The sequence below is a fragment of the Microbacterium sp. NPDC089695 genome, assembly GCF_044749085.1.
GTDB lineage: Bacteria > Actinomycetota > Actinomycetes > Actinomycetales > Microbacteriaceae > Microbacterium.
In genome coordinates, this window is sequence record NZ_JBIVHG010000001.1 from 1,116,288 (window position 1) to 1,171,002 (window position 54,715).

Consider the following 54,715-nt stretch of genomic DNA (forward strand, 5'->3'; position numbering starts at 1 on the left):
TCACGGTCGACCCGGCGAACACGACGGCGGTGCCGGAGGTTCCGGTGGCGAGGCCGATGGATTCGTGCACGGGCGACCCCGCGAGCAGCTGCTTGCGATGCCGGTTCACGATGAACAGCGAGTAGTCGATGCCGACCGCGAGCCCGAGCATGACGCCGAGCACGGGCGTGACCGACGCCATGTCGACGACGCCGGAGAAGGCGAGGGATGCCGTGACGCCGACACCCACGCCGACGATCGCCGTGATGATCGGGAAGGATGCCGCGAGCAGCGATCCGAGCATGACGATCAGCACGACCGCGGCGAAGGCGAGGCCGACGGCTTCGCCGATCCCGAAGATCTCGGGCACGCCCTGGGCGATGTCAGTGCCGAAGTCGACCTCGACGCCGTCGATCGGCGCATCCTCGAAGTGCGCGATGGTCGCCTGCTTGACCTCTTCGGAGAGCTCGAGGCGCGGGTCCTCGAACGACACGTTCACGATCGCCGTCGATCCGTCGTCGGAGACGACCCCGATGCCGTTCGCCAGGTCGAGAAGGGTCGATCCGAGCTCGATCTGCTCTTCGTTGGTCGCGAGTTCGATGCGCGACTCCTCGAGGGTCGCCTGCTGGGCCTCGAGCTCCGCGAGCTGTGCGTTCAGACCTGCGAGCTGGGCATCGAGCGCGGCCATCTGCGCGGCGGGGGCGCCCGCGGACTCGGCCTGTGCGCGAGCGGCGGTGAGCTGGTCGAGGCCCGACTGCAGCTGGGCGCGTCCGTCGTCGATCTGAGCCTGCCCCGCATCCAGCTGGGCGCGTCCGTCGGCGAGCTGCTGCTGTCCGTCGGCGAGCTGCTGGGCCTGCTCGGCCTGCTGGGCCTGGGTGGCGAAGGGGTCGATGACGGCGGCGACCCCGCCGAGGTCTTCGGCGCTCGCGGCGAGATCTGAGATCTGCTGCTTCTGCTCGTCGGTGAACGCGCTGCCGTCGGCGGTGCGATACACGACCGTGCCGGTGCCGCCCGCGGTGTCGGGGAGCTTGTCGGCGAGCTGATCGGTCACGGCGCCGGAAGCGGTGCCGGGGATGTCGAAGCTGTTGCTCAGCGTGCCCCCGAGCCCGAGGAACGCGCCGACGCCGATGCCGAGGATCACGACCCAGGAGACGACCACCGCCCAGGCGCGACGTGCGGCGAACGAACCCAGACGGAACAGCAGTGAGGCCAACGCGATCTCCTTCAGTCATCAAGATCATACGGTGCGTCTCGTCTAGAGTTCTGTGGTTATCCTGAACACGTGGTGAACGAGCATCGGAGCGGCCCTGTGCGCAGCACGGCTGCCCGCGAGGCGATCCTCGACGCGACCGCTCGCCTCTTCCACAACCAGGGGTACGACCGGCTGACGATCGAGGGGATCGCGAAAGAAGCCGGCGTCGGCAAGCAGACCATCTACCGGTGGTGGCCTTCGCGCGGTGCGCTCATCGGCGAATGCCTGGCCGAGGGACGGCTGGTGCCGGTCGACCTCGTCGTGCCCGACACCGGCGATCTCGCGCTCGACGTCGAGACCTGGCTGCGGGGTGTGCTCGGGCTGCTCGACGCCCCCGAGGGCGGGGCACTGCTGCGGTCGCTGGTCGCAGCCGCGACAGAGGATGCCGGAGTCGGCGCCCATCTCGGTGAGAGCCTCGGCGTGGAGAAGTACCTCACGGAGCGGCTGCGCGCCGGCATCCGCGACGGGCAGCTCTCGCCCGATGCGCCCGTCGATCAGCTCGGACGAGCGATTCTGGGAGCGATCATCGTCGAGGCGCTCGGGCGCGAGGAGCACGACCCCGAGGCGCTCGTCCAGCTCACGCGATTCCTGTTCTCGCGGTGACGCCTGCCGCGTCGTTCGAGCTCAGAACTCCCAGTCGAGCGTGATCGTTCCCGGGCCGAAGTCGAACTCGGTGTGAGCGACCGACGTGCCGTTCAACCTCAGGTGGTGCGAGCGACTCGACTCGGCGGTCTCGACGGTCACGCGGCACACCATCGGCACGAGTGCGGAGTCGAAGATCGCATAGACCGTGACCTCGGAAAGACGACGCGGGGCGACGAAGGTGAGGTCGAGTTCCTGGGGGAAGTCGTCGGGGCGCGTCGACTCCTGCTCGGTGAGCGCGACGCTTCCCTGGGGGAGTGGCGCGTGCAGGCGCATGGTGCCGCGCAGCAGGGCGAGGTCGCGGTCGAGCTCGACATCGTGCATCGAGCAGCCCAGGGTTCCGCGCACCCGGGGCGGCTCGGCCTCGTGGTCGGCGATGAAGAACACGGTCACCTCCCGCGCGCCGTCGCGAAGGGACTGCCAGAGAGTGCGGTGCCGGGTGCGGATGACGCGGCCGTCCTCTCCGACGTCGGCGCCGATCGACCCCGACCGCGCGGTGAGCGCGGTGTCCATCTCAGTCGTGAACGCGGTGCACGGGAGGTGGGCGAGCGAGGCGTACGTCAACTGGGGGCCACGTCGTACTCGGCGGGGCGGACCGAGGGTCGCCTGCAGCTCGCCGTCGTCGAGGCCGATGAGCGACTCGAGCTCGCGGATCACGTCGAACGAGGCCGTGCGCCCGGGGTGCCGTGCGCCGGACTGCCACATCGACAGCGTCGCGACGCTCACGTCGTATCCGCGGTCGTGCAGACGTGACCGCAGCGCGTGCAACGACAGCCCGCGTTCGCGGATCGCTGCACGGAACGCCGTCGCGAACTCCATCCGATCGCCCCCTCATTCACAACTGAGGAGCACGGTAGTCAACGCGCGTTCACGGTGGATTCCCGCAGATGTGAACGCGGTGGAGAAAGGGGGAGAGCGAACCACCCGAACGCCGCTCTCCCCCGAGCCTTCCGGTCGCAGCGCCACGCCACCGGAAGGGTGCCCGAGCTTCTGGAAGACGGTCGCGCGATCCCCCGATCGTGCGCAGAAGCGTCGGTGCTGCAACGGTAACAAGGCGCCGTTCACTGTCGGCGACTCAGAGAGTGAACGTCGCGGAGAGGGGCTCTCAGCCGAGGATGAGGGTGAGCACGGTCGCGCCGCCGCCGCCCAGGATGAGCGCGACGATCACGACCCACGCCACCAGGCGGATGCGCCGGTTGCGGCGCTCGCCGAGGTCGCCGTAGTCGTCGTCGGGTCGGCTGAGCTCGCTCATGCGCCTACCGGCTCCGCGACCGTGGGGCCGAACGCCGCCGGCAGCGTGGCCTGCGAGCGCTCGCGGATCTCGGCGACGGGAACGGTGAAGACGTCCTGCACCTCGAGCTGCGGTTCGCTGTCGGTCACGCCGATGCGTGCGACGGGGTAGTTCCGTCCCTCGCACAGTCCGCGGAACTTCACGTCGTCCTCGCGCGGCACGGTCACGATCACGCGACCGGTCGACTCGGAGAACAGCGCGGTCGCGGCGTCCACGCCGTCACGCTCGAGGATCTCGTTCAGCCAGACGCGTGCGCCGACGCCGAAGCGCGAGACGCCCTCGGCGAGAGCCTGCGCGAGGCCGCCCTCCGACACGTCGTGCGCCGAGGAGACCAGCCACTCGTCGCGCGCGGCCGACAGCAGACCCGCGAGGCGCTTCTCGCCCGCGAGGTCGACCTTCGGCGGCAGGCCGCCGAGGTGCTGGTGCACGGTCTCGGCCCACGCCGAACCGGAGAGCTCGGTCGACGTCGTCCCGAGAAGGTAGATGTTCTGGCCCTCGTCCTGCCATCCCGAGGGGATGCGGCGCGAGACGTCGTCGATGATGCCGAGCACGCCGACGAGCGGCGTCGGGTGGATCGGCACGTCGCCGGTCTGGTTGTAGAACGAGACGTTGCCGCCCGTGACCGGGGTGCCGAGCTCGTAGCATCCGTCGGCGAGGCCGTCGACGGTCTGGCCGAACTGCCACATGACCTCGGGGTTCTCGGGCGAGCCGAAGTTCAGGCAGTCGGTGATCGCGGTCGGCACGGCGCCCGTGACGGCGACGTTGCGGTACGCCTCGGCGAGCGCGAGCTGCGCGCCCGCGTACGGGTCGAGCTGGCAGTAGCGGCCATTGGCGTCGGTCGAGATCGCGAAGCCCAGGCCGGACTCCTCGTCGACGCGGATCATGCCGGCGTCGTCGGGGAAGGCCAGGGCCGTGTTGCCGAGCACGTAGTAGTCGTACTGGTTGGTGATCCAGCGGGTGTCGGCGAGGTTCGGCGACGCCACGAGGTTCAGGAACTGCTCGCGCAGCTCGGCCGGGTCGTTAGACCGCGGGAGGCTCTCGGCGGCATCCGCCTGCAGTGCGTCGATCCACGTCGGATACGCGACCGGGCGGTCGTAGACCGGACCGTCGACCGCGACCGTCGACGGGTCGACGTCGACGATGCGCTCGCCCTGCCAGTCGATGATGAGGCGTCCGTCACCGGTGACCTCGCCGAGCACGGAGGTCTCGACCTCCCACTTGTTCACGACCTCGAGGAACGCGTCGAGCTTCTCGGGCGCGACGATCGCCATCATGCGCTCCTGCGACTCCGACATGAGGATCTCCTCGGCCGTGAGCGACGGGTCGCGCAGCAGCACGTTGTCGAGGGAGACCTTCATGCCGCTGTTGCCGTTGGCCGCGAGCTCGGAGGTCGCGCAGGAGATGCCGGCGGCCCCGAGGTCCTGGATGGCCTCGACGAGCTCGCCGCGGTACAGCTCGAGACAGCACTCGATGAGCACCTTCTCGGCGAACGGGTCGCCCACCTGCACCGCGGGGCGCTTGGTGGGTCCGCCGTCGGCGAAGGTGTCGGATGCCAGGATGCTGGCGCCGCCGATGCCGTCGCCTCCCGTGCGGGCCCCGAACAGGACGACCTTGTTGCCGACGCCGGTGGCGTTCGCGAGCTTGAGGTCCTCGTGGCGGAGCACGCCCACCGCGAGCGCGTTCACGAGCGGGTTGGCCTGGTAGACCGAGTCGAAGACCGTCTCGCCGCCGATGTTCGGCAGACCGAGGCAGTTGCCGTAGAAGCTGATGCCGCTCGTGACGCCGTGCACGACGCGGGCGGTGTCGGGGTGGTCGATCGCGCCGAAGCGCAGCGCGTCCATGACGGCGACCGGGCGAGCGCCCATCGAGATGATGTCGCGGACGATGCCGCCGACGCCCGTCGCCGCACCCTGGAAGGGTTCGATGAACGAGGGGTGGTTGTGCGACTCGGCCTTGAAGGTGACGGCCCAGCCCTCGCCGACGTCGATGACGCCCGCGTTCTGGCCCATGCCCACCATGAGGCGTTCCTTCATCTCGTCCGAGACCTTCTGGCCGAAGCGGCGCAGGTAGTTCTTCGACGACTTGTAGGAGCAGTGCTCCGACCACATCACCGAGTACATGGCCAGCTCGCCGGAGGTGGGGCGGCGGCCCAGGATCTCCTTGATGCGCTCGTACTCGTCGGGCTTGAGGCCCAGCGCCGCGTAGGGCTGCTCCTTCTCCGGAGTCGCGATCGCGTTCTCGACGGAGTCGGGGACGTGCTTGTGGGCAGGTGCAGGGGCGGTGGTCACGCGCACTCCTAGAGGAAGGGGCCGGCGGGGCGTCGTCCAGTCTACCGGGGGGATGCCGCCCCGAAGCGCTCCGCGAGCGTGCGGGCGGCCTCCACGAGAGCGTCGGGGCCGACGACCGTGAAGTCGGCGTCGAACCGTGTGACGGCGGCGAGCACGCCGACCCACGACCACGAGCCGATCGTCACGCGGCATGAGCTGTCGTCGACGGATGTCACCGTGCCGTCGACGCCCACCCACGGTGCGACCTCGTGTGCCGGGAGAGCGAGCACGACCTCGCCGATGCACGGCCACCGGTCGACGGACTCCGATCCCTTCGCGCGGGCCGCGAGGTAGGTCTGTGCGTCGACGGCGGGCAGGGGGCGCGGCGTGAACGAGGGCCCCGTGGGGATCCGCGGGGTCAGCCGGTCGAGACGGAAGGTGCGCCAGTCGTCGGCGTCGAGGTCCCAGGCGAGCAGGTACCAGCGTCCCCCGCGCGCCACGACGGCGTGCGGTTCGGTGCGTCGTGCGGGTCGATCGACATCGCCGTAGTCGAAGCGGAGCACGACCTGATCGCGTACCGCGGCGGTCGTCGCCTCCAGAACGGCGGGGTCGACTCGTGTGGCGTTCCCGACGCGCGTGAAGCGGATGCCGTCGATGCGATGACGCAGTCGAGACGGCATGACCTGCCGAACGGTGGCGAGGGCGCGGGCCGCCCCCTCGTCGATGTCGACGCCCGTCGCAGGGATGCTCTGCAGCGCGACCGCGATGGCCACGGCCTGGGCGTCGTCGAAGAGGAGAGGAGGCAGCTCGGAGCCGGCATCCAGTCGGTAGCCGCCGTCCGGACCCTTGACCGCGGTGATGCGGTAGCCGAGCTCGCGCAGGCGTTCGACGTCGCGGCGCACGGTGCGCGGCGTGACCTCGAGGCGGTCGGCCAGCACGGCACCCGGCCAGTCGCGTCGCGACTGCAGCAGCGACAGCAGGGTGAGCATGCGGGAGGAGCTGCCGGACATGACTCCAGTATGCGTCGAGTAGAGGACCGAAACAGACCTCTTCTGCTGTGATCGTGGACTCACGGCATCCCGCCGCACGATCCGACAGAGGAGCACCCATGTCCGTCATCACCACCACCCACCTCAACTTCCGCGGCAGCGCCCGTCAGGCGCTCGCGTTCTACGCGTCGGTGTTCGACGCGCAGCTCACGGTCATGACCTACGGCGATCTCGGGATGCCGGCGGGCGCGCCCGGCGCCGACAGGGTCGTGTTCGGCCAGATCGAGAACGCCGACGGATTCCGCCTCATGGCCTACGACGTGCCGGGAGCGGATGCCGGCGCCGAGGCGCTCGCCGGCACGACGCGTCGCGAGAACGGCACGACCGTGACCGACCGCACGTTCTTCCAGTCGCTGCGCGCGGAGTCTCTCGACGAGCTCGGCCCGCTCTGGGACGCGCTCGCCGACGAGGCCGACGTCATCGAGCCGCTCGCGGCGTCGGCGTGGTCGGCCGGATTCGGCATGCTCACCGATCGATTCGGCGTGACCTGGGTCCTGGACGTGCGCGCTCAGTGATGCGCTGAAGCAGCTAGACCTTCGTCGCGACACGCGCGACGAAGGTCTAGTTTTCTCTATCCATTTGGATATACAGTAGGCATGCGGCATCCGCGGGGAGGTGCGATGCCGTGCTGTGCGCCGAGGGGGCGCACGTATCTGGGGAGCTGTCTGAGCCCCTCGACGCCCTGGGGAGGGGACGACTCGATGTCCGAGTACATCGTGACGCGCTCGCGCGCGCGCATTTTCACGCTCTGGCTGGCCGGGATCCTGGTCGCGATGCTGGCGGTCGGAGGTCTGAGCACACCCGCCGCCGCTGCGGGCGGCAAGGTCACCGTTCTTCCGACCGAGTCGGGGAGCACCCACCAGGGGCTCCCGGTGCTGGTCGAGGGCGGCACGTACGGCTTCCAGCTCGGCTACGGAACGATGGCCGACGGCCAGGTCGTCTCGATCGGGCTCCCGAAGGGGATCAGCATCCCCGAGGCGGCCCTCGTCGTCCCCGCCGGCAACACCGCGGTGTCGTCGCTGGCGATCGACGCGTCCGGACAGCTGGAGGTCGCGTTCCGGTCACCGTTCCCGGCCGACGTCAACCAGGGCGTGCTCGACCTGAGCTTCACGATCTCGAAGGTCGAGACCTCCGAGGTCCGTGAGCTCGTGTGGAACGTCGACGGCGAGCGCACGACCCAGCGCGTGATCGTCACCACGCAGGGCGACAGCCCCCGCGCGACGCCCACGTCGACGAGCAAGACCGCCGGGTCCGTCACGTTCCCGCATACCGTCGTCGACGGCGTCGTGGCCTTCGACAAGAAGGCCCTCTCGGTCGAGATCCCGTTCACCGTCACGGTGTCGAGCACGGATGCACGCAAGGTCTCGCTGACCGACACGCTCGGCGAGGGCCTGGCGTTCGTGCCCGGGTCGCTGGCGGCGACCAAGACCGTGCGCGACGAGACCGACCTGAACCCGCGCACCTCGCCGGTCACCGGGCTGCCGGAGCTCTCGGGATCCACGCTCACGCACGCGTTCGCGGCCGAGGCCCGATCGGTCTACACGTTCACGTATCGCGCCCGCATCGCTGACGAGAAGGCGCTCGCCGCGGTGCGCGACCGCCTGCAGGTCTCATACGACAAGGTCGACAAGGTCGACGGCGGCAGCTACGGCGTGACGCTCACGAACACGGTCGAGGTGAACGGCGAGAAGCGCTCGACGAGCACCGGGATCTCCGGCTCCGTGCGCGGTCTGCAGCGACCGGCCGTCGCCACCGCGTTCAGCAAGACGGTCGATCCTGCGGCGGTCGAGCTCCCGCAGGGCACCGCCGCCGGCACCGCGCTCGGCGAGCGCATCCCGGTGACCTACACGCTCCGCGCCGACCTCACGGTGTTCGCCCCCTATGCGGGCGGGCCGTTCGCGCTCACGCGCAACGTCGTGATCCGCGACACGCTCTCGGACCAGATCTCGTGGAACCCGAAGGACGAGCGCTTCCTCGTGCTCACCGACGAGACGGGGCGACGCGTGCCGCTGACCCCGGCCCCGAAGCTGTCGGGCTGGGCGGAGTCGGCGATCGCCGCTGACGACCTCGTCGGCACGTACGCGATCTTCGACCGGACGATCTACATCAACATCGGCAAGGACGTCACGCACTCGTACACGCTCACGGCGACCGCGACGATCGACGCGCTGCCGTCGCGCACGAGCGAGGACACCCTCTACCGTTCGACGTTCCGCGCCGACAACAACGCCTACTTCGTGTACGCCGACGGCCGCTACGAGCCCAAGGGCGCCACGACGACGCTGATCGTGCCGAAGGACCTCAGCGGCGGCGTCGACGACGCGACGAAGTTCGCGAAGACGACGCCCGGAGCATCCACGACCGTGCCGAGCGGCACCTCGGCCACGATCCCGTACACCTTCACGGTGGGCGCGAACGTCGGCGACGCGACGAAGTCGCACATCACCGACGTCGTCGATCACTCCGTGTTCGATGTGACGGAGCAGACGCTGCCGGCCATCGCCGCGTCCATCTCGGGCACCTACGAGCGTGGGCAGAAGCTCGGCGCGGATGCCTTCGACGTGTCGCTCGACGCCGACGGCAACCTCGTGATCGCCCCGAACGCGGCGTTCCCGACCGCGCCGGCGCGGGGCGTCAAGGGTGCGGCGCCGTCGACCGGCGCCTGGAGCATCACCGTCGGTATCCCGACGAAGGTGCTGCAGGGCAAGCAGACGCTCGACGTCGTGAACGCCGCGCGCTACTCGGGAGCGGATCAGCAGGTCGTGTTCACGTCGCGCTCCACCACGACCGCGACGAGCTTCGGCAACGAGATGGAGGTGCGCAAGCGCGTCTACGACGCCGCGGGCGACACGTTCACGAGCAACCTGCGCGTCGAGACCGACGAGCGCGGCGACCTCGCGCAGGACGAGTTCGTCTACCGCGTCGAGCTCCTGCCGCACGGCACCTTCACCACGATGGTGGACGACGTCGTCGACGTGCTCCCCGCGGGCGTCGAGTTCGTCGGCTTCGTGGCACCCGACGGCGTCGCCGCGGGCACCACGGTCAAGGGAGACCGCTACGCGATCCCCGGATCGCGGATCGTCGCCGCGTACGACGCCGAGGCGAACACCGTGACCATGGAGCGTGGGCGACTGACCGCCGGCGCGACCGTGACCCTGTACTTCATGGCGCGGATCGTGGATCACACCGCGAACGTCGGGATCACGAACATGATCGGTGCCACCGGTGCGACGATCACACCGACCAACGACTACCCGCTCTCGCTGCTCAAGCGCGACAGCACCGACTCCACGACGCTGATCACCGACGACCGGGCACGCTTCTCGGTGCTCGCGGCCGACGGCAGCTCGGTGGTGCTGGGCGATCTGCGTGTGACGGACGGACGCATCGTGACGGCCGAGGGCGAGACGCCGGTCGTCTCCGAGACGGGTGACTACTGGCTGCGTGAGGACACCGCTCCGCGCGGGTACCTGCGCTCGTCGGAGCTGCGTCCGATCACGGTCGGCGCCGACGGGGCATCGGCCGACGTGGTGCTCTTCAACACCCCGGAGCCGACGATCGACGGCGCGGCGACGTACGCGATCGGCGACCTGGTCTGGATCGACGCCGATGAGGACGGCATCCAGGGTGACGACGAGCAGGTGCTGCCGGGCGTGCAGGTCGACCTGCTGGTCGACGGCGACGTCGTCGCGACGACCACGACCGACGACCATGGCCGCTACCTGTTCGACGAGCTGGCAGCCGGCGAGTACCAGGTGAAGTTCACCCTCACCGGGGAGCTGCATGCGACCTACCGCCTCACGTTCGTCGACCACGGAGACGACGACGCCTCGGACTCGGATGCCGATCCGCCCACCGGGTACACGCAGACCATCGTGCTCGGCGCCGACAACGACCGACTGACGCGCGACTACCCGTGGGCAGAGGTGCGGGCGACCGCGGGCATCGATCCGACGTGGGATGCCGGTGTCAGCGTGCGCGGACCAGAGGTCGTCGAGTCCGAGGGTCCCGGGACCGGAGGATCCGGCACGGGCGGACCCGTGACCGGGCGCGGGGAGTCGGGCGTCGTGGATGCCGCGTACCCCGGCACGCCGACGGTCGGCGCGCTCGCCACGACCGGCGGCAGCGCCCCTTTCACCATCGTCGGCATCGCGCTGTTCCTGCTGCTGTCGGGGGCATCGATCTTCTTCTGGAGGCGTCGCACGGTCTGATCGCCGGGCCGCACCGGTCGCTCCCTGCGGGTGGCGGCCGGTGCCGCGCGTGTCGTCTCACTCGGCGGGCGAGGTGCCTTGGTCGCCCGCGGTGGCGGCGACGACCTCGAGCGGTGCGTCGACGGGTCGCCGCCGCACGGCATCCGCCATCATGAGACGCCCCGCGGCGTGCGAGACCTCGCGGGCCGTGGGGCGCTCTGCCGGGTCGAGCCGGGTCATCGTCTCGAGCAGGTCACGCCATGCGGGGTCGAGGTCGTCGGGGATCGGCGGCGGGGTCACCGATCGCGCCGCGGCGGCGCCGCGCCCGGTCGCGCCGATCGGGTAGGTCGGCCGGCCGGTGAGCGCCTCGAGCAGCACGAGGCCCAGTGCGAAGACGTCGACCGGGGTGTCGGGCTCCGCGTCGCGCAGGGTCTCCGGCGCCAAGTACGTGAACGTGCCGAGCACGATCCCGGGAGACGTCGTGCGGGGTGAGCCGACCATGCACGCGATCCCGAAATCGGCGAGCTTGGCGGTTCGCGGGCCACCGCCCGGCCCGCGGCCGAGCAGCACGTTCGACGGTTTGACGTCGCCGTGCACGATGCCCAGCGCGTGCACGACCGCGAGCCCCTCTGCCAGGTCGCGTGCGAGTCGGGCGACCTGTCGCGCCCGCATCGGGCCCGTGCGCAGACGACGCGCGAGTGTCGGGCCGTCGACGAACTCCATCACGAGGTAGCGCGGGCGATCGGGGGTCAGCAGGGCATCGAACAGCGTCACGATCGACGGGTGGTTGACGGCGGCGAGGAGCGCCTTCTCGTTGTGGGCGCGAGCGGCGAACGCCGCGGAATCCCCGTCATCGTGCAGCATCTTGACCGCGACGGTGCGCTGCAGACGCGTGTCCTCGGCGCGGTACACGGTGGCCATGCCGCCCCGACCCAGGGGCTCGCTCAGCACATAGCGGCCGTCGAGCAGTGCCTCGGTCTCCGTCAGCACCTCGAGGCTCATCGGGCGCTCCGGTCGGAGACAGTCGTGTCGAGCATGATCCTGACGGTACGGCCCGCGGATCCGTGGGTCACCGGCCTTGACCTGCGGCGCAGAACCTGAGTCTTTCCAGCGAGCATCCCGGTATCTCGGAATCCAGGCGCAGTCGCGCGTATCCGATCCCGCGTCACATGACTACCGTCAGACCAGGCCTCCGCTCTCCGCGGAGTCTGCGCGTGGATTGCAGCGTCGATCGCTGCGGTCGTGACTCGGTCGGCGTCGTGAATGAGGTGGAGAGTATGCGTATCAGGTCGCTCGGAGCGAAGATCGGCATGGTCGTCGTGGCCCTCGTGCTCGGATCCATGATCACGGTGGTCATCGCCGCGGGGAACAGCGTCTTCGGCGCCTACGTCGCGAGCGTGGCCGTCCTCGTCGCGCTGGTGATCTTCGCGGCGCGGACGTTCCGAGGTCCGAAAGAGAGCTCGCTGCCCCGGCCGTGGTGGCAGATGACGGCGGGAGCGAAGTCGAGCGCCGTGCTGGCGGCAGTCTTCGTCCTTCAGGCGGCGCTCATGCTGTTCCGTGCGTCGGGCACTCCGCTTGCGCCGACCGGCACCCTCAGCGCGCTGGTGTTCCTCGCGATCGCCGCGGCATATCTGCACTCGGCGTTCCGGCTCACGCGTGAGTCGTGGTCGCCGCCCACCTGATACGGGTCGCGGCGGGTCGCGGCGCGACCCGGCGCGACCCGCCATCGACGGCGTGGACAGTGTCAAGGGGGTCGGCGGTGTCGGTGGTCCCCCGTAGAAAGGAGGAGACGGAGAGGACGAGACACATGACCGCAGGGGACATCGAGACCTTCCAGCGCGACGGGATCTGGTTCAACCGGATCGAGGGCGAGTCCCGCACGCTCGGCATGAGTTTCTCGTCGCAGGACGATGCGGTGAAGGTCGGTCGCGGAGCGGCGACCGCACGTCAGGTCGCGCACACCGTCCGCACCGAGGAGGGCCCGTCCGACACCGGTTCCCTGTACGACTGGCATCCGCGCGAACTCATGAACTGATGGGCGCCCGCGAGACGAGCACACCGCCGGCGCTGCTGCAGGTGTGCATCAACGGCGCTCAGGATCTCGCGCAGCATCCGGCGCTTCCTGCGGATCCGCAACTCGCCGCAGTCGACGCCGAGAGGGCGGTGGCCGCAGGCGCCGGAGCGATCCACATGCATCCCAAGGACACCGGCGGTCGAGACAGCATGGCCGCCGAAGACGTCGCTGCGTGGGTGCGCGCGCTCCGCGCCGCATGTCCGGGGACACCGCTCGGGGTGACGACCGGGGCATGGATCCACCCCGACGCCGACCGCCGTGTCCAGGCGATCGCCCGGTGGACCGAGCTTCCCGACTTCGCCTCCGTGAACTGGCACGAAGCCGGCGCGGCACGCGTCGCCGAGATGCTGCATCGGCGCGGCGTGCGCATCGAGGCGGGGATCTGGGATGCGACGGGACTCGCGGCGTGGCGGGAGTCCCCTCTCCGCGGAGAATGCCTGCGTGTGCTCATCGAGCTCCCCGATGAGGCGGCGGACGTGGTGCGCGGTCATGCGCAAGGCCTCATCGCGCACGTGCGGGCGGAGGAACCGGACATCGCGATCCTGCTGCACGGAGAAGCGCGCTCCGCATGGCCCGCGTTCGCTCTGGCGGCCGAGCTCGGACTCGAGTCGCGGATCGGACTCGAAGACACGCTCACGCTTCCCGACGGGCGCCCGGCCTCGGACAACGCCTCGATCGTGCGCGCGGCGCGATCGCTTAGGGAAGCGCTCTGACGGCGTCACGGATCGACACGGGGGATGCGCCAGTGGGAGCGTGTTCGTAGGGTGGAAGCTCCCCCTCGAAGGAGCCGCCATGACCCGTGACCTCACCGCGAGCGCGACGTCGCGATGTCGCGAGGCTCGCTGAGAACCGTACGCGATGACCGACGCGCAGCGCCCGCATCCCTTCGACACGCGGACCCGGTTCGACCTCGACCGGCCCGAGAGTCGCAAGTGGAGTCTGCACCCGGGGCGTATCGGAGCCTGGGTCGCCGAGATGGACTTCGGGGTCGCCCCCGAGATCGCGGCGGCGATGCATCGGGCGATCGACGAGGAGACCCTCGGGTACCTCTCTCCGCCGCTCGCGGCCGAACTGGGCCGCGCGACCGCCGACTGGATGCGCGACGAGTACGCGTGGGCCGTCGACCCCGAGAACGTGCACCCGGTGTCGGATGTCATGGCGGCGCTGCGCGTCGCGGTCGAGCAGTACGCGCCCGCCGGGTCGCCGGTGATCGTGCCGACCCCCGCGTACATGCCGTTCCTCACCTTCCTCCCCACGATCGGGCATCCGGTCGTCGAGGTGCCCGGTGTCGAGGTCGACGGACGCTGGCACCACGACCTCGAGCGCATCGACGAGGCCTTCGCGGCGGGTGCGCGCACCCTCGTGCTGTGCAACCCGCACAACCCGACCGGCACCGTGGTCGAGCGCGACGAGCTCGAGGCTCTGGCCGAGATCGTCGAACGTCACGGCGGTCGGGTGTTCGCCGACGAGATCCACGCGCCATTGCGGTTCGACGCGCGTCCGTTCACGCCCTATGCCTCGCTCTCGGAGGCGACAGCCGCGCACACCGTGACCGGCACCAGCGCGTCGAAGGCGTGGAACATCCCCGGACTCAAGGCCGCGCAGCTCGTGCTGTCGAACCCGATCGACCAGGAGCAGTACCGCCGGTTCGGCTTCTCGGTGCAGCACGGCGCCTCGACGCTCGGGGTGGTCGCCTCGACGGCCGCGTACCGGGAGGGACGACCGTGGCTCGACGGGGTGCTGTCGTACCTGGCGGAGTCGCGGCACCTGCTCGGCGCGCTCGTCGCCGAGCGCCTGCCCGGAGCCGTCTACCGCGAACCCGAGGCCACCTACATCGGATGGATCGACACCGCCGCCCTCGCGATCGACGGCCCGCCGGCGGCGTTCTTCCGCGCGCGGGCCGGCGTCGTGCTGACCGACGGTGCGCTGCTCGGGCGGGGGTACGAGGACTTCGTGCGGATCGTGTTCGCGACCCCGCGACCCGTTCTCGCCGAGGCGCTCTCCGCGATGGGCGATGCCGTGCGGCGCGGCTGAGCCCACGGCATCCCTCTCTCGGTCGTTGAGCGAGCGTCAGCGAGACGAAACGCGGTGACCTGCCCTGAAGCGAATGACGCGCGCCACCACTTGGCCCATCCCCGCGCGCGTGTGAGGATGACGGCATCCCCTGCCCCGCGATGGAAGGAACCTCATGCAGCTCGCGATGATCGGACTCGGACGGATGGGCGCCAACATCGTGCGCCGGCTCATGCGGGCGGGGCACGAGTGCGTGGTCTACGACGTGAACGCGGATGCCGTGCAGGCGCTCGTCGCAGAGGGTGCGGTCGGCGCCGACAGCATGGCCGATCTCGCGTCGAAGCTCGAGGCTCCGCGTGCCGTGTGGATGATGGTGCCGGCGTCGCTCACCGGGAAGGTCGCCGACGATGCGGCCGCGGTGCTCGACGAGGGCGACATCCTCATCGACGGCGGCAATTCGAACTACCGCGACGACGTGCGTCGGGCCGCGGCGCTGCGCGAGCGCGGCATCCACTACGTCGACGTCGGCACGAGCGGCGGCGTGTTCGGGCTCGACCGCGGCTACTGCCTGATGGTCGGCGGGTCCGACGAGGCCGTGCAGCACCTCGAGCCCGTTCTGCGCACGATCGCTCCGGGCGTCGGCGAGATCGAGCGCACGCCCGGCCGTACCGGCGACCTCGGCCCCGAAGAGCAGGGCTACCTGCACTGCGGCCCGTCGGGCGCCGGGCACTTCGTGAAGATGGTGCACAACGGCATCGAGTACGGCATCATGGCGTCGATCGCCGAGGGGCTCAACATCCTGCACAACGCGGATGCCGGGGTGCGCGAGGCCGAGCACTCCGCCGAGATCGCGCCGCTGGAGGAGCCGGAGTTCTACCAGTTCCCGATCGACACCGGCAAGGTCGCCGAGTTGTGGCGCCGCGGGTCGGTCATCTCGTCGTGGCTGCTCGACCTGACGGCCGCCGCGCTCGCCCAGAACCCCACGCTCGACGGTCTGGCCGGTCGGGTCTCCGACTCGGGCGAGGGGCGGTGGACGGTCAAGGCCGCGGTCGACGTCGGTGTGCCGGCGCCGGTGCTCGCGGCATCCCTCTTCGAGCGCTTCGCGTCACGCGGCGAAGATCACTTCGCGAACCAGGTGCTCTCGGCGATGCGCCTGCAGTTCGGCGGTCACCAGGAGCTCCCCGCGGGAGACGTGCTCGAGGCCGGTGCGCGCAAGGCGGAGTCCGCGTAGGGTCGCGAGGCGGCGCCCGAGGTCGCCGCCCTCGCCATAGATGGAAAATGCTCCGGAAGCGCCTTCTTCCGGAGCATTTTCCATCTCTCACCGCCTCGTGCGCGGCAGGGGCTTCCGGATGCCTGAGCGATCACTTTCGAGGCGTCGTCACCGCTGTGGGTAGTATTCTGCAACGTCCTCATATGTATGCTTATATCCACCACATGAATACACTACGAAGAAGTTCTACCGGAGTCCTCGCAGCCCTGGCCGTCTTGAGCCTGATCGCGACGCCAGCGGTCGCATCCGCCGATGATCTGGATGGCATCGACGCCATCGACGCCATCGACGCCATCGACGCCATCGATGCAGCGGTGCAGGTCGCCGCGCCGTCGTCGGCTCCCGTCGTTCAGGCCGCGGTGGTCGACGACCAGATCGTGGCGACCGCGGAGGGAACCGAGACCGCCGCTCCAGTGGCTGCCGCCGACGGTCTCGTGATCTCGTCGGATGACGCGGGAGGCGATGCTGCGCGCATCAGCCTGCCCGATGCGTTCGACACCAGTACGGGTGTGCTGACCGGTTCCGACACGGTCGTCTACGAGGCGCCGAGCGGCGACGCCCTCGCAGTGCAGACGCTCGAAGACGGATCGACGCGCGTGCAGACGGTGATCGAGTCGTCGACCGGTGTGCACGAGTTCGAGTACGGGATCGAGGGCTACCTGCCCTATCAAGCCGACACGGGTGAGGTCATGTTCCTCGACCCGCAAGGCGGCTTCGTCAGCGTGGCCGCGCCTTGGGCCGTCGACGCGAACGGCGCCGATGTGGCGACGTACTACGAGATCCGTGGCGATCAGATCGTTCAGGTGGTCGTTCCCGACGAGTCGACGGCGTACCCCGTGGTCGCGGATCCGACCTGGATGTGGAACGGTCCGGCGGGGGGTATGAAGCTCAACCGGTCGGAGACCTCGCGGGTTCGCGACTACGCTCAGGCGGGTGCCATGTGTGTCGCCTTCTCGAAGGGGGCTCCCGCTGTCGCGATCGCCTGTGGAGCGTTCGCCGGGTACATGGCGACTCAGGCATCGCTGGCCGAGAGTGACAAGCCCAAGAGCTGCCTGTTCTTCACCGCCGCTCCCGTGCCGGGGGTCATCTGGCGGGTGAAGTGCTGATCAAGCGCGATCAGCAGATAAGTACGCACTGAAAGGACACCCGGACACCATGATCTACGTCGTTGTCGTGGCCCTCGCTCTCGCCGCAGGGCTGATGCTCGGCATTCGTGTCGACGGTTCGCTCCGCTGGGTCGGGGCCACGGCGGCGGCGCTCGTTCTGGTCGGCCTCGTCGCCGGCAGCCTGGTGGTCGAGGTGGATGCCTGGTTCGCCGGGCCCGTTTTCGCCATCGTCGCCGCGGTCACATCCGTGCTGGTGGCGGCCGAGGCGCGCAGGGATGAGCCTGCGTTCGTCTCCGAGACATACGGGCGACGCGTGCTCCTCGCGATGCGAACCCGCACATCGACGCACAGCGCCGATCCGCAGTGAGCCGGGCTGGGTGCGACCGCTCCTCCCGGCGCACCCAGTCCGATTCACTACTCACTCCGCGCCGGTGCCCTCCCGTCCGAAGTCGGTCGTGAGCCAGGCCTCGATCGACGGGAACGGGAACTCCCGAGGCGCGTGCGCCCCGGCCCCGAGCAGCACCCCGCGCATCCGATCGAGGCGGAACAGCCGCCAGTCGTCGCGGTCGATGTCGTACGCGACGACGTACCACCTCCTGCTGCGCAGGAAATGCCGATGCGGCTCGACCGTTCGCTGCGACTCCCGGCCGTGCTGGTCGGTGTACCCGAACGTCACGCGGGCGCCCTGCGCCACCGCATCCGACAGCGTGCCGACGAGCGCGAAGTCGACGGGGGCGGGGCCGTCTTGCAGGATCTGCGTCGAGAGGGCCGTGGCCGCCGCTCGCCGCCGCAGAGCCGGCGGAAGCGTCTGCTCGAGCTTCACGCGCGCGACGGATGCGGCGGGATCCTCCGGCGCCCAGGCCTCGAGCACGAGGAGGCCGGTGATGATGGTCGCCACCTCGTCGGCGCCGAGGATCAGCGGCGGGATCTTCGTACCGGGATGCAGGCGATATCCCGCTCCGGGCCCGGGTCGCGACCGCACGTCGTAGCCCAGATCGCGGAGCCGTTGCGCGTCGCGCCGCACGGTGCGGCGGCTCGCGTCGAGGCGCTCGGCGAGCTCGTCGGCACTCCACTCGCCGCCGGCCTGGAGCAGCGCCAGCAGATGCAGTGTGCGGTTCGAGGGTGAGTCCACGGATTCATGATCTCGCAGGATGCGGCCCGGATCAGGCCGCATCTGGTTCTACCGTGGCATCATCCGCAACGACATCGACGAGAGGATCATCATGCGCATCGCCATCACGACTCCGAACGGCAACGTCGGGCGGCACCTCGTCAGGATGCTGGTGCGCGCCGGCATCCGTCCGCTGCTGCTGACTCGTCGTCCGCAGAGCATCGCGCCTGAGCTGCTCGCGTTCGTCGATGTCGCCGAGGCCGACTCGCAGGATGCCGCGCAGGTCGTCGCCGCGACTCGCGGTGTCGACGCGATCCACTGGGTCGATCCCTCGGTCATGTCCGACGACCCCCTGGCCGACTACGCCCGCGCGACCGACGCCCTCGTCGCTGCTGTGACCGAGAACGGGATCGGGCGGGTCGTGTTCCAGAGCAGCATCGGGGCCGAGAAGCGCCACGGCGTCGGTGAGATCGACGGGCTCGCCGCGACCGAGGTCGCGCTCGACGCGCTCGACATCGACGTCACGCATCTGCGATGCGGCTACTTCTTCTCGAACCTGCTGTTCGACCTCGAGTCGCTGCGTGCCGGACGCATCGCGACCGTGCTGCCCCTGGATGCGCCGATGGCCTGGGTCGCTCCGCGCGACATCGCCGAGGTCGCCGCGCTGACCCTCCTCGATCAGGAGTGGACGGGGCGACGAGTGCAGGCGGTGCACGGCCCGGAGGATCTGAGCTGGACGGAGGTCGCCGCGATCCTCACCGACGAGCTCAGGCGCGAGATCGTCGCCGTGCGCATCTCCGACGACGAGATGCGGCAGGGACTCCTCACGGCGGGGATGCCGGAGGCGATGGCCGACGCCGTGCTCGGCATGTCGACCGGACTGCGAGAAGGGTTCGTGCCGGAGCAACCCCGGACCGTGGCGACGACGACCCCGACCGGTCTGCGCGGCTGGGTGCGCGAGGAGCTGGTCCCTGCGATGGCCTCCGGTCGTTGAGCGAGCAGCGCCGCGACGAGACGAAACGCCCCGAACGCGTCAGAACCGAAGTACTCTGACGGCATCCGTCCTGCCGCATCGAAGGAGAAGCGTCATGAGACCACTGCGGTATGCCATCAACGTGACGCTCGACGGGTGCGTGCATCACGAGGCCGGGGTCGCGCCCGACGAGGAGCTGATGAGCTTCTGGACGGAGCAGATGACGCAATCGGATGCCGAGCTCTACGGCCGCGTCACGTTCGAGATGATGCGGGAGGCGTGGCGTCGCCCGGATGACGGGGTCTGGCCCGACTGGATGGAGACGTGGGAGCACGACTTCGCCGACACGCTCGACCGGGCGAGGAAGTACGTCGTGTCGAGCACGCTGGACGAGGTCGACTGGAACGCCGAGCTCGTGCGGGGCGACCTCGGTGAGGCTGTTCGGGCGCTGAAGGAGCAGCCCGGAAAGGGACTGTCGGTCGGTGGGCTCGCGCTGTCGACGGCGCTCACGGATCTCGGCCTGATCGACGAGTACCTGTTCGTCGTGCATCCGATCGTCGCGGGTCACGGTCCGTATCTGCTCGACGGTCTGCGCGAGCGGGTGGGCCTGGAACTCGTGGAACGACGCGAGTTCGGGTCGGGAGCGACCCTGCAGCGCTACACGCGGAGCACCTGAGCCGTGGGCTTCACGCCGCGTCCGACTCCGCCCGCTCCTGCAGCGCCCGGGCGACCCGCTCGACGGCCTCGACCATCACGGGCCGCGGCATCGCGAAGACGAAGCGCGTGAATCCGATCGCGGCCTCGCCGCAGGCGGCGCCGTCGGTCATGGCCACGCCCGCATGCTCGCGGAACCACTCGCCGAGGTCGCCGATCAGCCCCGTCCCGCGGAAGTCGAGCAGCGCGATGTAACTGCCCTCGGGCACGATCATCCGCACGCCGGGGAGTTTCTCCGAGACGAGCTGCGCCAGCATCCGCCGGTTGCCGTCGAGGTAGTCGACGACCCCGTCGAGCCACTCGCCTCCCTCGGTGTAGGCGGCGGTGTTCGCGAGCACGCCGAGTGTGGAGGTGCCGTGGCCGGCCCAGAATCCGAGGCTCTCCCAGAGCGCGGCATCCGCGTCGTTGGAGAGGATGACCTGCGCGCACTTGAGGCCCGCGAGGTTCCAGGCCTTGGAGGCCGAGGTCGCGGTGAGCGTGTGCGCGGCGGCATCCTCCGAGACCGAGGCGTAGGGGGTGTGCTGCGCGGGCGCGTAGACGATGGGGGCGTGGATCTCGTCGGAGAACACGCGTCCGCCCGCAGCCGTGACGGTGGCGGCGATCGCGAGCAGCTCGTCGCGCGTCGCGACCGTGCCGAGCGGGTTGTGCGGGTTGCAGAGCACCAGCATCTCGCCGCCGTCGCGGAACGCCTGCGCGACGGCATCCAGGTCCATGACCCAGCGGCCATCGACCTCGATGCTCGGCACCTCGATCACCCGACGTCCGCGCATCGGCGGCACGAGCAGGAACGGCATGTACGCCGGCGTCGGCACGATCACGGCCGATCCGGGAGTCGTGAAGTGCTCGATCGCGAGCTCGAACGCGTGGATGACGTCGGGCACGTGGTGCACCCGCTCGGGCGCGATCTCCCAGCCGTAGTGCGAGGAGTACCACTGCGCGGTCGCCTGCGAGAGTGCGGTCGCGGCGGCGGTGGGCAGGTATCCGGTGAGGCCGACGTCGAGAGCATCCTTCACCGTGGTGCTCACCGCCGGAGCGACCCCGAAGTCCATCTCGGCGACGAACGCGCCGATCGTGTCGGGGAACGTCGTCCATTTGACGCTGCCTGCACCCCGCAGATCGTCTTGCGTGATCAGGTCGAACGCACCGGGATTCATCCCGCCTCCTCCGCGTGGTGATGATGCTCAGGATGCCGTCGCGAAGCGAGGCGGGAGCCCTTCCATCCTTCCACCGGTGGGAGGGGTGGGGCGTAGTCTGTGCGGATGAGCGAGCCGGAGCCGTCCCTGATCCAACAGCGGATGGTGCTGGATCGAAAGCGGATGTCGGCGATCTTCGGCATCGTGGCCTCGGGCGTCGGTGCGATCTTCGCCTTCGTGGTGCGGGAGCTGAGTGAGCCCACCTGGCTCTTCGGCATCGCGATGGTGCTCTTCACGACGGCCGCCATCGTCGCGGTGCTCGGGCTCCGTGACGTTCGACGGAAGATCCGGGAGTTCGAAGGGCAGCACGGGACGGATGCTGGGGTGCGGGACTAGCGGCGCTCGGTGCTCGTGTCTGAACGACGTCGGGCGACGGTGAGGCCGAGCTGCCAGGTGAGCGCGCACAGTGCCACGACAGCGCAGCTGCCTCCGATCACGGTGGCGGTGAGCGGAATCAGATCCAGGGCGCCTGCCGTGCCGCGAAGGCCGGCCTCGACGTCGCCCGCGAAGAGGGCGGATGCTCCCCACCACGCCTCGCCGACTCCGATGAGCACGGCGATGCCGAGCAGGATGCTGCAGCGAGGGTCGGCGACGGATGATGGAGAAGGACGCATACCGAGAGCCAAGCCGATGTGCGGCGGAATGGCGGCATCCTCGCATCAGTCGCAGGCGATGCCGTCTCCATCGCGGTCGAGGTCGTAGATATCGCTGCCGACAACCCGGACAGGTCCCTGCACGTACGCCGGACCGTTGCCGCTTCCACCCGCGCAATCGACGTCACTCGCGATCGGGACACACGCCCCGGTGTAGTTGGGGTCGCATCCGCCGCCGCCCTGCTGCACGAGTGGTGCCGGTGCGGCGACCGGTGCCGGTGCTTTGCTGCCGATCGCGGTGACCTCGTTCACAGGCGCGGTCTTCACGATTTCGCTGACCACGACGCGGGAGACCTCGACGCCATCGACCATCGTCAGGCGGTACGTGATGACCTTGACGCCGTTCACGCCGGCCGTGACAACGGCGGTCGTTCCCTGGTCGCGCAGCGGGTCGTCGACAGTCGTCGCCTCGTACGGGACGACTGCTTCCTCGGTTGCGGTCTCGAATGTCGTCGGGATCGGAGTGGGCGTAGGAGAGGAGGACGCCTCGGTGCTGGCGAACTGCTGAGGCTCGGATGCCGTCGGCGTATCCGATCCACCCATGGACGCGCCGGCCATGCCTCCGCCCATGAGCACGAGCGCTGCGACTCCGAGCACCGCGAGCCCCGACGTGCGCTTTCGCAAGCCGAGAGCAGGCAGCGGGCGAGCGATGGTGACGAAGAACCCGACACCGAAGACGGCGAGGACGGGCAGGATCAGCGCGGCGGGAGACATCCGCGCGAGAAGCCCACCGACCACCAATGCGCCGACGACGATGCCGAAGATCTTCCATCCGGTCCTGCGCTTCTTCGTAGCGGACGCGGGCGGTGGCGCGGCGGTGTGCGTGGCGCTGGGTGATGCCTGCATGTTCGACGGGGCGGGGGCTGTAGCAGCCGTCCACTGGTAGCCATCCCACCAACGAAGTTGGTTCGGGTTCTCTGGATCTGCATGCCACGCGGCAGGCGGTTGTGACATGACGTGCTCCCCTCGGCAGTGAGGCGACGAATCGCCGGCGCCCCAGTGCGCCTCGGACCTGTATATCGGTGTATCGAAATGAATACAACTATCGATTCGATTACGTCCAGGGGTGAGCGCGCGGGCTGCATCCGGCACTCTGCTAATTTCGCGAGGTTGGCTACTCTGCACCGGAGAAAGAACCGTGATGACTACGACCGCAACCAAGACACTCGCGACCATCGCCCTGCTCGGCCTCCTCGGCCTCGGTACGGTGGCGTGCTCGACGGCACCGGAGCCAGCAGGCTCGTCGGGCGACGCATCGTCGTCAACTCCGGGGGCGGTCGAGGAGGAGGCACCTAAGCCCGTCGACCTGACAGGCGAGTGGAAGCAGACCAACTCCAACGATCCGGAGAGCTTCCAGTCCGCAACGATCACTGCCGACACGATCGTGGTGTCGTGGAACGCGACAGACACGAAGTCGCTGTACTGGGTCGGAACCGTGACCGTGCCGGAAGACGGCTCGACGACGTTCACGTTCGACTCCGTCAATGACACGTCGCAGACCGACTCGGCGATGCTGGCCTCGGGTGACCCGACCAAGACATTCACCTATGCGGACGGCGAGCTCTCCTACGAGGTGACCGCGCTTGGAACAACGATGACAGTGCGGCTCGCGAAGCAGTAATTCGATCGCGATCAAACGCCCCCGCCGAGGTCAGCGGTCGCGGATCCGGTGGAAGTCCGCGTCGTCGATGTCCTGAAACCCGATAGAGATCGGCGCGAGTCGGATGCTGTGCGTCGAGCCGTCGTCGCGCGTGATGTCGAGCGTCGAGCTGATGATCACAAAGTCGAACGCGTCCGAGCACGAGAACGACACGGTGAGGGCATCCTCGGTCGGCGTGCGAGCGAACGTCTCGACCGCCACCTCGGTGGAGTCAGTGTCGAACGCGTCGACGCTCGCAGTGTCGGGAGGCAGGGGGACATCGATGCTCGTGCAGGCGGACATGGCGACGACAGCGGCATTCGCCTCTTCGGAGAACTCGTCGGCCTCGACCGCGGATAGGTTCCAGGTTCCGACGTCGGACGTGACGGGTTCGCGCCTGCCGTCGTAGATCACGCCGACGGTGGTGAACGAGATCCCCTCTGGCGGGACGTCGAGCTCGAACGCGATGTTGCCGACCTTCATGCCGTCGGCTCCTTCAACGGCGATGACGTCGAACTGCCCCGGTGCGAGGTCTGCGTCGCCGGGGAGGTCGATGCCGGTCACGTCGGTCCAGATCGGGTCGGCGCCCGGGGCCACGAAGACGAGATTGACCGGATACGCGCCGCCCGCAGGGACGACGACGTGCGCTGACGTCAGCGCGAACCGGGCGTCAGGATCAGCCGACGGAGTGGGCGTGCAGGCGGTGGCGAGAGTGAGAACGCCCACCGCGAGCATGCCTCCGCTTGCTCTGATCAGTGCGCGCATCTCACTGGTAGTAGACGATGAGGTACTGATCCTTCGTGGGTGAGTACAGGTCGCCATACGACCAGGAAGCGCCGGGAACGACCTTGCCGTCCTGATACCAGGCTGTCTTCACGCCGTACTTGTTGTAGTTCGACGCGAGGCCGAGCTTTGAGAACCGGCTGCTGGAAGCGGCGATGTTGATCGTGATCGAGTATGTCTTGGTGACGCTCGCCGCTACGCCGATGTTGTTCGACGCGGATGTTGCGCTGATGCCGAGCCCCGCGGACACCGTTGCGCCGACTGTTGTCGCGCTGCTCCAGGAGTATCCGGTCGACTTCGCCCAACTACCTGTCAGGTACGTGACGAATTTCTTCTGCACGAGCACCGGACCGCTGAGTTTGACCGCCTTCTTGACGGGAGCGCCGCACACCACGCACCGTAGTGCGCCCGCCTGGGCAGACGAGGGCTCAGCGTCCTCGTCCCCCTGCGTCGATGAAGCAGCGATTGTGGTGTTGCTGGATGCCGGAGCGGGCTCTGGACCGATGACGGCGTGCGCGGGAGTGCCTGAGATGAAAAACAGTGCTCCGACGACGAGCGCTGAGAACAAGATCTTGTGAAGCGCCGGATGCGGCATGACAACTCCTGACTATGTCTTCTTTCAGGTAATTTAAGGCCTCATATGAGGTCAATCGCAATATATTCCGCCCGACTGCCGAACCCGCGGGTGGCTGAGCCGTCCGTACCGTTTCAGGGCGAGTGAAACGCCAGGCGATGCCGTACGACTGAGTAGCCTGGACGGATGCCCCGTCCCCGTAGTGAAGCCGCGCGCCAGGCCGTGCTCGCGGCGATGCGCGCCGCCGTCATGGCCGGCACGTACGAGGCCGTGACGATCGAGGGACTCGCGGAGTCGGCCGGAGTCGCCAAGCAGACGATCTACCGGTGGTGGCCGTCGAAGGCGGCGATCCTCGGCGAGGCGCTGCTCGAGGGTGACCTGCCCGGGGCCGACGTGTCGGTGCCGATGACCGACGACATCCGCGATGACGTCCATGCGTGGTTCGTGGCGATGTCCGAGGGACTCGGGAGTCCCGAGGGTGTGGCGCTCGCGCGGGCGCTGATCGCCGTCACGGCCACCGACCACCAGCTCGGGCTCGCGTTGAACGAGCGGCTCGCGGCGCCCATCCGGACGTGGGTGGCCGAACGGATCGCGCGCGGTCAGGTCGACGGCGAGGTCCGCGGCGACGTGGATGCCGTGGCCATCGCCGATCAGCTCATAGCGATGGCGTCGTACGCGGCGTTGATCGGGCAGCCGCTGAGCGAGGAACGCATCGAGGAGACGGTGACGCGGCTGCTGCGGGGTATCGCGCGCTGACCGGTCGTTGAGCGAAGACGACGAAGTCGCCTGAGACGAAACGTCGTGAGCTGAGTCGCTTGGTCGCTTACGGCGTGCAGTACGCGATCATGGCGTCGGTCGCTGTGCGCAGCTGCGTCGACGCGGCATCCACTCCGCTGACGTCGCCCGTGATCGCCTTCTCGCCCTCGGTGACGAAGGCGTCGATGCTCGTGGTCCACGTGTCGCGCAGGGTGACGAACTCGTCGGGACCGTCGATGTCGCGGATCTTCTCCGATACCGCGCGCACCTCGTCGAGCGCCGCCTGCGCGGCCTCGGGGGTCGGCGAACTGAGCTCGTTGATCGCTCCCGACACCTGCGCCGCCTGAGTGGCGACCTGGCCGCACGCCGCGAACGTGGCGGCCTGCGAGCATCCGGACAGGAGCAGGATGCCGACGGCCACGGACGCGAGGGCGGGGAGACGCTTCATAGGGGACAGGGTATCCGGGGGAGATGTGAGGACGGCGCTCGCCGCATCCGAGGAATCCGTCTGAGGAGACGACGCGAGCACTGCTCTTCACCTCCGCGTCACCGAGGGTTCGGATGCTCGTTCCCTGGTCGTCCGGAGCGGTCACGTTGCGTTCGGAAGCATGGGCGGTGGCGGGCGTCGGCTCGCTCTGACGACACATCGAAACGAGAAGAGACTATGCAGAACACTCCCCTACGTTCACTGGGCCGCGTCACCGTGGTCGGTTGCCTGATCGGCGGTCTCACCGCGATCGGGCTGCCCATGGCGGCGAACGCCGACGAAACTCCGGATGCTCCGAAGAACATCATCGTGTTGATCTCCGATGGCGCCGGATACAACCAGTTCGACATCGCGAACCAGTTCGAGACCGGCACCTCGCAGAACCAGATCACCGTCGACCCGGCGACCGGTGCGATCTCGCACGAAGCGAGCGTCGACACCCAGGTGTACGACAACTGGCCCGTGCAGGTCGGCCAGAGCCACTTCTCGGCGAACGGCCGCGCCTACTACGCGCCCGAAGATGCCTGGGGCTCCTTCGACTGGGTGGCAGACGGCGCCACCGACTCCGCTGCGGCGGGAACCGCGCTCGGCACCGGTGTCAAGACGAACAACGGAACGCTCGGCTACGACGCCGACGCGAACCGCCTGCTCACGCTCGGGGAGCAGGCGATGGAGGTCGGCAAGAAGGTCGGTCTCGTCACCGACGTGCCGTTCAACCACGCGACCCCCGCGGGCTTCATCGCGCACAACCAGAGCCGCAACGACTACCACGGTCTCGCGACCGAGATGATCGACAGCGGGGTGGATGTGATCATCGGCGGCGGGCATCCGAACTACACCGACGCGAACACCTCGCGTTCGTCGCACTACGGATCCGGTTCCTGGATCTCGCAGGCCGACTTCGATCGCCTCTCGACCGGTCAGACCGAGTTCGACTTCATCGAGAGCAAGGCGCAGTTCGAGCAGGTCGCCGCGGGTGAGAACGTGCCCGACAAGCTGTTCGGTCTCGCCCGCGTCGCGGAGACCTTCCAGTACAACCGTCCTGGTCTCGACAACAACGGTGTGCTTCCGTACAGCGACAAGGCCAACAGCGATGTCCCGTCGCTCGCGACGGCTGCGGATGCTGCGCTGAACGTGCTCGAGAACGACGAGGAGGGCTTCTTCCTCATGATCGAGGGCGGCGCGGTCGACTGGGCGGGTCACGCCAACCAGACCACGCGTCTCATCGAGGAGCAGCAGAGTTTCAACCAGGCCGCCGAGGCCGTCGACGCCTGGGTGCAGGAGAACAGCAGCTGGGATGAGACGCTCGTCATCGTCACCGCTGACCACGAGACCGGCTACCTGATGGGTGCCGGCGCGGGGCCCGAGGTCGGGTGGACCCCGATGGCCGGTGAGGCGGGGCAGCTGCCCGAGGTCACGTGGCACTCCGGTGGCCACACCAACGCGCTCGTCCCGCTCTTCGCCAAGGGTGCGGGAGCGGATGTGCTCGCGGGTCGGGCCGACCAGTGGGATTCGGTGCGTGGTGCGTACCTCGACAACACCGACGTGGGCGAGGTCGTGTTCGACTTCCTCGGCCACTCGTTCGAGAACCCTGAAGGAGCGGGAATCGAGGCCACCGTGCAGCAGTCGACCGCCGAGGGTGCGCTGTCGATGACCGTGTCGGGTGTCGGCGAGTCCACGCTGCTCAGCGGCGCGGGTTCGGAGCTCGTCGGTCAGCTTCCCGCCGTCAGCGTCTCGGACACGCGCAACGAGGTGCAGGCGCAGGGTAAGGGCTGGACTCTCTCCGGCTCGGCAAGCGCGTTCACCGCGGGAAACCGCGAGTTCGGTGCAGAGGCGCTCACGTGGACCCCGAAGATCGTCGACAGCGAGAACGGTGCGAGCGCCGGTCCCGCGGCGACGCTCGGTGCGCCGGCGGCGCTCGCGGACTCGACGCGCACCTCGCGCGTCGGCACCACCGTCGTGAGCGCCGACCTGAACCTCGCCGTTCCGGCCGAGGCGAAGAACGGAAACTACGGCAGCGAGATCGTCCTCTCGCTCTTCGCGAAGGACTGATCATCCTGCGGGGGTCGGTCGGACGACCGACCCCCGCAGTCGTCCTCCCCGGCCGGATGTCTCCGGCCTTTTCGTCGTTGAACAGGATCGCCATGACTCGCACTCTCAAGACACTTCTCGCCCTCGTCGCCGTCGGCGCGGGGGTGGTATTCACGCCCGTCAGCGCTGCGCTCGCGGACGTCCACCCTGCGGCATCCGCGGAATCCGTGCAGTGGAGCGTCGCTCCTGCCGCAGCGGATGGCGCAGATGGACGTATCTCGCTGCGGCACACGATCGAGCCCGGCGCGGTGGTGGCGGATGCCATCGTCGTCGCCAACACCGGTGCCGTCGACGCGACGTTCGAGGTGCGCGCGGGCGACGGCGTCGTCGGGGGAGACGGCGCTTTCGACATCGCCCAGGGCGCCCCGGCTGGATCGGGAGCATGGATCGCGATCGAGGGGCTCGCCGAAGGCCAGGTCGCACTTGCTGCGGGGGAGTCCCGGATTCTGCCCATCACCATCTCCGTCCCCGCGGATGCCGTGCCGGGTGACCACCCGGCGGGCATCGTCGTCGGCATCGCACAGCAGAATGACGGCGTCACCGTGCATCATCGGATCGGCGTGCGGGCCCACCTCCAGGTCGCCGGCGACATCGCACCGGCGCTCGAGGTGTCGGATGTGCAGACGTCGTACGAGGGGTCGTGGAATCCCTTCGACGCGGGGGTGCTGACAGTCGAGTACACCGTCGCCAACACGGGCAACGTGAGGTTCGGCGCGAGTGGCGGCGTCGCCGTGTCCGGGCCGTTCGGGCTCGGAGCGGCGGGTGCGCAGAGCGACGAAGCAATGGAGATGCTGCCCGGTGCGACCACGACGCGCGTTCACGAGGTCGCCATCTCGCCGCTGCTGCTGCTCATGGGGGATGTGACCGTGACGCCATTGGTGCTCGGCGATGACGCGTTCGCGGCGCCGGATGCTGTGAGCTCGGGATTCACCGTTGTGGCGGTGCCCTGGGGTGCGGTGATCGGACTCATGGTGCTGGCGGGTGTTGTGCTGCTCGTGATCCGTGTGATTCGGCGGGGTCGTCGGCGCACGGAGGCGCGCATTCAGGCGGCCGTGGCGGAAGCGCGGGCGAGCGTCGCGCGGGAACGGGAGGGTGTGCTGTCCTGAGGGGTGTTCGTTTGCTGACGACCCTCAGCGGTTCAGGCTCTGAGGTGGTGGTCGTCCGGTGTTCTGACGCGTCGGAAGAGGGCGAACGACAGTAGGAAGGTCAGGGCGAGTACCAGCGCGCCGGCTGCCTCCCACGACCCGGTGATGCTGACTGCGTTCGTTTCGCCGCCGTCGTGGAATCCGTCGAAGGTGGCGACGAACGGGATGATGATCGTGCGGGCGGTCGCGAACGCGGTAACTGCGAGCAGCATCCCGGCCGTCGCGACGAGTCCCGCGACGATTCCGAGGGGGCACGCGACGATGAACAGGCGTGGGGCGAGTTCGTTGATTCGTGGCGGCATGCGATTCCCTTCTGAACGCAATGTATCGCCAGTGTAGTCATCTGTGTGCTTTTATGTCCCATGTGGCCAATCGGATCGTTTGCCGTCTCGCGCTCGTCCGTCGAAGCTGAGTACTCGCGGATGTCGTTCGGAATGTTCCTGATCACCGTCGGAGTTGTGGGTACCTCCCTGATCCTCGGGATGATGATGCGCACCCTGTGGGTTACGAATCGAGTTCGAGCCGTCGGCCTCTGGCTCCTGCCGCTGCTCGTGATGGGTGCGCTTGGAGCGTTCGTGACCTCGTACCGCCCGATCGCCGACCCGCTCTGGCTGCACTACGTGCTGATCGTGGGGTGCCCGTTCGCGGTCGGATTCGTGGGGCTCGCGTTGCTGATCGGTCGCGGATCAGCAGACGAGCGGGAGAGGACCGAGTGATGTTCGTCGTGGTCGGTCTGGCCATGTTCGCGTGGGGGATAATCGTCGAGCGCGCCGGACGGACGCTTGGCACGGTACTCGCGCTGCTGCCGGTCGTCCTCTGGTACGGGTTCTCTGTGTGGGCTCAGTCTCGCGGTGAGTTCGGTGAGCGGGAGGCGGCGGATCACGCGACCGCACTGCTGGTGGGACTCGTATGCTTCAACGCCGGTCCCGTTGTCACCGGCCCGGTGGCGGGATGGCTTCGCGAGCGACGAGATCCTCCGGCGCAAGAGCGGGCGAAGTAGTACGAACCGCGGCGCGGGCTCCGGGCGGGTCCTACTGAACCGACCATCCCCCGTCCGACGCCAGCACGGCTCCGTTGATGTTCACGGCGTCGTCCGACAGCAGGAACGTGATCGACGCGGCGAGGTGCTCGGCGGTCGCGACGGTGGGGATGGCCTGCTGGAACGGAGCGAGGCGTCCGGAGCCGTACTCTGACATGTTCGGGGGCATCGGGATGCCGGTGGCGACCCCTCCGGGAGCGACGCTGTTCACGCGGATGCCCTTCGACCCGTACATGAACGCCGCGGACTTCGTGACGCCGATGATGCCGTGCTTGCTCGCCGTGTAGGCATTGCCCGAGGCGTTGCCGCGCAGGCCCGCCTCGCTCGAGACGTTGAGGATCGCGCCGCGGCCGGCCTTCTCCATGATCGGCAGCACCGCGCGCATGAGCTTGAACGGGGCGGTGAGGTTGATGGCGATGACGCGGTCCCACACGGCATCCGTCGTCTCGCCCGCGGGGGAGAAGTCGTCGTTGATGCCGGCGATGTTAGCGAGGCCGTCGATGGTGTCGCCCGCGGCGGCGATGACGGCGTCGATCGCTTCCTGCTGAGTGAGGTCGCCGGCGACCGTGATGATGCCGGGCAGCTCGACCTTGAGCGCGCCGAGCTTCTCGGCGGAGATGTCGGCGGCGATGACGCGTCCGCCTTCACGGGCGATGCGGGATGCCGTGGCCTTGCCGATCCCGGACGCGGCGCCCGTGACGATCACGGTCTTGCCGGCGAAGCGTCCGGTGGTGGGGGTTTCTTTCCAGGTGTTGGTGTCGCTGTCTTCCGGGATCTCGCCGTTGTTGGCGGCGCGGACGAGGTCGTCGACGACCGACTGCGGGAGCTGGCCCTGGCTCATCGCGACGAGCTGCTGAAGCGGGAGGCCGAGGACGGGCGTGAGGAGCTCGGGGTCGGCGCCCGTCTGCTCGAAGAGTCCGCGGATGAGCGGGCCGCCGGTCGGGTCGTTGAGCCAGTCGCCGATGGTGGAGTGCGCGGTGAGGGCCATGAGGTGCTCCTTCGGGTTTCGCAACGGATCGTCCAGTTAGAGTAACGTGCGACGTAGGTCCGCGGAACGACGATGGCGTCGATCCCTGCTTCGCTTCAGACTTTCGGCGCAGACCAATTCCCATATGGCTGGATAACGCGGAAAGCGTCGTCGACCGATAGGGATCGATCAAGGAGCTTGCCCCTCGGTAGAACGGCGTCATGTGGATCATCCGCACCCGCTTGCAATATGCAGTGTGGATGCTTCGACGTCGGCGGCGCGGCCATCGACGGGTGCTGTTTCGCTCAGCACGTCGCCGGGACCTCGCGCTTCTTCACCTCGGTGCGATCGAGTTAGCGATCGCACGTGCTCGACCTCCCCACGATGCCGCGTCGCTGGTCAGAATCTGACCAGCACGGATATCGGGAGAATTGGTCGACGACGTAGGCGCAGGACGCTCAGCCGAGTTGTTAGCCGACGCTCGATGTTGACGTCGACGTCGATGACCATGACGCTCCGACCCGCGACGCGCATGCTCCCCGAGTTCGGGGCCCGGTGGGCTCGCCGCGACGCCGACGGCGCATCGCGTGCACATCTGCTTTCGGTGACACCTGCCGAACCGTCAAAGTCATGACGTGCTCTCGGCCTGTGAGCAGTGCCAGCAACGGACTCGATACAGTTAGGCGAGACGCTGGCGGTCGCACCAGCCGCGATGGAAGGAGTCATCCAATGGCTGACAGGTCGACAACGACGGCGACATCGAATCTTGAGGACGTGCTGTGGGAATCCGCGAACAGGTTGCGATCCAACATGGATGCTGCGGAGTACAAGCACGTGGTGCTAGGACTCATCTTTCTCAAATATGTATCTGACGTGTTTCAACAGCGTCGCGCGAAACTCGATGAGTGGAGCCGGGACGGATCTTCTGAGTACTTCACTCCAACAGACGAAGCGCGCCGAGAGTTACTCGAGGACCGCGACGAGTATTCCAGTGAGGGGGTGTTCTGGATACCCGAAGGCCATCGCTGGGACGATCTCAAAAAGGCCGCCAAGCGGCCAGACATTGGCACACGTCTCGATGACGCGATGGAAGCGATCGAGAAGGATAACCCCACCTTGAAGGGTGTGCTCCCGAAGAACTATGCGCGCAGAGAACTCACGTCGCAGACGCTAGGCGGCCTGATCGACTTGTTCAGCAATCAAGACCTAGCCGTTCAGGAACATGAGAACCTGGATGTGCTCGGGCGGGTTTTTGAGTACATGTTGAGCAAGTTCGCTTCGGCAGAAGGTAAGCTCGGGGGCGAATTCTTCACCCCTCGTAACGTCGTGCGCCTAATGGTCGAGATGTTGGAGCCGTTCAATGGTCGCGTGTACGACCCGGCTTGCGGATCTGGCGGCATGTTCGTGCAGGCAGATCGATTCGTGAAAGCTCACGGTGGCGTGCGTAATGACATCAGCGTGTTCGGACAGGAGCAAAACCCAACCACTTGGCGTCTCGCGAAAATGAATCTGGCGCTTCGTGGCATTGAAGCGAACCTCGGCCCACAATGGGGCGACTCATTCACCCAAGACTTGCATCCCGACTTGCGAGCAGACTTTGTAATCGCGAATCCGCCGTTCAATATAAAGAGCTGGGGTGCCAGCCGACTTGCCGGGGACGCACGATGGCAGTACGGCGTTCCGCCGGCCGGTAACGCGAATTTCGCTTGGCTGCAGCACATGCTTCACCATCTCGCTCCCACAGGAACTATGGCAACGATCCTTGCGAACGGTTCACTATCGTCGAAGCAATCCGGCGAGGGTGACATCCGACGCAAGCTGATTGAGGCCGATCTAGTTGAGTGCATTGTGACTCTTCCGGGGCAGCTATTTTACACAACCCAGATTCCGGTTTGCGTATGGTTCCTCACGAAGGACAAAACCGCGCGGAAGGTCGCCAGTGAGCGCGAGCAGCGAGACCGCCGCGGCGAGGTGCTGTTCATCGACGCGCGCGGACTCGGGACGATGATCTCCCGCACCCTAAAGGAACTGACCGATGTCGACGTCCAACTGATCGCCGAAACGTTCCACGCATGGAGAGGAGAGCCGGGGGAGAAACTGTACGCGGATGCCCCCGGTTTCTCGGCATCGGTCACGCTGAACGACATCGCGAACCGCGATTTTGTGCTCACGCCGGGACGCTACGTCGGCAGTGAGCCCGTGCCAGACGACAGTGAGCCGCTCGACGAGAAAATCGCACGGTTGACAAGCGAGGTGCGAGAAGGGTTCTTGCGACGTGAAGAATTGCAGGAACGAGTGCTTGGGGCGTTGGGGGCGCTGCGTTCATCATGAGTCCAAGATGGAGCTCTACCACGCTCGACAAGGTATTGGCTCTGCAGCGTGGATATGATCTGCCGACCCCACAACGTCGGCCGGGGCCAGTGCCGATCGTCGGTTCTTTTGGGGTAACGGGATGGCATGACGAGGCGAAGGCGAGTGGGCCAGGTGTTGCGATCGGCCGCAGTGGCGCTTCAATCGGCGTTGCGACTTATGTGGCGCAGGACTACTGGCCGCTGAACACGGCTCTTTTCGTCAACGACTTTCGCGGGAACGACGAGCGATGGGTCTACTGGTTGTTAGATCTGATCGATTTTTCGGGCTACAACTCCGGCAGCGCCCAGCCGTCCTTGAACAGAAACTATCTCGCGCAGATCTCTGTACTTCTCCCTCCGGTCGACGAGCAGCGGCGAATCGCAGACGTGCTTCAGGCCTTCGAGGAGCTCATAGATGCTGACGAGCGACTTGCTATAAAGTCGGCCGAACTTGCGTGCGCCCTCGCGCGCAAAGCAACCGGCACAGTGCCCCTCGGTGAGCTCGCCCAAACGCCGCGCCTGAGAGTGATCATGCCCGAGGGGGCGACCGCGCATTATTCACTGCCCGCATTCGATGAGCGCGAGTTACCCGAGATCGTGGCGGGGGACTCTATCAAGAGCGGAAAGCAACTGCTTGTCGATCCGGTTGTGCTCGTGTCTCGCCTCAACCCACATATCCCGCGTGTCTGGATGGCGTATCCGTCCAGTGGACTCGCATGCGTTGCTTCGACGGAGTTCGTTCCGATCGTGCCGATCGATTCAGTGGACGGTGTTCGTGTCGAAGAACTCTATGCGGTCGCGTCGGCTCCAGAGTTCGCCGAGCAGATGCGAAGCCAGGTCACCGGGACAACCGGTAGCCATCAGCGTGTCGATAAGTCTGTCATCTCCAGACTCTTGGTGCCCGATGTCCGGTCACTTGCGGGACCGGTTCGTGAGGCGATGGTTCTGCTCGTTCGGGCGGCGCAAGCTAGTCGCGATGCCGCCGCGGAGTTGCGTCGTAACCGCGAGGAGTTACTTCCGGCCCTGATGTCCGGTCAGGTTCACGTAGTCGACATCGAGGAGCTGTTGAGATGAGCTCTATTCCGAGTGAGGCTGAACTGGAGCTCCTGGTGCTCGAGACCCTCGCCGATCAAGGCTGGGTAACGGCGCATGGCACGGAGATCGATCCCGAGTCCGGCTACCCTGCGCGCACCGACTTCCGAGAGGTGGTGCTACGACACAGACTTGAAGCTGGCATCCGCCGACTCAATCCCGAGCTTGATGATGGCGCAGTGGAGGAAGCGCTACGCGCCGTTATCGCGCCCGAATCGCAGTCCCCGATGCAGGAGAATTGGCGTGCATACAAGCTCCTTACGCAGGGGGTTCCGATCGAAAGCCGCGCTCCAGACGGCTCTCCCCGCACGGTTCGAGCGCGGCTAATCGACTTCGACGATCCGTTCGCGAACGATCTCCTGGCGGTCCACCAGTTCCGCGTGCAAGGGCAGCATCACAACCGGCGACCGGACGTGGTGCTGTTCGCTAACGGTCTACCTCTGGTGCTCTTCGAACTCAAAAGAGCTGGCGCGACAGGCGCGTCGTTGCGCGGGGCGTTTAACCAGCTGAGTACGTACCAGCGTGATATTCCGGATTTGTTCACGTGGAATCAACTTTGCGTGATTAGCGACGGTGTCTTGGCGCGGGCTGGGCAATTCACAAGCAGGTGGGAGCATTTTGCGCCCTGGAAGACGATCGAGGGAACCCTCGCATCCGCCGCGCTCCCGCAGTTCGAAGTTCTGATCAAGGGAATGTTGCAGCCCGAGCGACTGCTTGATTTGGTGCGGAGCTTCACAGTGTTCACAACGGAAGGTGGGCGGGTGGTTCGCCTAGTGGCGAAGTACCACCAGTTCTGGGCGGTCAATAAGGCGGTATTCGCAACAACTGAAGCCGTGGAAGGAGACGGGCGTGCCGGCGTCGTCTGGCACACTCAGGGTTCGGGTAAGAGCTACGAGATGCTCTGGTACGCGGGCAAGATAATGCGGCACCCTGTGATGGAGAACCCCACTCTCCTCGTGCTCACCGATCGCAACGACCTCGACGATCAACTTTTCGATGACACGTTCGCTGCGTCACTTCCTAACGCTCCTCTTCCCGAAAAGCCCGTGCAGGTAGATACGCGCGCAGAGCTCAAGGGCGTGCTCAGTAGGCGGGAGTCCGGCGGGATAGTCTTCTCCACGATTCAGAAATTTGGGTTGTCGCAGGCCGAGAGAAACGCAGGCCAAGCGTTTCCTCTGCTTTCGGATCGCACAAACATCGTGGTGATGGTCGATGAGGCGCATCGATCAAACTACGACTTTATCGACGGCTTCGCTCGTCACCTGCGTGACGCACTTCCGAACGCGACGTTCATCGGGTTCACGGGAACCCCAATTGAGTCTACAGATAAGTCCACCAAGAGTGTCTTCGGAGACTACATCGACGTCTACGACCTCACGCAAGCTGTCGAGGACGGAGCGACCGTCAAAGTATTCTACGAACCTCGTCTGGCGCGTGTCGAACTGCCTTCGGAGGCTCTCAACGAGATCGACGATTCATTCGCCGAAGCCGTGGCGCTCGTCGAGGACACTGCCCGCGAGCAGCTGAAGTCGAAATGGGCGAGGGTGGAGGCGATCGTCGGTTCCAGTGAGCGTTTGGCCGAGGTCGCCGCAGACCTGGTCATGCACTGGGAAGCCCGGCGCGGGGCATTCGCTGGTAAGGGCATGATCGTGACAATGTCTCGCCGCATCGCGGCAGCGCTTTACGACGAGATCGCTCGCTTGCGACCCAGCTGGGTGACGGATGACGACACGACCGGCAAACTGAAGGTCGTGCTCAGCGGGTCAGCGGCAGATGAAGCGCTCCTGCAGCCGCATATCCGGACGAAGGAAGCCCGCCGCGCGCTAAGGGATCGCGCAAAGGACCCAAATGACGAGCTCGAGCTGGTGATCGTTCGGGATATGTGGCTGACCGGGTTCGATTCACCCTCGATGCATACGATGTACGTGGACAAGCCGATGCGTGGCGCGAACCTCATGCAGGCGATCGCGCGGGTTAACCGCACCTTCAAGGATAAAGAAGGTGGTCTTGTCGTCGACTACATCGGCATCGCGGAAGACCTGAAGTCTGCGCTTACCGATTAAGCGCAGCGTGACCGCGATAACTCGGCGATGGGTGAAGACGTGCGCGTCCACGCGATCCCTGCGATGCGCGCCGAGCACTCCGTCGTCGATGCGCTGCTGCACGGCTACCACTGGAGGTCGCTGCTCAGCGCTGGCGGATCTCGCGCTTTCATCAACGCGCTCGCGGGAGCATTGGATCATCTGCTGTCCGCCTCGATGGTGGGCGCGCCGCCCGGCGTCGCCAGCGAGAAGGGCAGGTTTCTGACCCACGCGAGTCGTTTCGTTCGGCTCTATGCGCTTTGTGCAGGTACGTTCGAGGCTGAGGCATTGAAGACGGATGCAGCCTTCTTTGAAGCGGTTCGAGCACAGCTCGCGAAGCTTGAGGGAGGTGACCGTCGCTCCGACCCCAACGCCGAAGCCGAGACCGCAATTCGTCAGATCGTTTCCGATGCGATGGCCGGCGCGGGTGTAGTTGACATCTTCGAAGAGGCCGGCCTCTCGCGGCCCGACCTATCACTGATTGACGACGACTTCATTGCGAGATTTCAGAGCTCCGACCGCAAGAATCTTCAACTCGAGGCACTCAGACGACTGCTCTCCGATCAGATCTCGAACATCTCGAAGCGAAACCTAGTGGCCGGTCGCCAGTTTTCGGAATTGCTCGGCGAGTCAATTCTCCGCTATCAGAACCGTGCTCTCGACTCCGCACAAGTTATTCATGCGCTGGCGGATCTCGCGCAGCGCATGACCGCCGAAGCGAATAGAGCCGCATCTCTAGGGCTGTCCGAGGACGAGCTTGCGTTCTATGACGCCATCCGAAGCAATGACGCCGCGGTGCTGGCGATCGGCGATGAGAAGCTAAGGTCGATCGCGCATGACCTGGTTCAAATTGTTCGCCGCGACGCCAAGACTGACTGGACCGTGAAAGAGCAGGTACGGGCGAAGCTGCGAGCGACGATCAAGCGATTGCTACGGCGGCACGGCTATCCGCCTGACAGGGCTGATATCGCAATCACCACCGTGATTCGCCAAGCCGAGGCGCTAGCCACCACGCGTGGCGGCGCGGATTCGAATCCCTCATGAAACCGCCCGTCGAACCGCTGACGCCCATTCCGACCGAAGCGCGGGATGCCTACTTTGAGTATCGATTCGCGCTGGGCGCGCCCGATATCGAGGTCGCAGGTCTCGCCCTCCGCGTTTCTGACGTGCTCCAGCTCGACCCGCTCGCCTATGAGGAGGCTCGCCAGGAACTCCTGGCTGACGTTTGGGCGAGCATTGTCAGCGAGTGCGATGAGGCCTCGGTGCGTAGGCTGCGCACTCTTGCAACACTCATCCCAAAGGGGGGAGCTATTCCCTTCGTCGGCGCAGGGGTCTCGAGCGCGAGCGGCTACCTGGGCTGGGCAGATTTCCTGTGTTCGCTTTGTCGAGACCCAGACGAAATCGAGGCTGCGAGGGCCCGTATCCGTGCCGGTCAGTTCGATTTGCTCGCGTCGGAGATCCGTGATCGACTCGGCAAAAATGCGTTCGACGAAGCGCTCCAAGTTTTCGACGCTCAACACCCGCCAAGTGAGCTGGCGCTTCTCGTTGTTTCAACATTTCGGCAGGGTGTCGTTACCACGAATTTTGATTCAGTGCTCGAACGGGCGTTTGAACTGGTCGACGAACGATTCTCGGTGATCGAGGGATCTGGAAACTGGTCGGGATGGGCACGGGAAGCACCGTACCTCACGCGCCCGCTGCTGAAGCTACATGGGCACTTCCGCCGCCCACTGCACCGCGTTCTGCTCGCAGAAGAGTATGCATCCGCATATGGTGCCGGCGGACCGGTCACTCGCGACATGACTCACCTCCTACGGTCCTCATGCCTCGTTTTCATCGGTTGCAGTCTTACGGCGGACCTGACATTGGCGCGAGCGAAGGAGCTTCAGGAGAACGATGGTGGGGATGTGTTGCCGCAGCACTTCGCTTTCCTTCAGACCCCGGATTCCGAACTCGCGGCTCGCGAGAAGTTCCTGACCGAACGCGGAATCTTCCCCATTTGGTACCCGAACGAAGCCGGCGACCACATTTTACTATCTGACATGCTCTGGGCTCTCCGCTGCGAGGTGGAGCTTGGCTAGCTGTGCAACCGAGCTAGGTTGGTCGATCTATCGATAGGTGGGTGGAACCTCGATCGGGGTGCGTAACCTGTGGTAATTGTCGGAGCGCTACCAGATCCGGATCGTTATAGCGGGCTGGATCAGAGTATTAGTGCTCAGCGTGCGCTCAGTAGGCGGGGAGGGTGGTGTCGTCGCCGCGAATCTCGGCGGAGCGACGCGGGAGCGGGCGGCGATGACGGTGTGTGAGCGACGCTGGCGTGCACCTCGAGGTGGGCATGCTCCGTCGGCCGCCGATGTCGAGCGGTCCCACCGCAGCTGCAGAACTGCAAGGATCAACTGAAGAGGACCTGGCCGTCGCAGAACGTCGAGATGCGGGGGTGCGCGCCCGATGCCACGACCCCGACCGTGGTCATCCGAGGGCCGCCTCCACGAGAGGCCTGATGGCATGTTCGCGACGCGCAGCGCCCAGCCCTCACGCCTCCTTCGCAGCCGGGCGATGGTGACCTAGTCAGCACTCTGCTTCCGCCCCCCAGCACTGCGCGGAGGATTCGCCCGCAGATGCCTACTCACTCGGGTCATAACCCGCTCCAGCACCTCGACATCCCTGTCATCCAGAGACTCGAACAGCAACCCCCGCACGACCGCGATATGCCCGGGGAACACCTCCGCCAGCACCGCCCGCCCCGCATCGGTCAGTGTCACAAGAGTGCTCCGCTCATCCTCCGGTGACGGCGCCCGCGTGACCAGCCCGCGCTCCTCGAGCGTCTGCGCCTGATACGTCAGCCCGCTCCGGCTGTACACGACCCCGTCGGCGAGATCCGTCATCCGCAGTGACCCACCAGAAGCATCCCCGAGCCGCGCGAGCAGCTGGAACTGCACGTAGCTGAGCTTGCCGACGTCGCGCAACTGCTTCTCGACCTCGTGTCGCAGCAGGCTGCTGACCTCGGTGAACGCGAAGTACGCCGAGAGCTCGAGCGGGGACAGCTGCGCGGGTCGACTCATGATCCCAGTATAGGTTGCTTCGAATTCGAAGCAGTGTTACGGTCGCCATATGCTTCGAATTCGAAGTACCTACGAAAGGGAAGAAGTCATGAAGGCAGTACGGTTCCACGAGGTCGGCGGTCCCGAGGTGCTCCGCATCGAGCAGATCGGCGAGCCCACTCCGGCGGCGGGTCAGGTGCGGTTGCGCGTCGCGGCATCCGCTTTCAACGCCGCCGACACCGGCATGCGCGCCGGATCCCTACCGATCTCGGTGAAGCTCCCACACGTCCCCGGATACGACGTGTCCGGAACGATCGACGCCATCGGCGACGGCGTCGAGGACTTCGCGGTCGGCGACCCGGTGATCGGGTTCCTGCCGATGACCGACGACGGAGGCGCCGCCGAATACGTCGTCGCTCCCGCCGACTCGGTCGTCGCGGCCCCTGCGAGCGTTCCGCTGGAGGATGCCGCTGCACTCCCGTCGGTCGCCCTCACCGCGCGCCAGGCGCTGTTCGACGACGGCGGACTCGAAGCCGGCCAGCGCGTGCTCATCGTCGGCGCCGGTGGAGTCGTCGGCAAGTACGCGATCGCCCTCGCCAAGCGCGCGGGTGCCTACGTCATCGCGACCGCGAGCCCATGGAGTGAGGATGCCGTGCGCGCCGCCGGCGCGGACGAGATCATCGACCATACGCAGACGGCGGTGCAGGATGCCGTGACCGACCAGGTCGACCTGCTGCTCAACCTCGCCCCCATCGAACCAGACGAGTTCACCGCCCTGGTCGGCCTCGTGGGCGACGGGGGAGTCGTCGTCAGCACGACCGCGTGGATGCCCGCCCCCGACGACGCCGACCGCGGCGTGCGATCGGTCGTCGTGTTCGTTCAGAGCGACGCCGACAAGCTGCGCGAGCTCGTCGGACTGGTGGATGCCGGGGTGCTGACCGTTGAGGTCACGCGGCGGGTTCCGCTTGAGGAGCTGCCGGCCGTGCACGCCGACGCAGCGGAGGGGCGGATCGCGGGGAAGGTGATTGTGATTCCGTGAGGGTCTCGCGGCATCCAGTTGCTCGCGCTGTCCCAGATACCGAACGGTCACCCAGAGCTGCGCGTCGCAATCGTCGCTGTTAGCGTGCTTCCGGAGGCACTCGTGAGTCATCGGCGGATCATCGAAGTTGTCGCGGCAGTTATCGAGCGCGACAGCGAGATTCTTGTGTGCCGACGGCGGCCCGAGAAAGCCGCCGGCGGGAAATGGGAGTTTCCCGGCGGGAAGCTGGAACCTGGAGAGACGAACTCTGAAGCTCTAGTGCGGGAGATACAAGAGGAACTCGGCGTCGCGATCGAGGTCACGGGACCGCTCCGCACGGACGACACCACCGTCGGCGAGAACGTGATTCGCCTCATCTGTCTCTGCGCCCGTCTCGTCGGCGAGGCGCCCACGCGAAGTGTCGATCATGATGAGCTTCGATGGGTTGCCCGGGCGGAGCTGCCGAGCCTCGATTGGGCTGCTCCCGATCTCCCCGCTGTGGCGCAACTGGCCGGTGTTGATATCAGTTGACGATGGCAAACCCGTCGTCGTCACGCACGACCAGCAGAATGTTGAGCTCGGAAAGCAAAGCCTCGATGTGAGCGACCGGCCTACTCGGGAGCAGGATGACGGGCACGGCCTTCCGTCCAGACTCACGAGCGAGCAGCGCGTAATCGAGCACCTGACCGATCGCGGCCCGCACGTATTCGCGCGCGGGTGACTTCTTCGCCTCGACGATCCACCCGGTTTCTTCGACATACAGATCGGGCTTGATGGTCGCGCCTGCCGAAGACAAGGCGAGGTCCTTCGGTGTCTCTCCTCGCTCCTCGATCCACAGCCCAAAATCGGCCTGCAGAGCGAACTCAATGCGTGAGGCGACTCTCTCAGCGGGCAGTGCGGGCGCACCCACTACGTATGACGACGATTCCGGAGCTGTCCACGAGCCAGTTCGAACCGCTGCGGCAGGTTGAATAGGCATCGGATCAAGTGCGACGACGTCAGCAACGACGGGGACGAGCTTGAAGATGATCCCTTCGCGGAGAGTTCCGTCGGAGTCGGGAATCCTCTGAATGCTGAACGGAGGCTCGCCCGTCGTGAACTCCCCCACATAGGTGACAGACGTGCCTTGCTTGGTGAAGAGGCGGATCGGTCGGCCGTTCGCGGCTGAGTCACGGAGCGCGGCGTTACCGCGAACGAACTCTTGATGACCGTACTGCCCCTCACCTGTGTACAGGAAGTAACCGTCCTCTTGAAGGCCCTCAAACGCGTCGTACCCGTGTCGCGCTCCGCTCTCCGGGCTTGTAATCACGAGGATGTCTGGGATCGCTCTAGGGGTGATGATGCCCCCTTGCTGTTGACCACCGTAGGCGGCGTGAATCTCGCGTCGGAGTACCGTGTCGCCGATCTCGAGAGTCCAGCTCTTCGGGTCGAGTGCACCCTGAGCTCTGCCGAGTCGCGATCGAACAGCATCCGCCTGACTTTCGCTCAGATCCCACCGCGTGACTCCCTCGGACAGGGTGCCATAAAGCTCGCGTAGTACTGCGCGAATGCGCTTCTGGCCGACGCTGAGTTCGAGCGATAGCTGGGCGGGGGTGATGGTGCTCACGAGTCGCAGCATATCGATATGCCGGTCCGTGACTAACGTGGAGCTCGCTGCCAAGAGCGCGTTGCTTTCGACACGGGGTGACGCGCCCGCAAACCTGGCGCGCGCGTCGGGTGCAGAAAACGCGTGAGGCACGACCACTTGTGAGCCTTGGGGTCGCGTGCGCAGCGAACAACCTTGTAATCGATCTGCCAGGATGAGCGCGTGAGGTCGGTCAACACAGCCAACAAGATCGGACGCGAGATCGGTCGAGACGCGCCCGATGTCTGGATACCGGACGAGGTGTTGCGGCGTCAGATTCGCCGAGTCATCGGTCCGCAGATCAAGCTGCACCGCTCAGACGAAGACAGGGCGCTTGAGTCGTACCAAGGGGGCCTCATCTTCGCCTCCATCGTCACCGTGTTCGCCCTGATCGCCACGGTGATCCTGATGCTCCCGAGGACGACAGTCGACTCGATGCCCGCGTTGATCACGATGCGCGGATTCATCGATCAGGTACCCCGTGAAATTGTGATCCTCGTCACAGCGGCGCTTCTCATGATCACGCTTGCACTGTCGTTTGGTGTCGCGGCGGCTAGCAAGCGCGCAAAGGAGGCGTACAGCTCGGCGGTGCGCGCGCTCTACGACGCCGCATTCCAGGGAGCAACCGCCGTCCTCGCAGGGCGTCGACAGCGAACCGGGATGTCCGTTGAAACTACTCGCGCCCGGGGTTTCCTTCCGCCGTCGCCTCGGCCACAGGGCGTAGACGCTCGAGGTGCTGAAGAGGTTGTCGCCCAGTGGATGCGACACCTGGGGGAGGCGGACGCTGAGTTGACGAGCTACACGGGCGACGGCGGCATCGACGTCACCGGAACGCGCTCTTTCGCGCAAGTGAAGCATTACGCGTCTTCGGTCGGCGTAGCGGCAGTGCGGGAACTCGCTGGAGTCGCAGCCAACGATCCTCGACGTCGACACGCGTTGTTCTTCACGAGTACGGGGTACGCGCGCGCCGCGCGAGAGTTCGCCGACACGGCCGGGATAGCGCTGTTCGTTTATGACGCGGAGCGCGGCGGCCTGGAAGCGATGAACGGTCTTGCGAAGACGCTGGTGCACAACGGGATCAGATAGGCGCGCCGCGGCTTAGATGCCATGACCCTGTACTCGAGTGATCTACCTGGGTAGATGCTGCTATCGATATCCGGCGTTTCGTCTCGCTCAACGACGGGGGGTGCCTCGTTCGGTCAACGGCCCGGGCGAGCGAATGTGACGTGGAGCCGTGCGACGGACGCTGCCAGTATCGCTCTATGCGTGCATCCGCAAGACTCCCGCTCAGCCTCATCTCGCTAGCGGCGACGGTCACGCTCGCGAGCGGGTGCACCGAGGTGACTACTCCCGCGCCGACCCACCTACCGACACCGTCCGCATCCCCGACGCCCTCGCCGTCCCGGGGGCCGTCGGCGACGCAGGCCGAATCTCAGCCCCGCTACGACGAGGCCGTGGCGACCTTTCCGTACGCGCTTCCCCCGGGCTACGCCTTTCCGGAGCAGGTGCCGTCGGTGGGCCGGATGCAGGAGTCGGTCACGGGAGCGAAGCCCGCGTTCCAGTACTGGGCCTGCGCGAATGTGGATGCGGCGTGGGACCGCGCGGATGAAGGCCGCCGAGACGAAGCCGAAGCACTGCTTCGGGCAGTGGGCGATGCGAAGGTCGCGTACCCCGAGTACCTCTCGGAGTTCGAGCTGAGGATCCCCCAGTGGGACAACGTGAACGAGCGCACCTCTGGCGAGAGCGGCCTGTGCAGTCAGTGGCTCGAGGCGCTGGTAGACGCGTCGTGAGACGGGATCCCGTTTCGTCTCGCTTCGCTCGCTCAACGACCAGAGGGAGTTCACGCCAACCGCTCACAACGGCCCGAGCACCCGCCCCACCTCCGTATCGAGCACGAACCCATCCAGCACCGCAAGCAGCTCCCGCTCCTCATACCGGAAGTGGCTCTCCATGATGGCGCCGATCCCCTCGAGATGAGCCTCCAACTCACGCGCAGTCGAACCAGTCGAGATCACCGACTGCAGCCCGCCGATCAGGTGGGAGATCATCGAATGGTCCTGCATGAGCTTGCGGATCGTGTCACCCAGCTCCGGATGTGCCTCGACGAGCGCGGGGAACAGCATCCGATCCTCGCCCTCGTGATGCCCGGTGAGCGCGGTGCAGAATCCGTGACAGAACAGCAGCAGGTCGCGCGACGCGACCTCCGCGGATGAACCGGACGCGACAGCATCCTGCGTCACCGCCAGCGCCTCGCGCAGCCGCGCATGCACGGCTCGCAGTTCATCGGCCCAGGCGATCAGCCTGGCCTTCTCGCCCTCAGACACCGGAGGGCGAAGAGTTCGACGGGGTCATGTCGCGCTCCTCGGGTCCCACGCCTCCATGCCTGGCACAGACTGCCACCGACACGCGACGCTGCGGCCACGGTAGCAGGTCGCGCCGTTCCCGTCCGCACCCCCCTTCGCCCGTAGCCCCGCGCCTCTTACCCTCGACCCATGGACATCACCGCCGAACGACTCGATGACTTCTTCGCGCGCTACGCCGGCTCGCTGACCGCGTTCGATGCGGATGCCGCGGCCGCGCTCTGGTCCACGCCCGGACTCGTCGTCGACGACAACGCCTCGATCGTCGCGGCATCCCGAGAGGAGATGGCCGCCGGCGTGCGGGCCTCGTATCCGCTGTACAAGCAGCTGGGGCTGGCGTCCGTCGACCACGAGTTGCTCGACCTCACCCGCGTGACCGAACGGCTCGCGTTCGCGCATGTGCGCTTCGTCTTCCGGGATGCCGACGGCGCACCGCTGACCGACACGACCAGTCACTACCTCCTGCGCGACGAAGACGGAGAGCTGCGCGCGACGGTCTGCGTCGAGACGGATGCCGCGGAGAACCTCCGCGCGCTCGCCGCCGAGAAGGGCGTGGAACTGCCGAGCGCGTGATCCGGGATGGGCTGATCTACCTGGGTAGATCGACCCATCGGCATTCGACTGCGCCTTCGGTAGCGTGGATGCACACCGAGACCTGAGGGGGAATCACGATGTCCGCAGAAGCGACCACCACATTCCATTCGAACGCCGACGCCGCCACCACGGCAGCCGCCGTGCAGCGCGTGCTCGCCGACAACAAGAGCACCGTCCTCGGGCAGAGCCCCGACGGCACTCAGATCGACTTTCAGACCAAGAAGACGATGTTCAGCTGGGAGCTCCTCGGCCGCGCGAACGTCGTGCCCGCGGCATCCGGTTCTGATGTGTACCTGTCGCTGAACGTGCACCACAACCGTCCGCCGGCACTCATGGACGGCGTGAAGAACAAGAAGGCCATCGAGAAGCTCGCAGGGCAGATTCAGGCGGCTATCGGCTGAAATTCCCGTCCGGCGCGAGCTCGGCGTCATGCTGCGCACTTCGCGTCTACAGCCGAATTGCATGTGGCGCGACGAGTCTCGGTGGGCTGTGGAGAAACGCGGGCCTCCTCGCGATAGATCGATTAGGTTCGTGGCCATGGCCGGATCGACACGCGTACGACGTCGCTCGCATGCAGGACTCGTACACCTGGCGATCGTCGTCTGGGGCGTGGTGTCTCTCGCTGCGGTGCTCCTCGCTCTCCCCGTGGGGGCCGCGCTCACCGCCGTGAACGGAATCTGTGCCATCGTGATGCGCGGGACGGAGCGCAAGCTCTTCGTCGCCCTCACGATCGCCGGCGTTCTTCTCTGCGCTGCATTGCTCCTGACTCTGGTAGCTGTGCGATTCTGACGGGATCGCCGATCTCGACCGGACTACAGAGATCACGACAACTTTGGATGCACCGTCGCGATCGGCAGTCACCTCTCCGGCCTGCGCGAAGGTGGCCTCTCGCCCGGATCGATGCATACCGATATATCGATCGTCCATAACAAACTGGCAACGCGAGCGCCAGCGTTCACAGCGTTCTGTCAGGATGAGCGCATGTCAACGCCGAACTACACTCCTGCTGGCTGGTACGACGACGGTTCTGGGCGGCAGCGCTGGTGGGACGGTCAGGCCTGGGGACAGTTCGCCGACGAGGCTCCCGCTTTCGCTTCCCAAGCCTCAGCCGCTCCTGCATACGCCGCCGCGGTGCTTCAGGGGGCATTGGTCGGCGAGAAGAAGCTCAACGTTCTCGCGTTGGTGTCTCTCATCGTTGCGGTGATCGGCTTCATCTTCGCCTGCGTTCCCGGAGCGCTGATCATCGGCTGGATTCTTCTTCCGATCGCGTTCGTCCTCAGCATCGTGTCGCTCTTCCTCAAAGGCGACAAGAAGTGGCTGGGCATCATCGCGCTCGTGCTCTCGATCGTCGGCACGATCGTCGGAGTCATGGTCTTCATCGGCGTGATCGCCAGATCCGTCGACGAAGCGTTTAGTGGTGGGGAGACGACCGTCACTCGCCCGGAAAGCACCACCGCAGCCGAAGCGCCCGAAGAGGGGGAGCCCGCGGCCGCTCCTCAGGGAACGCGTGAGAACCCGTATCCGCTCGGTTCAGAGGTCAGCAACGGGAACTGGTCGGTCGTCGTCAATGCCGTCAACCCAGACGGCAACCCGATCGTGGCCGCGGCCAACCAGTTCAACGAAGCCCCGCCTGCCGGCTCGCACTACGAGATCGTGACGTACACGATCACGTATCTGGGGGCGGATTCGGCGTCGTCGTCGGAAGTGGGAGTCGATGTCGTGACATCTGCGGGCAACGTCGTGAACAGCTACGACACCTTCGTCGCTCTCGATGACGAGTTCGGCTTTGAGGAACTTTTCACCGGCGCCACGGTCACCGGATCGCAGGCTTTCCTCATCCCCGACGGGCAGACCATCGTCGTACGCGTGAGCCCCGGCTACTTCGCCGACGAGTTCTTCGTCCAGCCCTGACGCCGTTTCCCGCGCGGCGGTTCTCCACGGATCTCCGCCCAATCCCCGGTGACCACGCGGCTGCTGTCATGATGGACGCCATGGCCATCTCCCTGCTCGATCGAGCGATCTACTCCTTTGCGGACGTCGATCGCCTCGTCGGTCTGCACGGCGGCACCGCGCGACGATGGCTCGACGGGTACACGCGAGCGGGCAAGTTCTACGAGCCGATCCTGCGCGAGTCGGCCACGGGCGACGATTCCGTCACCTGGGGCGAGATGGTCGAGGCTCGTCTCTTGGCGGAGTTCCGAGACCGAGAGGTCACGGTACAGAAGCTCCGCCCGGCGATCGAGCAGCTTCGCGAACGTTTCGGACGGTATCCGCTTGCGCTCGCGCGTCCATTCCTCGATGTCGAGGGACGCGAACTCGTCCAGGTCGTGCAGGAACAGGTCGGTCTCGAGAAGTCCCTCCAACTCGTCGTCGTGCGCAACGGTCAGAGCATGCTCACCGCCGCCACGGCGCGCTTCAGCGACGCGGTCACCTATGTCGATGGCGCTGCTGGGAGCATTCGTCCCGATGCGCGCACACCGTTCGTGGTGATGGACCCCGCCCGAACCTTCGGACAGCCCGCGATACGCAACGTGCGCACAGAGATCCTGGCGAGCGACTACAAAGCCGGGAGCTCGCGGGAAGAGCTCGCCGATCTCTACGACCTGTCGTCGGACCAGGTGGATGAAGCACTCCGCTTCGAGCTGATCGCGGGCAGCGACCGCGCGGCATGATGTCCCCGTTCTCGCCGCAGTACTTCGCGGACGAGAACGCCCTCGGGATGGCCAAGATACTGCAGCGCGCCGGACGCTCCGACATCCTGGCGCCGGGGCATCCGGACCTCCCTGACGTCCCGCTCGGCACACCCGATCTCGATTGGATGCCGGTCATCGGCGCCCGCGGGTTGATCGTCGTGACGCGCGATCGGAGGATCCGAACCCGCCCAGCGGAACTCGAGGCGTATCGGACACACGGCATCCGCTCGGTGTGGATCGGAGCGAAGAGAGACCTGCGTGCCGATGAGCAGGCCGCGCTTTTTCTCCGGCACGAGGAGAGGCTCGTGCGCGAGATCATCAAGCGCGGGCCCGGGCCGTGGGCTCTGGCACTCAATACGACCGGTCTGCGGCCGATCCATCTGAGCGAGTAGGAATCAACCCGGTTGATCCTGGTCGCGGCCAGCGCGTTTCGTCTCTCGCAGACCCGCGCTGAGCGAGCGCGTTTCGTCTCGCTTCGCTCGCTCAACGACCGAGGATGCTTCTACTCGAACCCGCCCGTCAACCGGCCCCGCATCCGCTGACTGCTCTCGTTCATCCCGACGATCTCCACGGTCTTCCCAAGCGCGTCGTACTTCGTCTCGATCGCGTCGAGCGCGGCGACGGTCGACGCATCCCACACATGCGATCGCGACAGATCCACCACCACCCGAGCGGGATCCTCCGAGTACGAGAACAACGTCGTCAGGTCGTTGCTCGACGCGAAGAACAGCTCCCCGTCCACGACATACGTGACGGAGTCACCAGAACCGGACACGGTCCGCGACACCGACACGAAGTGCGCCACCCGCCGCACGAACAGCACCGACGCGACCAGCACCCCACCGACCACTCCGATCGCGAGGTTGTGCGTCAGCAGCACCAGCACCACGGTCGCGACCATGACGAACGTCTCGCTCTTCGGCATCCGCTTGAGGGTCGACGGCTTCACGGAGTGCCAGTCGAACGCGCCGATCGCGACCATGATCATCACGGCGACGAGCGCGGCCATGGGGATGGTGCCAACGAAGTCTCCGAACACGACGACCAGCACGAACAGGAACACCCCGGCGAAGAACGTCGAGATGCGGGTCCGCGCGCCCGAGGCCTTCACGCCGATCATGGTCTGGCCGATGACCGCGCATCCGCCCATGCCGCCGAAGAAGCCCGACAGCATGTTCGCGACGCCCTGGCCCCACGACTCGCGCGTCTTGTTCGAGTGGGTGTCGGTGATCTCGTCGACGAGCTTCGCGGTGAGCAGCGACTCCATGAGACCGACGAGTGCGACCCCGAGCGCGAACGGCGCGATGATGCCGAACGTCTCCCACGTCCACGGGATGTCGGGCAGGAACAGCGACGGCAGACTCCGCGGCAGCTCGCCCTGATCTCCGACCGTGGGCACCGCGATGCCCATCGTCAGCACGACTGCGGTCACGATGATCACCGACACGAGAGGCGCCGGCACGATCTTCGTGATCCGCGGCATGACGATCATCACCAGGATGCCGAGTGCGACCAGCGGATACACCAGCCACGGCACGTCGATGAGCTGCGGGAACTGCGAGGTGAACACGAAGATCGCCAGCGCGTTCACGAACCCGACCATGACGCTGCGCGGGATGAACCGCATGAGCTTCGCGACCCCGAGCACCCCGAGGATCACCTGGAAGATGCCCGCCAGGATCACGGTCGCGATGAAGTAGTCCATCCCGTACGTCGGCGCGACGGGCGCGATCACGAGCGCCACGGCTCCGGTCGCCGCCGTGACCATCGCGGGCCTGCCGCCGAGGAACGCGATCGACACCGCCATGATGAACGACGAGAACAGCCCCACCTTCGGGTCGACCCCGGCGATCACCGAGAACGCGATCGCCTCCGGGATCAGCGCGAGCCCCACGACCAGCCCCGCCAGCACCTCGCGCGTCAGCATCCGCGGACTCTTCAGTGCATCGAGAACAGAGGGCTTCGCCCGGTAACGGGCGCGGTCGTTGACCGTGAGTGCAGACATGGGGGATGCTCCAGAGAAGGGCCACGCGAATGGGGCCGACAGTCCAGCGTAGAGCGGATGCCGGGGGTCGGCCGCCGTGCGGCATCCCGGGGCTCATGCGGGGCCGTCGTGCTGCGCGCTTCGCTCGGGAGAACGCGCTTGCCTCGGATGAAATCCGGGGATTCGGCCGAGGGAAGCGTGAATCACCGCGGGAAGCGGTCGTGGTCGGAGGCCGCGAGGGCGGAGCGTGAATGCCCTCGGGGGCAGAATGCGCAGGTGGGTACTACCTTGTACAGCTTTATGTGCGCTGTATGAGCAGGAATGGATGCCGATATGCTCCGCAGTTTGGTGACGGCATCCCCGTGGGCGGATACTCGACGCAGCCATGCCTCCCTCTGCCGCTGCCCCGGATATGACCATCGCCGTCCTCGGCGCCGGTCGTCTCGGCAGTGTCCTCACCCGCGCGCTCCGCGCCGCCGGCTACGACGTATCCGGTCCGCTGCGCCGCGAAGAGCGGATCCCCGACGTCGACCTCGCGATCCTCTGCGTGCCGGATGCCGCGATCGGCGACGCCGCGGCATCCGCCCGACCGCACGCCACGCGCATCGCCCACGTCTCCGGTGCCACCGGACTCGACGGTGTCGACCTCAGCATCCACCCGTTGCAGACGTTCACCGGCACCGAGCCGCCCGAGGTGTTCCACGGCATCGGTGCCGCGATCGACGGACGCACGGAGGCCGACCTGGCGCTCGCCGAACGACTCGCGACATCGCTCGGCATGAACGCGTTCCGCGTCGACGACGCGCACCGAGCGGGGTATCACGCCGCGGCATCCTTCGCGTCGAACTTCGTGCTCGCGGTGCTCGACGCCGCGGAGGAGCTCGCGAACGACGTCGGGGTCGAGCGCGCGCACCTCGTGCCGCTCGTGCAGCGCACCGTCGAGAACTGGGCCGCGTCCGGCGCGGCGCCCGTGCTCACCGGGCCGATCGCGCGGGGCGACGCGCGCACGCTCGCACGCCAGCGCGCAGCCGTCGACGAGCACGCGCCTCATCTGAACGACCTCTTCGACGATCTCGTGAACGCGACGCGGGCGCTGGCGTCCCGCACGCCCGCGACGACAGCGATCACGACCGGCGGGGCCGAATCGACAGTATCCGAGGGGAACGACGTATGAGGATCATCCGCACGATCGCCGAGGTGCGCGCCGCCGTGCACGAGGCCCGCGCCGCGGGGCGGACGGTCGGGCTCGTCCCCACGATGGGTGCGTTCCACGAGGGGCATCTGTCTCTCATGCGCGAGGCGCGCGCCGCGCACGACCTCGTCGTCGTGTCGCTTTTCGTGAACCCGACGCAGTTCGCGCCGAACGAGGATCTCAGCACCTACCCGCGCGACGAGGCCCGCGATGCTGCGCTCGCCGAGGCCGAGGGCGTCGACATCCTCTTCGCTCCGGCACCCGCCGAGGTCTACCCGGAAGGGTTCGCGACGAGCATCCATGTCGCGGGCGTGAGCGAGGTGCTCGACGGTGCGATCCGTGGCCCGCACCACTTCGACGGCGTCGCCACGGTCGTGACCAAGCTGTTCGGCATCGTGCGCCCCGACGCCGCGTACTTCGGGCAGAAGGATGCGCAGCAGGTGCTCGTCGTGCGCCGCGTCGTGCGCGACCTCGACCTCGACGTGCGGATCGTCGCCTGCCCGATCGTGCGCGAGGCCGACGGGCTGGCGATGAGCTCGCGCAACGTCTACCTCGACACGGATGCGCGCGCGCAGGCATCCGCGCTGAACCGCGCCCTCGATGCGGGAGCCGCCGCTCAGCGCTCGGGCGAGCCCATCGTGCCCGCGGCCCTGGCGGTGCTCGCCGAGGCCGCGATCGACCCGGAGTACCTGGAACTCCGGGATGCCGAGACTCTGGCGCCCGTCGAGACCGTCGACCGTGACGCGCTGCTGCTCGTCGCCGCACGCGTCGGCGCCGCCCGCCTGATCGACAACCACCTGCTGCGGGCGGGCGACGCCCCGGCATCCATCTCCGATTCCATCTCCGATTCCGCAGAGGAGGCCTCCGCATGAGCGCACACGCCGCTCCGACCCGACGCCTGACCATCGCCGACCTCGCACGCAAGAAGGATGCCGGTGAGCCGATCGTCATGGTCACGGCCTACGACCACCCGAGCGCGCAGATCGTCGAGTCGGCGGGCGTCGACATGGTGCTCGTGGGGGACTCCGCCGCGATGACCGTGCTCGGCTACGACAGCACGGTGCCCGTCACGACCGACGAGATGCTCATGCTCACGAAGGCCGTGCGACGGGGTCTCACGCGGCCGCTGCTGGTCGGCGATCTGCCGTTCGGGTCGTACGAAGCCTCCGACGCCCTCGCGCTCGAGACCGCACAGCGGTTCGTGAAGGAGGCCGGTGTCGACCTCGTGAAGATCGAGCGCGGCGGCACGACCGTCGACCGTGCCCGCGCGCTGGTGAATGCCGGCATCCCGGTGGTCGGGCATGTGGGGCTGACTCCGCAGACGGCCACGGCGCTCGGCGGATTCCGCGCGCAGGGACGCACGGCCGAGGCGGCGCTCGCCGTGATCGACGACGCGCTCGCGCTGCAGGATGCCGGGGTCTCGCTGATCGTCGTCGAGGCCGTGCCGTCGGCGGTGACCGCGGCTCTCGTGCCGTTGCTGCGGGTTCCGGTCGTCGGCATCGGCGCCGGCGCGGACGCCGACGGGCAGGTGCTCGTGTTCCACGACCTGCTCGGCATCTACGACGGGCCCGCTGCGGCCTTCGTGAAGAGATATGCCGATGTGCGGGGCGTGTCGGTCGACGGCGTCGCGGCGTACGCGCGCGAGGTGCGCTCGGGGGAGTACCCGGGCCCCGAGCACGGCTACGGGATGCCCGACGCCGAGGCCGCGCGGTTGCGGGAGCTGCTCGCGGGGCGATAGGTCTGGGCGGGATGGCCGGTTCCGGCATCCCTTCCCGGCCGTCGTATCGCAGGAGATCTCTCGAAATGAAGGATGCTTCCGAGTGGGTGCTCCTGCAGAGCGCGAGATCTCCTGTGGAGCGTGAGGTCGGGGTGGATGCGGGGCAGAGCCGCGGCCCGGACTACTCCGCCCGGCGGACCCGGAGCGTGAGAGCGACGAGGGCGAGAGCGATCACGACGACGCCGTAGCCGACGCAGACCGTGCCGAGGCCGAACACACCGACGAGGGTTCCGGCGACGACGGCGGGAACGGCGAAGGCGAGGTAGGCGAGCACGTAGATCACGGCGAAGGTGTCGGCGCGCGCGGTGGCGGGGATGCGTGGAGCGAGCGATCCGACGACACCGGAGAACGCGGTGCCGAAGCCCATTCCGGTGATCGCGGTGGCCGCGAGGTAGAACGGGAGGGATGCGACGCCCAGGGCGACGAGCGACAGCGCGGTGCCGATCGCGAGGGCCGCGGTGCCGAAGATCACGGACGTGCGTGGCGAGCGACGGCGGAGGGCGAACGCTGCGATCGCGCCGACGCCGGCCAGCATCGCGACCGACAGGCCCTGCCAGGTGTGCGCCTCGCCGCCGAGCTCGGTGCGCACGATGTTCGCGCCGAGCGAGAGGAAGAGTCCGCCCGTCGCCCATCCTGCGATGACGGCGGGGGCGCCGCGCCAGAAGTCCGCGCGGATGCTGGCAGGGATCGACAGCCGAAAGCTCAGCGACGCCCACGCTCCCGGGCGGAGCGGCGCGGTCTCGGGGGCGAGGAGGAACAGCGCGGCGAGCACGAGATAGGCGACCGTGAGCGGGGCGAACACGTCGAGCAGAGGTTCGCCGGTCGCGTCGAGCGCGATGCCGGCGACGAGGGCTCCGAGGGCGAGTCCGATGCCGGGGCTCAGCGCGTTCCACAGGGCGGCCGTGCGGGAGCGGCCGCCGGGAGCGAGGTCGAGGGCGGCGGCCGAGAGCGCGGCGATCAGGACGCCGCTCGCCGCGCCCTGGAGGATCCGCGCGAGCACGAGCGTCGCGATCGTGTCGGCATGCCAGAACAGCACCATGCTGCCGGCGAGGAGGAGGAGTCCGCCGATCACGACCGGGCGGCGACCGACGTGGTCGGAGAGCGACCCCGCGGTCAGCAGGGCCAGCAGCAGGGCGATCGCGTAGACGGCGAACACGGCGCTGATCACGATCGCGTCGAAGCCGATCTCGGCGGCGAGCACCGGATAGAACGGCGAGGGTGCGCTCGCCCCCATCATCATCGCGATCTGGGTGCCGACGGCGAGGGCGAACCCCAGGCGCGCGCGGCGCGGGGCTGTGATGTCGGCGGTCGATGTGACGATCGGCTGGGTGGTGGTCATGGGGCTCCTCGGGAGGTTGCGCTGCGGCATCCGCTGTTCGAGAATCATCGAACCGTCGTGACGTTACTCGCCTTGCGGCGATTGTTCAACTATTCTCGAACTATGCCTGGCGACCTGCCTCACCCGGATCGCTCCGAGATCCAGCTGACCGATGTGCTCTTCGCGCTCAGCGACCCCGAGCGTCTCGCGATCGCGCGGCAGCTGGCCGACGGCCCGCTCGACATGGCCGCGTGTCACGCCACCGATCCGAACCTCCCGAAGTCCACGAAGTCGCACTTCATGAAGGTGCTGCGCGAGGCCGGCGTGATCCG

58 protein-coding genes (2 of these 58 only partly in view) are annotated in these 54,715 nt (G+C 67.1%); 38 read left to right on the top strand and 20 right to left on the bottom strand.

The genetic code is table 11. From position 1 onward, the window contains the following. Positions 1 to 1,192, bottom strand: the beginning of a protein-coding gene (locus ACIPYT_RS05495) for an MMPL family transporter (RefSeq protein ID WP_401071420.1). The gene continues 1,304 nt to the left of window position 1, outside the view; 1,192 of the gene's 2,496 nt are visible here — the first part of the coding sequence; its start codon is at positions 1,190 to 1,192; its stop codon lies off the left edge, out of view. A 69-nt stretch (positions 1,193 to 1,261) separates the two neighbouring features. Here ACIPYT_RS05495 and ACIPYT_RS05500 point away from each other — a divergent pair, with 69 nt between their 5' ends. Further along, positions 1,262 to 1,834, top strand: a complete 573-nt coding sequence (locus tag ACIPYT_RS05500; RefSeq protein WP_401071422.1) for a TetR/AcrR family transcriptional regulator — start codon at positions 1,262 to 1,264, stop codon at positions 1,832 to 1,834. Positions 1,835 to 1,855: 21 nt separating this feature from the next. Here the strand turns inward: ACIPYT_RS05500 and ACIPYT_RS05505 are convergent, their stop codons facing one another. The 4 genes from ACIPYT_RS05505 to ACIPYT_RS05520 all read right to left on the bottom strand — a co-directional run bounded on the left by ACIPYT_RS05505 (position 1,856) and on the right by ACIPYT_RS05520 (position 6,441). Continuing rightward, positions 1,856 to 2,692: a hypothetical protein gene (locus ACIPYT_RS05505; protein ID WP_401071424.1), complete on the bottom strand. Its 837-nt coding sequence runs from the start codon at positions 2,690 to 2,692 to the stop codon at positions 1,856 to 1,858. Between the two features lie 286 nt (positions 2,693 to 2,978). After that, a complete protein-coding gene (locus ACIPYT_RS05510) occupies positions 2,979 to 3,125 on the bottom strand; it encodes a hypothetical protein (protein ID WP_401071426.1) in 147 nt (48 codons plus the stop codon). After that, positions 3,122 to 5,452 (bottom strand): phosphoribosylformylglycinamidine synthase subunit PurL, encoded by a 2,331-nt coding sequence (gene purL / locus ACIPYT_RS05515; RefSeq protein ID WP_401071428.1) that lies wholly within the window; start codon positions 5,450 to 5,452, stop codon positions 3,122 to 3,124. Before purL ends, ACIPYT_RS05510 begins: the two co-directional genes overlap by 4 nt. Positions 5,453 to 5,493: 41 nt before the next feature. Then, positions 5,494 to 6,441, bottom strand: coding sequence for a helix-turn-helix transcriptional regulator (locus ACIPYT_RS05520; RefSeq protein ID WP_401071430.1), 948 nt, complete (start codon positions 6,439 to 6,441; stop codon positions 5,494 to 5,496). A 98-nt stretch (positions 6,442 to 6,539) separates the two neighbouring features. Between ACIPYT_RS05520 and ACIPYT_RS05525 the strand changes: the two genes are divergently transcribed. After that, positions 6,540 to 6,995 (top strand): VOC family protein, encoded by a 456-nt coding sequence (locus tag ACIPYT_RS05525; RefSeq protein WP_401071432.1) that lies wholly within the window; start codon positions 6,540 to 6,542, stop codon positions 6,993 to 6,995. Positions 6,996 to 7,181: 186 nt separating this feature from the next. Continuing rightward, complete coding sequence (locus tag ACIPYT_RS05530; protein ID WP_401071434.1) at positions 7,182 to 10,691, top strand: SdrD B-like domain-containing protein; 3,510 nt, start codon at positions 7,182 to 7,184, stop codon at positions 10,689 to 10,691. Positions 10,692 to 10,748: 57 nt separating this feature from the next. On the opposite strand, the gene ACIPYT_RS05535 is transcribed toward ACIPYT_RS05530, so the two are convergent. Then, positions 10,749 to 11,672, bottom strand: a complete 924-nt coding sequence (locus ACIPYT_RS05535; protein WP_401071436.1) for a serine/threonine-protein kinase — start codon at positions 11,670 to 11,672, stop codon at positions 10,749 to 10,751. A 275-nt stretch (positions 11,673 to 11,947) separates the two neighbouring features. On the opposite strand from ACIPYT_RS05535, the gene ACIPYT_RS05540 reads away from it, so the two are divergent. The 7 genes from ACIPYT_RS05540 (at position 11,948) to ACIPYT_RS05570 (ending at position 17,500) form a co-directional block, all read left to right on the top strand. Then, complete coding sequence (locus ACIPYT_RS05540) at positions 11,948 to 12,352, top strand: hypothetical protein (protein WP_401071438.1); 405 nt, start codon at positions 11,948 to 11,950, stop codon at positions 12,350 to 12,352. Between the two features lie 125 nt (positions 12,353 to 12,477). Continuing rightward, positions 12,478 to 12,705 (top strand): DUF2188 domain-containing protein, encoded by a 228-nt coding sequence (locus tag ACIPYT_RS05545; RefSeq protein ID WP_401071440.1) that lies wholly within the window; start codon positions 12,478 to 12,480, stop codon positions 12,703 to 12,705. Then, positions 12,705 to 13,457 carry a 3-keto-5-aminohexanoate cleavage protein gene (locus ACIPYT_RS05550; RefSeq protein ID WP_401071442.1) on the top strand — a complete coding sequence of 251 codons (753 nt, stop codon included), beginning with the start codon at positions 12,705 to 12,707 and terminating at the stop codon, positions 13,455 to 13,457. Before ACIPYT_RS05545 ends, ACIPYT_RS05550 begins: the two co-directional genes overlap by 1 nt. A gap of 145 nt (positions 13,458 to 13,602) precedes the next feature. Next, positions 13,603 to 14,778: a MalY/PatB family protein gene (locus ACIPYT_RS05555; protein ID WP_401071444.1), complete on the top strand. Its 1,176-nt coding sequence runs from the start codon at positions 13,603 to 13,605 to the stop codon at positions 14,776 to 14,778. 154 nt (positions 14,779 to 14,932) lie between these two features. After that, entirely contained in the window at positions 14,933 to 15,988 is a 1,056-nt protein-coding gene (gnd, locus tag ACIPYT_RS05560) for a phosphogluconate dehydrogenase (NAD(+)-dependent, decarboxylating) (protein WP_401071446.1), read from the top strand. A 254-nt stretch (positions 15,989 to 16,242) separates the two neighbouring features. Continuing rightward, positions 16,243 to 17,133 (top strand): hypothetical protein, encoded by an 891-nt coding sequence (locus tag ACIPYT_RS05565; protein WP_401071448.1) that lies wholly within the window; start codon positions 16,243 to 16,245, stop codon positions 17,131 to 17,133. Between the two features lie 49 nt (positions 17,134 to 17,182). Next, entirely contained in the window at positions 17,183 to 17,500 is a 318-nt protein-coding gene (locus ACIPYT_RS05570; RefSeq protein ID WP_401071450.1) for a hypothetical protein, read from the top strand. A 51-nt stretch (positions 17,501 to 17,551) separates the two neighbouring features. On the opposite strand, the gene ACIPYT_RS05575 is transcribed toward ACIPYT_RS05570, so the two are convergent. Beyond that, positions 17,552 to 18,265 (bottom strand): helix-turn-helix transcriptional regulator, encoded by a 714-nt coding sequence (locus ACIPYT_RS05575; RefSeq protein ID WP_401071452.1) that lies wholly within the window; start codon positions 18,263 to 18,265, stop codon positions 17,552 to 17,554. Positions 18,266 to 18,284: 19 nt separating this feature from the next. Here ACIPYT_RS05575 and ACIPYT_RS05580 point away from each other — a divergent pair, with 19 nt between their 5' ends. Together ACIPYT_RS05580 and ACIPYT_RS05585 are read left to right on the top strand one after the other, a co-directional pair. Beyond that, a complete protein-coding gene (locus ACIPYT_RS05580) occupies positions 18,285 to 19,238 on the top strand; it encodes an NAD(P)H-binding protein (RefSeq protein ID WP_401071454.1) in 954 nt (317 codons plus the stop codon). A gap of 94 nt (positions 19,239 to 19,332) precedes the next feature. Then, positions 19,333 to 19,893 carry a dihydrofolate reductase family protein gene (locus ACIPYT_RS05585; RefSeq protein WP_401071456.1) on the top strand — a complete coding sequence of 187 codons (561 nt, stop codon included), beginning with the start codon at positions 19,333 to 19,335 and terminating at the stop codon, positions 19,891 to 19,893. Positions 19,894 to 19,903: 10 nt separating this feature from the next. Here the strand turns inward: ACIPYT_RS05585 and ACIPYT_RS05590 are convergent, their stop codons facing one another. Further along, on the bottom strand, positions 19,904 to 21,085 hold the full coding sequence (locus tag ACIPYT_RS05590) for a MalY/PatB family protein (protein ID WP_401071458.1): 1,182 nt from the start codon (positions 21,083 to 21,085) through the stop codon (positions 19,904 to 19,906). A 105-nt stretch (positions 21,086 to 21,190) separates the two neighbouring features. Between ACIPYT_RS05590 and ACIPYT_RS05595 the strand changes: the two genes are divergently transcribed. Then, a complete protein-coding gene (locus ACIPYT_RS05595; RefSeq protein WP_401071460.1) occupies positions 21,191 to 21,460 on the top strand; it encodes a hypothetical protein in 270 nt (89 codons plus the stop codon). On the opposite strand, the gene ACIPYT_RS05600 is transcribed toward ACIPYT_RS05595, so the two are convergent. Then, the gene (locus ACIPYT_RS05600) at positions 21,457 to 21,738 is read right to left on the bottom strand and encodes a hypothetical protein (protein WP_401071462.1); all 282 of its coding nucleotides are present in this window, start codon (positions 21,736 to 21,738) and stop codon (positions 21,457 to 21,459) included. The genes ACIPYT_RS05595 and ACIPYT_RS05600 overlap by 4 nt on opposite strands. A gap of 45 nt (positions 21,739 to 21,783) precedes the next feature. Then, positions 21,784 to 22,869, bottom strand: coding sequence for a G5 domain-containing protein (locus ACIPYT_RS05605; protein ID WP_401071464.1), 1,086 nt, complete (start codon positions 22,867 to 22,869; stop codon positions 21,784 to 21,786). 49 nt (positions 22,870 to 22,918) lie between these two features. On the opposite strand from ACIPYT_RS05605, the gene ACIPYT_RS05610 reads away from it, so the two are divergent. After that, on the top strand, positions 22,919 to 23,398 hold the full coding sequence (locus ACIPYT_RS05610) for a hypothetical protein (protein ID WP_401071466.1): 480 nt from the start codon (positions 22,919 to 22,921) through the stop codon (positions 23,396 to 23,398). Positions 23,399 to 23,428: 30 nt separating this feature from the next. Here ACIPYT_RS05610 and ACIPYT_RS05615 read toward each other — a convergent pair whose 3' ends face one another. Both ACIPYT_RS05615 and ACIPYT_RS05620 read right to left on the bottom strand, forming a co-directional pair. Further along, on the bottom strand, positions 23,429 to 24,181 hold the full coding sequence (locus tag ACIPYT_RS05615; RefSeq protein ID WP_401071468.1) for a hypothetical protein: 753 nt from the start codon (positions 24,179 to 24,181) through the stop codon (positions 23,429 to 23,431). Between the two features lies 1 nt (position 24,182). Next, a complete protein-coding gene (locus tag ACIPYT_RS05620; protein WP_401071470.1) occupies positions 24,183 to 24,794 on the bottom strand; it encodes a hypothetical protein in 612 nt (203 codons plus the stop codon). Between the two features lie 165 nt (positions 24,795 to 24,959). Between ACIPYT_RS05620 and ACIPYT_RS05625 the strand changes: the two genes are divergently transcribed. Next, a complete protein-coding gene (locus ACIPYT_RS05625) occupies positions 24,960 to 25,529 on the top strand; it encodes a TetR/AcrR family transcriptional regulator (protein WP_401071472.1) in 570 nt (189 codons plus the stop codon). Between the two features lie 67 nt (positions 25,530 to 25,596). On the opposite strand, the gene ACIPYT_RS05630 is transcribed toward ACIPYT_RS05625, so the two are convergent. Then, entirely contained in the window at positions 25,597 to 25,977 is a 381-nt protein-coding gene (locus ACIPYT_RS05630) for a hypothetical protein (protein WP_401071474.1), read from the bottom strand. Between the two features lie 216 nt (positions 25,978 to 26,193). Here ACIPYT_RS05630 and ACIPYT_RS05635 point away from each other — a divergent pair, with 216 nt between their 5' ends. Both ACIPYT_RS05635 and ACIPYT_RS05640 read left to right on the top strand, forming a co-directional pair. Then, complete coding sequence (locus ACIPYT_RS05635; protein WP_401071476.1) at positions 26,194 to 28,068, top strand: alkaline phosphatase; 1,875 nt, start codon at positions 26,194 to 26,196, stop codon at positions 28,066 to 28,068. A gap of 92 nt (positions 28,069 to 28,160) precedes the next feature. Next, the gene (locus tag ACIPYT_RS05640) at positions 28,161 to 29,213 is read left to right on the top strand and encodes a hypothetical protein (RefSeq protein ID WP_401071478.1); all 1,053 of its coding nucleotides are present in this window, start codon (positions 28,161 to 28,163) and stop codon (positions 29,211 to 29,213) included. Between the two features lie 32 nt (positions 29,214 to 29,245). Here ACIPYT_RS05640 and ACIPYT_RS05645 read toward each other — a convergent pair whose 3' ends face one another. Then, positions 29,246 to 29,554: a hypothetical protein gene (locus tag ACIPYT_RS05645; RefSeq protein WP_401071480.1), complete on the bottom strand. Its 309-nt coding sequence runs from the start codon at positions 29,552 to 29,554 to the stop codon at positions 29,246 to 29,248. 156 nt (positions 29,555 to 29,710) lie between these two features. On the opposite strand from ACIPYT_RS05645, the gene ACIPYT_RS05650 reads away from it, so the two are divergent. Both ACIPYT_RS05650 and ACIPYT_RS05655 read left to right on the top strand, forming a co-directional pair. Next, positions 29,711 to 29,968 (top strand): hypothetical protein, encoded by a 258-nt coding sequence (locus ACIPYT_RS05650; RefSeq protein ID WP_401071482.1) that lies wholly within the window; start codon positions 29,711 to 29,713, stop codon positions 29,966 to 29,968. Next, a complete protein-coding gene (locus tag ACIPYT_RS05655; protein ID WP_401071483.1) occupies positions 29,968 to 30,252 on the top strand; it encodes a hypothetical protein in 285 nt (94 codons plus the stop codon). The genes ACIPYT_RS05650 and ACIPYT_RS05655 overlap by 1 nt, the downstream gene beginning before the upstream one ends. 31 nt (positions 30,253 to 30,283) lie before the next feature. Here ACIPYT_RS05655 and ACIPYT_RS05660 read toward each other — a convergent pair whose 3' ends face one another. After that, complete coding sequence (locus ACIPYT_RS05660) at positions 30,284 to 31,279, bottom strand: SDR family NAD(P)-dependent oxidoreductase (protein WP_401071484.1); 996 nt, start codon at positions 31,277 to 31,279, stop codon at positions 30,284 to 30,286. Positions 31,280 to 31,987: 708 nt separating this feature from the next. Here ACIPYT_RS05660 and ACIPYT_RS05665 point away from each other — a divergent pair. The 5 genes from ACIPYT_RS05665 (at position 31,988) to ACIPYT_RS05685 (ending at position 38,863) form a co-directional block, all read left to right on the top strand. Beyond that, entirely contained in the window at positions 31,988 to 33,589 is a 1,602-nt protein-coding gene (locus ACIPYT_RS05665; RefSeq protein ID WP_401071486.1) for a type I restriction-modification system subunit M, read from the top strand. An 89-nt stretch (positions 33,590 to 33,678) separates the two neighbouring features. Beyond that, positions 33,679 to 34,683, top strand: a complete 1,005-nt coding sequence (locus ACIPYT_RS05670; protein ID WP_401071488.1) for a restriction endonuclease subunit S — start codon at positions 33,679 to 33,681, stop codon at positions 34,681 to 34,683. Continuing rightward, entirely contained in the window at positions 34,680 to 36,764 is a 2,085-nt protein-coding gene (locus ACIPYT_RS05675; RefSeq protein WP_401071490.1) for a type I restriction endonuclease subunit R, read from the top strand. The genes ACIPYT_RS05670 and ACIPYT_RS05675 overlap by 4 nt, the downstream gene beginning before the upstream one ends. A gap of 27 nt (positions 36,765 to 36,791) precedes the next feature. Beyond that, a complete protein-coding gene (locus tag ACIPYT_RS05680) occupies positions 36,792 to 37,826 on the top strand; it encodes a DUF3387 domain-containing protein (protein WP_401071492.1) in 1,035 nt (344 codons plus the stop codon). Beyond that, entirely contained in the window at positions 37,823 to 38,863 is a 1,041-nt protein-coding gene (locus tag ACIPYT_RS05685) for an SIR2 family protein (RefSeq protein ID WP_401071494.1), read from the top strand. The genes ACIPYT_RS05680 and ACIPYT_RS05685 overlap by 4 nt, the downstream gene beginning before the upstream one ends. A gap of 483 nt (positions 38,864 to 39,346) precedes the next feature. Here ACIPYT_RS05685 and ACIPYT_RS05690 read toward each other — a convergent pair whose 3' ends face one another. Further along, positions 39,347 to 39,844, bottom strand: coding sequence for a MarR family winged helix-turn-helix transcriptional regulator (locus tag ACIPYT_RS05690; protein ID WP_401071496.1), 498 nt, complete (start codon positions 39,842 to 39,844; stop codon positions 39,347 to 39,349). A gap of 88 nt (positions 39,845 to 39,932) precedes the next feature. Between ACIPYT_RS05690 and ACIPYT_RS05695 the strand changes: the two genes are divergently transcribed. Beyond that, positions 39,933 to 40,862: an NADP-dependent oxidoreductase gene (locus ACIPYT_RS05695; protein ID WP_401071498.1), complete on the top strand. Its 930-nt coding sequence runs from the start codon at positions 39,933 to 39,935 to the stop codon at positions 40,860 to 40,862. 18 nt (positions 40,863 to 40,880) lie between these two features. Beyond that, the gene (locus ACIPYT_RS05700; protein ID WP_401071500.1) at positions 40,881 to 41,372 is read left to right on the top strand and encodes a (deoxy)nucleoside triphosphate pyrophosphohydrolase; all 492 of its coding nucleotides are present in this window, start codon (positions 40,881 to 40,883) and stop codon (positions 41,370 to 41,372) included. On the opposite strand, the gene ACIPYT_RS05705 is transcribed toward ACIPYT_RS05700, so the two are convergent. Next, positions 41,365 to 42,447: a hypothetical protein gene (locus tag ACIPYT_RS05705; RefSeq protein WP_401071502.1), complete on the bottom strand. Its 1,083-nt coding sequence runs from the start codon at positions 42,445 to 42,447 to the stop codon at positions 41,365 to 41,367. The two genes, ACIPYT_RS05700 and ACIPYT_RS05705, sit on opposite strands and share 8 nt — an antisense overlap. A 201-nt stretch (positions 42,448 to 42,648) precedes the next feature. Here ACIPYT_RS05705 and ACIPYT_RS05710 point away from each other — a divergent pair, with 201 nt between their 5' ends. Further along, positions 42,649 to 43,551: a restriction endonuclease gene (locus ACIPYT_RS05710; protein ID WP_401071504.1), complete on the top strand. Its 903-nt coding sequence runs from the start codon at positions 42,649 to 42,651 to the stop codon at positions 43,549 to 43,551. A 368-nt stretch (positions 43,552 to 43,919) separates the two neighbouring features. Further along, on the top strand, positions 43,920 to 44,255 hold the full coding sequence (locus ACIPYT_RS05715; protein ID WP_401071506.1) for a hypothetical protein: 336 nt from the start codon (positions 43,920 to 43,922) through the stop codon (positions 44,253 to 44,255). A gap of 63 nt (positions 44,256 to 44,318) precedes the next feature. Here the strand turns inward: ACIPYT_RS05715 and ACIPYT_RS05720 are convergent, their stop codons facing one another. Further along, positions 44,319 to 44,789, bottom strand: coding sequence for a hemerythrin domain-containing protein (locus tag ACIPYT_RS05720; RefSeq protein ID WP_401071508.1), 471 nt, complete (start codon positions 44,787 to 44,789; stop codon positions 44,319 to 44,321). A gap of 168 nt (positions 44,790 to 44,957) precedes the next feature. On the opposite strand from ACIPYT_RS05720, the gene ACIPYT_RS05725 reads away from it, so the two are divergent. From ACIPYT_RS05725 to ACIPYT_RS05750, 6 genes are all read left to right on the top strand, one after another. Further along, positions 44,958 to 45,398, top strand: a complete 441-nt coding sequence (locus tag ACIPYT_RS05725; protein ID WP_401071510.1) for a hypothetical protein — start codon at positions 44,958 to 44,960, stop codon at positions 45,396 to 45,398. Between the two features lie 98 nt (positions 45,399 to 45,496). Next, positions 45,497 to 45,820 carry a hypothetical protein gene (locus tag ACIPYT_RS05730; protein ID WP_401071512.1) on the top strand — a complete coding sequence of 108 codons (324 nt, stop codon included), beginning with the start codon at positions 45,497 to 45,499 and terminating at the stop codon, positions 45,818 to 45,820. Between the two features lie 136 nt (positions 45,821 to 45,956). Beyond that, the gene (locus tag ACIPYT_RS05735) at positions 45,957 to 46,208 is read left to right on the top strand and encodes a hypothetical protein (RefSeq protein WP_401071514.1); all 252 of its coding nucleotides are present in this window, start codon (positions 45,957 to 45,959) and stop codon (positions 46,206 to 46,208) included. Between the two features lie 111 nt (positions 46,209 to 46,319). Next, complete coding sequence (locus tag ACIPYT_RS05740; RefSeq protein WP_401071516.1) at positions 46,320 to 47,330, top strand: hypothetical protein; 1,011 nt, start codon at positions 46,320 to 46,322, stop codon at positions 47,328 to 47,330. 80 nt (positions 47,331 to 47,410) lie between these two features. Further along, positions 47,411 to 48,091: a DUF433 domain-containing protein gene (locus ACIPYT_RS05745; protein ID WP_401071518.1), complete on the top strand. Its 681-nt coding sequence runs from the start codon at positions 47,411 to 47,413 to the stop codon at positions 48,089 to 48,091. Then, positions 48,088 to 48,504: a hypothetical protein gene (locus tag ACIPYT_RS05750; protein WP_401071520.1), complete on the top strand. Its 417-nt coding sequence runs from the start codon at positions 48,088 to 48,090 to the stop codon at positions 48,502 to 48,504. Before ACIPYT_RS05745 ends, ACIPYT_RS05750 begins: the two co-directional genes overlap by 4 nt. Positions 48,505 to 48,614: 110 nt before the next feature. Here the strand turns inward: ACIPYT_RS05750 and ACIPYT_RS05755 are convergent, their stop codons facing one another. After that, a complete protein-coding gene (locus ACIPYT_RS05755; protein ID WP_401071522.1) occupies positions 48,615 to 50,117 on the bottom strand; it encodes a SulP family inorganic anion transporter in 1,503 nt (500 codons plus the stop codon). Positions 50,118 to 50,508: 391 nt separating this feature from the next. On the opposite strand from ACIPYT_RS05755, the gene ACIPYT_RS05760 reads away from it, so the two are divergent. From ACIPYT_RS05760 to panB, 3 genes are read left to right on the top strand one after another with little or no spacing between them, the layout of a single operon-like run. Beyond that, a complete protein-coding gene (locus tag ACIPYT_RS05760) occupies positions 50,509 to 51,270 on the top strand; it encodes a DUF2520 domain-containing protein (protein ID WP_401071523.1) in 762 nt (253 codons plus the stop codon). After that, a complete protein-coding gene (gene panC, locus ACIPYT_RS05765; RefSeq protein ID WP_401071524.1) occupies positions 51,267 to 52,160 on the top strand; it encodes a pantoate--beta-alanine ligase in 894 nt (297 codons plus the stop codon). The genes ACIPYT_RS05760 and panC overlap by 4 nt, the downstream gene beginning before the upstream one ends. Beyond that, positions 52,157 to 53,026 carry a 3-methyl-2-oxobutanoate hydroxymethyltransferase gene (gene panB / locus ACIPYT_RS05770; protein ID WP_401071525.1) on the top strand — a complete coding sequence of 290 codons (870 nt, stop codon included), beginning with the start codon at positions 52,157 to 52,159 and terminating at the stop codon, positions 53,024 to 53,026. The genes panC and panB overlap by 4 nt, the downstream gene beginning before the upstream one ends. A 160-nt stretch (positions 53,027 to 53,186) precedes the next feature. Here panB and ACIPYT_RS05775 read toward each other — a convergent pair whose 3' ends face one another. Further along, positions 53,187 to 54,404, bottom strand: a complete 1,218-nt coding sequence (locus ACIPYT_RS05775) for an MFS transporter (RefSeq protein ID WP_401071526.1) — start codon at positions 54,402 to 54,404, stop codon at positions 53,187 to 53,189. A 102-nt stretch (positions 54,405 to 54,506) separates the two neighbouring features. Between ACIPYT_RS05775 and ACIPYT_RS05780 the strand changes: the two genes are divergently transcribed. Further along, positions 54,507 to 54,715: the 5' portion of an ArsR/SmtB family transcription factor gene (locus ACIPYT_RS05780; RefSeq protein WP_401071527.1), read on the top strand. 97 nt of this gene lie beyond the right edge of the window; only the first 209 of its 306 coding nucleotides appear in the window; the start codon lies at positions 54,507 to 54,509; the stop codon falls past the right edge of the window.

What these genes read in the sequence shown, in the direction of transcription:
- ACIPYT_RS05730 (WP_401071512.1), top strand. Translation starts at nt 45,497, where the DNA reads ATGTCCGCAGAAGCGACCACCACATTCCATTCGAACGCCGACGCCGCC.
- ACIPYT_RS05685 (WP_401071494.1), top strand. Translation starts at nt 37,823, where the DNA reads ATGAAACCGCCCGTCGAACCGCTGACGCCCATTCCGACCGAAGCGCGG.
- ACIPYT_RS05535 (WP_401071436.1), bottom strand. Translation starts at nt 11,672, where the DNA reads ATGAGCCTCGAGGTGCTGACGGAGACCGAGGCACTGCTCGACGGCCGC.
- ACIPYT_RS05645 (WP_401071480.1), bottom strand. Translation starts at nt 29,554, where the DNA reads ATGCCGCCACGAATCAACGAACTCGCCCCACGCCTGTTCATCGTCGCG.
- ACIPYT_RS05505 (WP_401071424.1), bottom strand. Translation starts at nt 2,692, where the DNA reads ATGGAGTTCGCGACGGCGTTCCGTGCAGCGATCCGCGAACGCGGGCTG.
- ACIPYT_RS05520 (WP_401071430.1), bottom strand. Translation starts at nt 6,441, where the DNA reads ATGTCCGGCAGCTCCTCCCGCATGCTCACCCTGCTGTCGCTGCTGCAG.
- ACIPYT_RS05740 (WP_401071516.1), top strand. Translation starts at nt 46,320, where the DNA reads ATGCATACCGATATATCGATCGTCCATAACAAACTGGCAACGCGAGCG.
- ACIPYT_RS05675 (WP_401071490.1), top strand. Translation starts at nt 34,680, where the DNA reads ATGAGCTCTATTCCGAGTGAGGCTGAACTGGAGCTCCTGGTGCTCGAG.
- ACIPYT_RS05595 (WP_401071460.1), top strand. Translation starts at nt 21,191, where the DNA reads ATGAGCGAGCCGGAGCCGTCCCTGATCCAACAGCGGATGGTGCTGGAT.
- ACIPYT_RS05665 (WP_401071486.1), top strand. Translation starts at nt 31,988, where the DNA reads ATGGCTGACAGGTCGACAACGACGGCGACATCGAATCTTGAGGACGTG.
- ACIPYT_RS05580 (WP_401071454.1), top strand. Translation starts at nt 18,285, where the DNA reads ATGCGGCCCGGATCAGGCCGCATCTGGTTCTACCGTGGCATCATCCGC.
- ACIPYT_RS05655 (WP_401071483.1), top strand. Translation starts at nt 29,968, where the DNA reads ATGTTCGTCGTGGTCGGTCTGGCCATGTTCGCGTGGGGGATAATCGTC.
- ACIPYT_RS05635 (WP_401071476.1), top strand. Translation starts at nt 26,194, where the DNA reads ATGCAGAACACTCCCCTACGTTCACTGGGCCGCGTCACCGTGGTCGGT.
- panB (WP_401071525.1), top strand. Translation starts at nt 52,157, where the DNA reads ATGAGCGCACACGCCGCTCCGACCCGACGCCTGACCATCGCCGACCTC.
- ACIPYT_RS05690 (WP_401071496.1), bottom strand. Translation starts at nt 39,844, where the DNA reads ATGAGTCGACCCGCGCAGCTGTCCCCGCTCGAGCTCTCGGCGTACTTC.
- gnd (WP_401071446.1), top strand. Translation starts at nt 14,933, where the DNA reads ATGCAGCTCGCGATGATCGGACTCGGACGGATGGGCGCCAACATCGTG.
- ACIPYT_RS05525 (WP_401071432.1), top strand. Translation starts at nt 6,540, where the DNA reads ATGTCCGTCATCACCACCACCCACCTCAACTTCCGCGGCAGCGCCCGT.
- ACIPYT_RS05680 (WP_401071492.1), top strand. Translation starts at nt 36,792, where the DNA reads ATGGGTGAAGACGTGCGCGTCCACGCGATCCCTGCGATGCGCGCCGAG.
- ACIPYT_RS05615 (WP_401071468.1), bottom strand. Translation starts at nt 24,181, where the DNA reads ATGCGCGCACTGATCAGAGCAAGCGGAGGCATGCTCGCGGTGGGCGTT.
- ACIPYT_RS05600 (WP_401071462.1), bottom strand. Translation starts at nt 21,738, where the DNA reads ATGCGTCCTTCTCCATCATCCGTCGCCGACCCTCGCTGCAGCATCCTG.
- ACIPYT_RS05750 (WP_401071520.1), top strand. Translation starts at nt 48,088, where the DNA reads ATGATGTCCCCGTTCTCGCCGCAGTACTTCGCGGACGAGAACGCCCTC.
- ACIPYT_RS05555 (WP_401071444.1), top strand. Translation starts at nt 13,603, where the DNA reads ATGACCGACGCGCAGCGCCCGCATCCCTTCGACACGCGGACCCGGTTC.
- ACIPYT_RS05630 (WP_401071474.1), bottom strand. Translation starts at nt 25,977, where the DNA reads ATGAAGCGTCTCCCCGCCCTCGCGTCCGTGGCCGTCGGCATCCTGCTC.
- ACIPYT_RS05590 (WP_401071458.1), bottom strand. Translation starts at nt 21,085, where the DNA reads ATGAATCCCGGTGCGTTCGACCTGATCACGCAAGACGATCTGCGGGGT.
- ACIPYT_RS05625 (WP_401071472.1), top strand. Translation starts at nt 24,960, where the DNA reads ATGCCCCGTCCCCGTAGTGAAGCCGCGCGCCAGGCCGTGCTCGCGGCG.
- ACIPYT_RS05640 (WP_401071478.1), top strand. Translation starts at nt 28,161, where the DNA reads ATGACTCGCACTCTCAAGACACTTCTCGCCCTCGTCGCCGTCGGCGCG.
- ACIPYT_RS05610 (WP_401071466.1), top strand. Translation starts at nt 22,919, where the DNA reads ATGACTACGACCGCAACCAAGACACTCGCGACCATCGCCCTGCTCGGC.
- panC (WP_401071524.1), top strand. Translation starts at nt 51,267, where the DNA reads ATGAGGATCATCCGCACGATCGCCGAGGTGCGCGCCGCCGTGCACGAG.
- ACIPYT_RS05530 (WP_401071434.1), top strand. Translation starts at nt 7,182, where the DNA reads ATGTCCGAGTACATCGTGACGCGCTCGCGCGCGCGCATTTTCACGCTC.
- ACIPYT_RS05745 (WP_401071518.1), top strand. Translation starts at nt 47,411, where the DNA reads ATGGCCATCTCCCTGCTCGATCGAGCGATCTACTCCTTTGCGGACGTC.
- ACIPYT_RS05760 (WP_401071523.1), top strand. Translation starts at nt 50,509, where the DNA reads ATGACCATCGCCGTCCTCGGCGCCGGTCGTCTCGGCAGTGTCCTCACC.
- ACIPYT_RS05510 (WP_401071426.1), bottom strand. Translation starts at nt 3,125, where the DNA reads ATGAGCGAGCTCAGCCGACCCGACGACGACTACGGCGACCTCGGCGAG.
- ACIPYT_RS05775 (WP_401071526.1), bottom strand. Translation starts at nt 54,404, where the DNA reads ATGACCACCACCCAGCCGATCGTCACATCGACCGCCGACATCACAGCC.
- ACIPYT_RS05725 (WP_401071510.1), top strand. Translation starts at nt 44,958, where the DNA reads ATGGACATCACCGCCGAACGACTCGATGACTTCTTCGCGCGCTACGCC.
- ACIPYT_RS05620 (WP_401071470.1), bottom strand. Translation starts at nt 24,794, where the DNA reads ATGCCGCATCCGGCGCTTCACAAGATCTTGTTCTCAGCGCTCGTCGTC.
- ACIPYT_RS05585 (WP_401071456.1), top strand. Translation starts at nt 19,333, where the DNA reads ATGAGACCACTGCGGTATGCCATCAACGTGACGCTCGACGGGTGCGTG.
- ACIPYT_RS05695 (WP_401071498.1), top strand. Translation starts at nt 39,933, where the DNA reads ATGAAGGCAGTACGGTTCCACGAGGTCGGCGGTCCCGAGGTGCTCCGC.
- ACIPYT_RS05545 (WP_401071440.1), top strand. Translation starts at nt 12,478, where the DNA reads ATGACCGCAGGGGACATCGAGACCTTCCAGCGCGACGGGATCTGGTTC.
- ACIPYT_RS05540 (WP_401071438.1), top strand. Translation starts at nt 11,948, where the DNA reads ATGCGTATCAGGTCGCTCGGAGCGAAGATCGGCATGGTCGTCGTGGCC.
- ACIPYT_RS05660 (WP_401071484.1), bottom strand. Translation starts at nt 31,279, where the DNA reads ATGGCCCTCACCGCGCACTCCACCATCGGCGACTGGCTCAACGACCCG.
- ACIPYT_RS05570 (WP_401071450.1), top strand. Translation starts at nt 17,183, where the DNA reads ATGATCTACGTCGTTGTCGTGGCCCTCGCTCTCGCCGCAGGGCTGATG.
- ACIPYT_RS05735 (WP_401071514.1), top strand. Translation starts at nt 45,957, where the DNA reads ATGGCCGGATCGACACGCGTACGACGTCGCTCGCATGCAGGACTCGTA.
- ACIPYT_RS05755 (WP_401071522.1), bottom strand. Translation starts at nt 50,117, where the DNA reads ATGTCTGCACTCACGGTCAACGACCGCGCCCGTTACCGGGCGAAGCCC.
- ACIPYT_RS05550 (WP_401071442.1), top strand. Translation starts at nt 12,705, where the DNA reads ATGGGCGCCCGCGAGACGAGCACACCGCCGGCGCTGCTGCAGGTGTGC.